Raw genomic sequence first — 56,104 nt, forward strand, 5'->3', positions numbered from 1 at the left:
AACTCGTCGCGCAGGTCGCCGACGACGGCCTCGACCACGTCCTCGATTGTCGCGATGCCTTCGAGCGACCCCCATTCGTCGATGACCGCGGCCATCTGCCGGCGGTCTTGCCGGAACTGCAACAGGAGGTCGTTGATAGCGGTCGTCTCCGGGACGACCGGTATCTCGTGAGCGATATCGCCGGCAGTCGTGTTTTCGTTGCCTTCCTCGCCGGCCCGTAGCACGTCCTTGACGTCGATAAATCCGACGATCTGGTCGCTGTCGTCGGCGTCGACCACCGGATAGCGAGTGTGTCCCTCGTCGAAAACGACTGGCCGGATATCCGACAGCGTGGCGTCGGCCGGCACGCTCACGACGTCGGGGCGCGGGACCATGACCTCTCGGACGACCGTATCATCGAGGTCGAACACGCTCTCTATCATGGCGACCTCCGCCGCGTCGATGTTCCCCTCTTCGCCGGACCGGGCCAGCACCCGGCGTATCTCACGCTCGCCGAGCGTCTCGTCCGTCTCCGAGGCCGGCGGGACACCAAGCAACTGCGTAAAGGCGTTCGCCGAGCCGTTGAACACGACGATACCGGGATAGAACACGTAGTAAAACAGCTTCATCGGCGGCGCGAGCAACAGTGAGAGCCGCTCGGTCTGTGCAATCGCGAACGTCTTCGGTGCGAGTTCGCCGAAGACGACGTGGAGGAAGGTGATGATGGTGAACCCGATCGCGAACGCCACGAGGTGGAGGAGGCTCTCCGGGAGGACCGGGGCCAGTACAGGTTCCAGCAGCGCCGCCACGGCGGGCTCACCGACCCACCCCAGCCCCAGCGAGGCGAGCGTAATCCCGAGCTGGGTCACCGCGAGGTAGTTGTCCAGGTCCGCCATCACTGCCTGAAGCGAGCCTGCGCCGGCCTTCCCCTCGTCGGCGAGCTGTTCGACAGAGGTGCCGCGAACGCGAACGAAGGCGAACTCCGCGGCGACGAAAAAGCCGTTCAGTCCCACGAGTACCAGCGCCAAGACAAGCTGTGCCGCCGAGAGCGCGAGGTTTACCATCGCAGCCTCCGGACGGCGAGCGGCGGTGTGTTCATACACACCCATCTCCGTCACCATACTAAAGTGCTGGAATGTCCGCGCCCGTACCGCCGTCGACTCCCTCAGCGGTACGCGGCGCGGACAGTGTCCGCGATGACACCGGGCTTCCGGTAGTGTTTGGTCACCGGGGGGACTTCCCGGTCGAGGTCGAGCATCTCGTAGACGGCGGTCATCGCCGACCGGACCGAGTACTCGACGGTGAACACCACGTCCCGCGGCTGTTCGGCGTACTGTCCGAGGAACGCCAGATTGTTCGACCCGTCCGGAACGACCTCGGGCCGGTCACCGGGTTCCCGGGGCTGGAAGTGCGCCGTGATGAACGGCATCATCGCCGGGATGCAGGTCACGTCGTCGAGTATCTCCGGGAGCCGTTCCTCGCACTGCAGGTGGTAACACAGCTCCTGGAGGATCTCCCGGCCGGTGCATTCGGACATCGGTTTCTCCACGTAGTTCCCTTCCCGGTCCGGGAACAGCGCGTAGCCCCAGAAGACCTTCACGTCGTCCGGCTGGTTCGCGAAGTGCGGCTGGCCGGCGACGACCGTCGACAACAGCCAGTTCGACCCGAGGTAAGTGACGAGCCCGTTGCCCGGTTCCTCGTTCGTGAAATCCACGATGTGGTCGAACAGCTCGGTGTTGTGCAGGGTGACGGTGAACGACTCCCACTTCGTCTCCGTGACGTTGTCCGCGAACACCGACGGATCGCCGAACTGTGGGTTGTCCTCAGCGATAGACTTCCACAGCTCCCATGACGCGCCGGTTTCGTTCAGGTCGGGTACCTCGTCCATCCCGCCGACTGACGAGCCGTCGGTCATCGACCCGTTCGTCACGAACACGAGGTCGGACGACTCGACCGGGACCGATTCCGTTCCGCTGTCGGTTTCACAGTAGAGCCGCTCGACAGTGCGTCCCGTCCGCGACGGGACGATGTCCATATCCGTCACTTCGTGTCCGTGCTCGAAGGTGACGCCCCTGTCTTCGAGCCAGCGCCGGAGCGGGAGAATCATCGAGTCGTACTGGTTGTACTTCGTCCGGTCGATACCCTCCATGGTGTGCAGGCGTGGGAACTCATGCAGGAACCGGTACATGTACCGCCGGACTTCGGCGACGCTGTGCCACGGCTGGAACGCGAAGATCGTCGCCCAGACGTACCAGAAGTTCGTCTCCAGGAACGACTCGTCGAACCACTCCTCGATGCGCGTGTCACCGAGTCGCGGTTCGGGCGTGAGGAGCAACCGAGCTATCGACTGCCGGTGCTGGCTCGTCAGTCCGTACTCGCCCGCGTCGATTCGCTCGCCCTCGTGCATCAGCCGCGTTTTCGCGTACGAGGGGTGCGCTTCGTTGAACTCGTCCATCACGTCTTTGACCGAACGCGAATCGTCTTCGAGCGACGGAATCGTCTCGAAGAGGTCCCACGTACATTCGTACGTCGGGTAGTTGAACATCCTGCCGCCCCGGATCAGGTAGCCCTCGTCCGGGTCGCCAGCGCCGTCCATCGCGCCACCGACGACGTCCAGCTTTTCGTAGACATGGATGTTTTCGCCGGGCATATTGCCGTCCCGGACGAGGAACGCCGCGCCAGCGAGAGAGGCAATACCGCCGCCGACGAAGTGTGCGTCGCGATCAGTGACGTGTGGGTGCTGGTGGATGGTCATATTGGGTCACCGTCATGTAGTGCTACGCAACCTCCAGCCCTAACCGTTGCCAACATATGTCCAGCAATTTATAAGAGGGGGCGTCTCGCCGGAACCGCTCCGCTCCGGCCGGCCTGCTGTCACTGCTCGGAGCTGGCGATCGTGTGGTCGATCAGCTGGTCCGTTCCACGTCGGAGGCGCTCCGAGATCGCGGACGTGGTCGCGTCGAGTTCCGCCGAGAGTTCCGTCAGGTCTGCCCCGCGAGGGACGGCGAAATAGCCCAGTCGATGGGCTGCCAGCAGCGCCTCTCGCTGCGGGGCGGTGAGTCCGTAGTCGTCGCCGCCGTGTTCCGTCTCGCAGAGCCGATGCGGGCGGAACGTGACACTGCTGGCCTGACAGGTGTCCCGGAACGCTTCGAGGTCTGCTCGGTCGGCGAACTGCGTGCTCACCTTCCACCCGTGTTCGGTCACGAGCGCACCCATCGGATACGTCTGCCGGTCGACGAGCTGGGTGTACATCTCGACGTAGTCCGTATCGAGGACGACCCGATAGCGGGACTCGACGATAGCCGAGTCCATGGCGACAAACTCCACGACGGACTCGTCGCCGAGCAACGCCGATTCGAGGGCATCCGGTTCGACGCCCGTCGCGGAGAACACGAGTGCCGGCTCCGCGGTCGTTCCCGAGACGACGGTGTCGACGATCAGCCGGGTGTCCAGTTCGGCAGCGACCGCACATAGCGGCATATCCGCGGACTGCAACTCGAACTCACAGATGACGCTCATATGTGTTGCTCGCCCGACCAAAATAAAGGCGTACTGGGGATTCCCACGCGCCGAAACCGACCGGCGAGGTCGGAGCCGCTCGACGACCATCCACAGGCGGAGCAGGCCGAGGCGGTTCACGCTGTCCCTGCAACGCGGATTGCGACTCCATCACTGCTCGTACTGGGACGCGTTGCGTGTTGTTGTGGATACACGCGGCGAAACGGTACAGGAAAACGCGTGTGCCGAACCGCTCCGAGCGTCAGTCTGTGTTCACGCTGTTGTCGATCAGCGGTGTCGGGATTGCTCGCTTTCGTCGGCAGCGACGTCAAACTCCGACAGGAGCGCCTTGAGTTGCTCGGCCTGCCCGCTCAGCGATTTGATGCTGTCGTTGATCTCCGACATCGAGGCCGCCTGCTCCTCTGCGGCGGCGGACACGCTCTGTACCTCATCGGCAGTGGATTCACTGAGGTCGGCGACTTCCTCGGTCATCGAGACCGCTTCTTCAGTACTGGCGGCCTGATCGTCAGTGGTGTCGCTGATCCCCTGGACGCCGGCGTCCGTTTTGTCGGCGTACTCCGACACTTCTGTGAACGCTTCCATGACCTCTTCGACCGCACTGATGCCTGCTTCCATCGACTCCTCAGCGACTCTGGCCTCGTCGACAGTCGTCTCCGTCTGGGACTGGACGTCGGTAATGAGTTGCTCTATTTCGGTCGCCGATGCCTGCGTTTCCCCGGCGAGTTCCTTGACTTCGTCGGCCACGACGGCGAACCCTTCGCCGTCTTTGTCGGCACGGGCAGCTTCGATGTTCGCGTTCAGCGCGAGCATATTCGTCTGCTCGGCGATGTCGGCGATCAGCTCGACGATGGTGCTGATTTCCGCCATCTGCTCGTCTAACTGTTCGACGTTCTCGACAGTCGTGTCGATTGCCTCCTGTACTCTGCGTGAACTTTCGAGCGCGTCTCTGGCCGTGTCCTCGCCCTTTCGGGCGACGTCAGCGGTCTGGTTCGAGTGCTCCGCAACCGAGTCAGCGGACGCAGCCACCTCTTCGATAGCTGCCGAAAGGTCAGTCATCTCTCCCGAGACCGTGTCCAGCATATCGCGTTGCTCGTCGGCGGCAGCCGCGATCTCCTGAACCGATTCGCTGACCTCGCCGCTCGCACGCTCGGCGTCAGTCGCTCCGACTTCGGCCTCCTCGCTGGCGGCTGTGACGGTCTCCGCGAACTCCTGAATGTCGACGATAGTGCGCTCCCACTGTGCGAGCATATCGTTGAACGACGACGCGATAGCCGCCATCGCCTCGTTGTCGGTCTCGCTTTCGGGGAGACGCCGGGTCAGGTCACCGTCCGCGCACGCTTCCATCACGTCGCTGTACACCTCCGCTTGCTGTTCGAGTTCCGCCGCGAGCGTCTCAGCCTCTTCCTTTGCCTGCTCGGCGCGGGCTCGCTCTTCTTCGGCCTCCTCCTGGGCGTCTGTTGCTTGCTCACGGGCAGCCTCGGCTTCGTCGATTTTCGAGACGAGTGCGTCGCGCATACTCCCGATAGACGTGAACAACTGACCGATTTCGTCCCGGCGAGAGCTCGAAACGTCGACATTGTACTCTCCCTGCTCGATGGCAGTAGCGGCCGCAGAGAGCTGTTGCACGGATGTCGCCGTGTTCCGTCCAATCGTTCCACCAACGACGACCACACCACCGAGCGCGAGCAGGATGAACGCCAGGATATCAGTCCGAATCTGCTCGCTCAGCGCGAACGCGTTCGCCGCAGGCGTGTGCTTGATAACGACCCAGTTTGTGCCGGGGATGGTCGCGTACGCGGCGACGTGGTCGGTGTCAAGCACTGTGTCCTTCGCTGGCGTGTCGGTAAAGGTTCCCTGTTCGGTAGCCGTGCTGATCTCCGGAATCTCGGACTGTGACTGGTTCGGGATGTACGGCTGTCCGACGGCATCGGTGCCGGCGTCGGAGAACAACACCTCAGTCGAACTCGATGTCGGGCGGACCACCTGTGTGAACGTCCCGTCGATACCAGTGCTGAACTGCTTGCTCAGGTCGCTGGCGTCGTACTCGACCACGAGTACGTGTGTGAAGTCGGCGGCGACACTCATCGAACTGACCACTCGCTTGCCGTTCGCGTTCGTGTACGGGTTCGATGAAACCACTGTGTCGCGGCCGATAGACCGAGTCCGGTCGACCCACGGATGTGCGTCCGATGTGACACGCGTTCCGCGGAGCGTTTCGTCAGTACTCGCCACGATCCTTGCCTCCCCCGCTGTGCCGACAGTGGGATCTGCGAGGTGGACGGCAGCGACGCGGTCGGACTGGAGCTCATCCGCGGCGAGTCGTTCCGTGTAGGCCTGCTGGTCTTCGCGCGTCGCGTTGAAACCGAGCAGCGGATTGTTTGACGCGACGAGCACCGGCCGTTCGTTGCGCTCAATCCACTCGTTCAACAGGCCGGACTCGGCGTTGACCTCCTGTACGAGCTGTTGTGCCGTGTCGTCTTCGAGCGTGGCAGTTGCGTTCCCCTGCACCCAGAACCCGCCGGCCGCGATGAGTACCACGATCACGAGCAACGCAACAGCGAACTTGACGAGGTACGACCGGACTGGCAGCAGCGCAACGGCTTTCGCTCGCTCCAGCGCTGTCGTGTCCGAGGCCGCTGGCTCTGTCGCGTCTGCTGATTCGTCGTCACCGTCACCTGCATGTGCTGTAGATTCTTCCATACTGAGTCAGATGAAGCCGTTGGCCGTGAGGTGGTCAACAACCGCCTGCTGGCTGCCGACCTCGGTTGCGTGACTGTTCAGCTCTTGCATCGTTTTCGCGTCCGGAATGGCGTCCGGCATCTTGTTCAGCGCCGACACCACGGCGTCCGTTGCGACGTCCTCGTGAACGACGCCGACCGGGTGGAAGAACGGCCAGAAGCTCCGGTCGTCATCGAGGTACACGATGTCTTCAACGGTTGTGAGCCACGCGCTGGTGCTGTACCCGAAGCTGAGATCGGCGTAGCCTTCGTCGACAGCCGTGCCAGCCGCCTGCGCCGACGCCGCCTCGATGAACTCCTGTTCTGCCTCCCAGCGCGCCACATGCTCGCCCTCAAACCCGTAGTATTCAAGCAAAGCATCGAAGCCGTCGCTACGAGTCCTGAATCCGTCGCCAAACGCCGGTCTGATGTCGTAGTTCCCGTCGTTGACGTAACCGGCGAGGTCACTGATTGTCTCGATACTGGTCCCTTCGATAGCGTCCTCGCGGATGAACACGGCCCATGTGTTCTGCCAGTCCGCGCGGTCGAGAATCCGAATCGGGTGTTCCGACTCCATCTCGGACTTCAACGCTTCGTACTGCTCGTCAGGTGTCGCGAAGTCGGCTTCGTCGTGCTTGGGCGGGTGCGCAGCCCACAGTGACCCCATGTAATCGTAGTACGCGTGGATGTCGCCGGCCTGATACGCTTCGGCGTGTGCAGCGTTCCCGCCGAAGCCGGTTTCGTCCACAAGACTCACACCCGTGTTGTTGGCGAGCAATTCGTAGGCGATGTACCCGAGGTTCAACTGCTCTGTGTAGCCTTTCGAACTGACGACGACTGACAGCGAGCCGTCGGTCGACCCGGCGGCTTCGCCCCCGCTTTCGGCTGTACTTGCTTCCGTCTCTCCGCCAGTCGAACAGCCAACCAGCGTCGCGGTTCCGCCAGTTGCGAGCATCCCGAGTAACCGTCGCCGGCTCCCGGTCCATGGCTCCCCTCTCTCATCTATCATTGCTCAACCTGTAGCTAATGATAGTCAAAAAACCGTTGCCGAGAATATCAACATTGATAGCAACACAATAAAACCGTGTACAATTTAGTCCCTAACTGTTGGGGATCTCCACAGAGGGGCTCTCTACAGGAGAGTCATCGCAGTCGCTGTCGTCCCAGATCCAGATCATGTCAGTTGCAACCGAACCGCAGAGATACCCGTGGCAAACGGTCGTCAGCTACAGCTACCAGTTGGGGTAAGAGCCTCGGCACTCATAGGGCTCGTCACCACCGGGGAGTCACCCCGGTTCGGCCCCGTGAGTCGTCGTCATCGGCCGGCAGATGCTACCGCCGCTGGCGACAAGACGGTTACTCATCGTGGCCACATAGTGGAACAAACGCTAAACCAACGCGGGCCAACCAGTCGTATATGAACAGACGACGCTTTCTAGCACTTTCCGGGGTGGGTGTCGTCGGCGCAGTCGCGGGGTGCAGTGGTGAGGCGGACAGCGCCGAATCCGTCGACAGCCACCCGGCGGCCGCCGACCTCGACGCCCAGCCCCGCCGCGGCGAACTGGGCGGCCACGTCATCCTGGCGTTCGAAGACCCTTCCTGCCCCACATGCCGCCGCTTCCACGAGGAAACACTGCCGGATATCCGAGAGAACATCGTGGACGCGGGCAAAGGCGCGTACGTCGTCCGGACCTACCCCGTGATCTATCCCTGGGGTGAGCCGGCGACGCAGGCGCTGGAGTCGACGTTCGCCCGCGACAGCGAGGCGTATTGGGCGCTGTTCGGTCACTACTTCGCCGAGCAGTCGTCGTTCGACCCTGACAACGTTCTGGCGCGGACGGCGACGTTTCTCACCGAGGAGACCGACATCGACGGCGAGGCGGTCGCAAGCGACGCGCGGGATCGGGCACACGATGACGCCGTTCAGGCCGATATTCAGGCGGCCGAGGACGCCGGATTGGGTGAGACGACGCCGATTATCCTGCTGTTCGAGGACGGCGAGTTCGTGACGAAGGTCAACGGGAGCGTCAGCTACGAACTCATCGCGGAGGCGCTGGGAGAGCACGACGGATGAGCACCGCAGAGGGGCTCCGCCTGCCGACGACGCGAGGGGACTGGCGGCTCATGGGCCGGACGGTCAGGCTCGTGCTCACGCTGCCAGTCTACGCGGCGGTCGCCGTGATCGCCGCAATCGTCTCGCTGACCCTGTTCGTCGTCTCGCTGAACGTCCCGCTGGTGCTTGACCTCGTAGTCGGTGGGTCGCTCCCGCTCGCCAGTCGGCTGCGCGTGCTCGGGGAGCTGTATCCCTTCATCGGCACGTCGTTCAACCCTGCACAGGGAATTCTGCTGGTCGTCGTCGCCGCCCTCACCGGCGTCGACGTCGGGCTGGTGACCTACCACTTCCGCGAACACGGCCTCGACCTCCAGCAGGGCGGCGCGGGCGTCGCGGGTGTCGTCCTCGGAACGCTCGGCGCGGGCTGTGCGGCCTGCGGGTCGGCGGTCCTGCTGGGCCTGCTGTCGCTGCTCGGCGTCTCGACCTCGCTGTTGTTTCTGCCGCTGGATGGGCTTGAGTTCGCACTGCTTGCGCTCGCGGTGTTGATCCTCTCTATCTACTGGCTCGCCGAGGGGATGCGCGGCGGCGAGGTCAACGGGTGTCCGGTGGATATCTGACTGTATCGTTGGCCGGTCCTCGTTTCGCCCCGGTCGCGGAGTCCAAACCGTTCCAGCGGGAGAAAACGTATAGTGTCGTCAGCCGAACACTCGTGTCGAGAAGGTATGCCCGAGACGGAGTCCCAGGTGACGGCTTCGACGGAGTCCCCCGCCGAGTACGAGCACCTCCAGAAAAAGCGGAAAGAGACGGCCGGAACGGTCGAACTGGCCGAAATCGTCGACGTGTGGGTCGGCGAGAGCGAACTCGTCTGTCGGTTCCAGTTCGACTGGGCGACCGACCCGATACAGCGGCGTTACGACCTTGACAGCGACCGCGACATCGCCAAGGTCGAGCGGCTCTGTGAAGCGAACGGCCTGCAGTTCGAGCAGGCCAGTCATTTAGAGGGGTCGCTGGTCGAACTCGAATACACCGGCTCACGGTGGCTGCCGCGGCCGGAAGCCGCCTACACCGACGGCGAGGGGTCGGCCGTCGAGACGTTCCGCGCGGAGTGGCGGTTACTGGTGGCTGAACTCGCCCAGTCGCCCGCGTTCCTCCGGCGGGGCATCGAGCGCGTCCGGGGGCTGTCGACGACGCAACTGATTATCGGCATCATCCTCGTGAAGAAAGTCGCCATCATCGTGTTGCTGGCGCACCTCCTGCTGTAGCCCGGCTGTCGCTGGGACGAAATCAGTGTCGACAGAGCGTCCGATAGCGACCCGCTCAGTTCGTTGTCGTAATTTCGACCACGTCGCGGTGGTCGAGTTCGGTGTCAGCACCGATCTGTCGTTCGGTACGCACGTCGTGCGCGTGGAGGAATCCTTCACCGATGTCGGTGTGCAGGAAGTACGCGAAGTCCTCGGCGGTCGACCCGTCGGGGAGGACGAAACAGTCCTGCAGGAAGGTGCCGTCCTCCTGGGGCTTGCGAGCGCCGGGGAACACCGCGATTGCGCCCAGTTCCTCGAACAATGCGGTTTCCAGCGCCTGCTGGACGCCCGTGCCACCGAACTCCGTAACGAAGTCCCGGATCTGTTCCAGCCCTGCGGCCTTCTCCTCGGGCAGGTCCGCCGTCACGGTGAACTCCTCGTCGCCCGGTCGGTAGTCGAGTACGCCCTGCTCGTTGCCGTTTTTCAGTGCCTTCTCCGCGTGGGCCGAGACGGGGACGAACGTGAGGTGCTTGTACTCCGGGTCCTCGGTGATTGGCTCCCAGTTTTCCTGGGCCTCCGGAGTATCCATCTTGTTCGCCGCGATGAGCATCGGCTTGGTCCGGATGCGGATCTCCCGAGCGAGTGCCTCTCTGTCCTCGTCGTCCCAGGTGTCGGGGTCGAGTTCCAGGTCCAGTGCGAGTACGACCTGTTTAATCTCGTCGGCGTTGATCTTGAACGCCGACATCTGCTCGGCGAGGTCGTCTTCGATGGCCTTGTCCTCGCCGTGGTAGCCCGAGCGGTAGCGCTCGATGCCTTTCTCCAGAATGTCGAGATACCACATATCCAGTTCGTCTTCGAGGAAGTCGATGTCCTCGCGCGGGTCGTGGTTCTCGGTGGGTTCTCCTTCCAGGTCCGTTTCGCCGGTGAAGTCGACGACGTGGACGAGCACGTCGGCCTCGTTGAGGTCCGTGAGGAACTGGTTCCCCAGCCCCTTCCCCTCGTGTGCACCGGGGACGAGGCCGGCCACGTCGACGAGTTTCGTCGGGACGAACCGGACACCCTCCGTGCAGTAGCCGTGGTTGGGCGTGCAGGTGTGGTCGAACTCCGGGGCGGCACAGTCGACGCGGACGTACGCCTCGCCCATCGAAGGGTCGATTGTCGTGAACGGGTACGCGCCCTCGGGCACGTCGTTCATCGTCGCCGCATTGAAAAACGTGGACTTGCCGACAGAGGGCTTGCCGACGAGTCCGATCTTGTAGCTCATTGCACCGATGAAGCGGTTTCAGCGGCTTAAACGCTGTTACACGAGCTACGAGAGCGTGTGAGTCACACACGTACTGCGGGCTGCGAATGCGAGCCGGCGTTCACAACCGCCGCTCGTACACGTTGACTGGGTGTTCCTGTCCGCCGACCTCGGTCGTCCGCTCGCCGACCTTCTCGAAGTGGCTCCGGTAGAACGCGTTCCCGACCTCGTTCTCGGCCAGCACCTCGTCGCGGATTTTCCGCACGGAAAGCTCGTGCAAGTGCTGTTCGCCGCGATGCAGCAGCTCCGTCCCGATACCTTCCCCCCAGTAGTCCGGGTGGACGTACAGGTCGAGGTCGCCGAAGCCGGTCGCGTCCGTCATCCCACAGCTCATGTACGCCACCACGTCGTCGTCGGCCGTCGAGACGAACAGGCCGACCTCTTCGAGTTCGATCATCTGCTCCAGTAGCGGCGGTGCATACCCCTCTTTGAGGTGCTCTTCCACTGTCTCTGCTCCGAGGATGTCGTCGTACACGGTATGCCATGTGGTTCTGGCGACCCGGCGGATATCCGCGATGTCCATTGGTTCGGCCGGCCGGATGGATGTCTGGAACGACATGTGTAAACATTTAACGTGTAGGTGTATAGAACTGTGGCTTGTTTGACAACGCGAGGAACTATCCCGTTCTGCGTCCCCTGAGATAATAGGGCAACTCTTATGTACACTTCTGTACGTTAGTGTTCAGTAATGGACGACAGTGAGGAGATAGCACCAGCGGTCCAGTCGATTCTCGACGCGGCGCGGGAGCGCGGTGGCGGCGGAGACCGGGTATCGGTGACACCCCGGTCGCTGGCCGATGCCTTCGAAGCGGCCGAAAACGACGGGCGAACGCCGGTCATCGCCGAAATCAAGCCCACCAGCCCGACCGCCGAGGGCGAGCGCACTGACGACCCGGTCGACCTCGCACAACAGATGGTCGCGGGCGGCGCGACGGCGCTGTCTGTGCTGACGGAGCCGGAGCATTTCGGCGGGTCGGCGGCGACGCTCGAACGGGTCCGCGACGCCGTCGACGTGCCCGTCCTGCGGAAAGACTTCGTCCTCTACGAGAGCCAGCTGGACGTCGTGGAAGCCGACGTTGTCCTGCTCATCGTCCGCTTTCTCGAAGCGGACGGGACCGACGACCTCGCGGACCTCCTCACGGCCGCGCGCGAGCGCGGTTTCCAGGTCCTCGTGGAGACCCACACGGCGGCAGAGGTCGAGAAAGCACTCGACGCCGGCGCGGACATCATCGGCGTCAATAACCGCGACCTCGGCGAGCTAGCGGTCGACCTCGGAACGTTCGAAGCCGTCGCGCCCGACGTGCCAGAGGGCGTCACACTCATTGCTGAAAGTGGCATACAGACAGCAGACGACGTCTTGCGGATGCGCGACGCCGGTGCGGACGCGCTGCTGATCGGCTCGGCGATCATGGACCACGGCGAGACGACGGACGTGGAAGCGAACACGCGGCGACTAACAGATGCGGACACTGACGCGATTGAGACGACTACAGACACATGAGTACTGACGACGCACACGACCCCAAGTTCGGCGAGTACGGTGGACAGTACGTGCCCGAGGCACTGATGCCAGCTATCGAGGAGCTGACCGACGCCTACCAGCGGTACGTGCTCGAAAACGAGGACGGCTTCATGGACGAGTTTCGGGAGCGGCTGGCCGACTTCGGCGGCCGACCGACGCCACTGCAGTACGCGGACCAGCTCTCGGCCCGATACGACACGGACGTGTACCTCAAGCGCGAGGACTTGCTGCATGGCGGCGCGCACAAACTCAACAACGCGCTTGGCCAGGTTCTGCTGGCGAAGTACATGGGCAAGGAGCGCATCATCGCCGAGACCGGGGCCGGCCAGCACGGCACGGCGACGGCGATGGCGGCGGCCCACCTCGACATGCCCTGTGAGATCTACATGGGCGAGACCGACATCGCGCGCCAGCGCCCCAACGTGTTCCGGATGCGCATCAACGGGTCCGAGGTCAATCCCGTCACAGTCGGCCGCGGGACGCTGAAGGAAGCCATCTCCGAGACGATGCGGGACTGGGCGACCACCGTCGAGAACACCCACTACGTCATCGGGAGTATCGTCGGCCCGCACCCGTTCCCGAAGATGGTGCGTGACTTTCAGGCGGTCATTTCCGAGGAGGCCCGTGAGCAGGCCATCGAGAAAACCGGTGGGCTACCAGATTCAGTCCTCGCGTGTGCCGGCGGTGGCTCGAACACTATGGGCACCTTCGCGCACTTCGTCGACGATACCGACGTCGACCTCTACGCCGTCGAGGCCGGCGGCTCTTCGCTGCAGGTCGACGAGGAAGAGGGCGTCGCGCCCAACTCCGCCACGCTCTCGACCGGCGACGAGGGCGTGCTTCACGGCGCGCGAACGAAGCTCCTGCAGGACTCGGACGGCCAGATCATGGAATCGCACTCCGTGTCCGCGGGGCTTGACTACGCCGGCGTCGGTCCGGAACTCGCCCACCTCGTCGACGAGGACCGCGTCATCCCGGTCAACGTCGACGATGACATCGCGCTGGAAGCGTTCCACCGACTCTCCCAGGACGAGGGTATCATCCCGGCTCTAGAGACGGCCCACGCCTTCGGGTATCTGGAAGAACACCACGACGAGGTCGGCGACACCGTCGTCGTCAACGTCTCCGGCCGCGGCGACAAGGACCTCGAAACGGTCATCGAGGAGACCAGCAAGCGCGACCTCGATATCGCGCCTGATATGTCTATCTTTGAGCGGGTCGGTGGAGGTGGCCTCTGATGGGGCTCGAACGCGCCTTCGCCGACGAGCCCGCCTTCGTCCCCTACCTCGCGGCCGGCGACCCGAACTACGAGGCGTCCCTTGAGTACGTCGAGGCGCTGGCCCGCGGCGGCGCCGACGTCATCGAACTCGGCCTGCCGTTTTCCGAGCCCATCGCGGAGGGCAAGACCATCCAGAACGCCATCGTCCGCTCGCTGGAAGCCGGGATGACGCCCGACCGCTTCTTCGAGTTCGTCGAGGACCTCGACGTGGACGTGCCGCTGGTGTGTATGACCTACTACAACCTGATTTACCAGTACGGCACAGGCGAAGGCCCGCGACCGTTCGTCGAGAAGGCCGCCGCGGTCGGCATCGAGGGCCTCGTCGTCCCCGACCTGCCCGCCGAGGAGGCCGGGCCGCTCCGGACGGCCTGTGACGAGTTCGGCCTCGACCTGGTGTTCATCGTCGCGCCGACGACGAAAGGCGACCGTCTGGAGCGGATGCTCGAACAGGTGTCGGGCTACGTCTACGTCCAGGCGCGCCTGGGCGTCACCGGCGCGCGCGAGGACGTGGACGACGCGACCGAGGAATCGCTGGCCCGGCTCTCAGACTGGGACGTACCCAAGGCCGTCGGGTTCGGCATCAAGACGGGCGACCACGCCGAGCGCATCGTCGCTGCGGGAGCTGACGGTATCATCGTCGGCTCCGCACTGGTCGATATCGTGGCCGAGGGCCACGAGAACGGCGATCCCGTCGACGAGGTAGCCGACCGACTCGAAGCGAAGGCTCGTGAACTCAAAGACGGTGCGCTCCGGGGCGCGGCAGAACGACCGCAACCGGAACGCACATAATCGTACTTGCCACACTGTCTCATAACATGACTGCAGGAAAACGCGCACGACTCGAACGCATCGGGACAGACGACACATACGTCATCGTCCCGATGGACCACGGCATCACAATGGGGGCCGTAAAGGGCCTCAAAGACATCGAATCGACTATCGACGCGGTCACCAGCGGCGGCGCGGACGCCGTCCTCACCCAGCGGGGCATCGCCGGGCGCGTCCATCCGAACAAGAACGACGCGGGCTATATCACGCATCTCAACGGCTCTACTACCATCGGTCCTGACGAGCAGGACAAGCGGGTGACCGGCACGGTCGAAGACGCCATCCGCGCCGGGGCCGACGCCGTCTCGTTCCACATCAACGTCGGCAGCCAGTACGAACCCGAACAGATCGAGGAGCTCTCCGAGCTGACGACCGAGGCCAGCCAGTACGGCCTGCCGGTGCTGGCGATGGCCTACGCCCGCGGCCCCGACATCGACTCCGAGAACGAGGACTACAACCAGTCCGTCGGCCACGCTGTCCGGCTAGCCGAGGAACTGGGTGCGGATATCGTCAAGACCGGCTACACCGGCTCCGCCGAGACCTTCCAGCACGTCGTCGAGTCCACGTCGCTACCGGTGGTCATCGCCGGCGGCTCGAAGGGCACTGACGAAGACACCGTTCGCATGGTCCGGGGAACGATGGACGCCGGGGCGTCCGGCGTTTCGATGGGCCGCTCTATTTTCCAGCACGACGAACCGGAGAAGATTGCCCGTGCCGTCTCCGCCGTCGTCCACGACGACGCCACCACCGAGGAAGCGCTTCGCGAGTCCGGACTGGCCGTCGAGGCCTAGCGGCCAAATCAGGACAAGTGGACACAGATACGGACCAATAACCGTATTACGCAGTCTCGAACCACAGAACAGAATGGGTCTCTCCCTCACCGGAGCCAGACCACGTTTCTCCCTTGCTTGTCTGGCATCCGACAGACCGACCCGGGTTCCGCCACGTTCAAGCCCCGCCGTTGCGGACGTGGGCGTATGACTCGAAGCGTCTGGCTCAAAGCCGACAGCGAGGTCGGCGATTGGGAGACACGGAAACGCCGGATAACCGCCGGTATCGAGGCCGGCGTCGACTGGGTACTGGTCGACGAGGAAGACGTCGACCGCGTCTCGGAACTCGGAGAAATAAACATCGCCGCGTTCACCAACGGCGACGTCCACGTCATGGAGGCCGAGGCGGAGGACTCAGAGGCTGATGCGACCATCGTCGGCAAAGACGGTGAGGGCGACGGCACGGTCGACCTCCCGTCCGATTTCTCCGGCTCCGCGGACCTCTCGACGCTCCGGCAGAACGGGGCCGCCCCCGACGGCGGCTACGTCCGTATCTTCGACGAGGACTACGAGGCGTTCGCCGAAGCGGTCGCCGCCGAAGCCGACTTCACCATCGTCATCGGCGAGAACTGGCAGATCATTCCGCTCGAAAACCTCATCGCCCGCGTCGGCGAGGAGACGGACCTCATCGCCGGTGTCCGGACCGCTGAGGACGCACGAACGGCCTACGAGACGCTGGAAATCGGCGCTGACGGCGTCCTGCTGGACACCGACGACCTCGACGAAATCCGCAAGACGGTCGAGGTCCGCGACGAGATGGGGCGGGAATCGCTCGACCTGGAGTACGCCGAGGTCACCGCCATCGAGCAGACCGGCTCGGCCGACCGCGTCTGCATCGACATGGGCAGCCTGATGGAACACGACGAGGGGATGCTCGTCGGCTCGATGGCTCGCGGCCTCTTTTTCGTCCACGCCGAGACGGCTGAATCCCCCTACGTCGCCAGCAGGCCGTTCCGGGTCAACGCCGGCGCGGTCCACGCCTACGTCCGGACCCCCGACGGCGGCACGAAGTACCTCTCGGAACTCCAGTCCGGCGACGAGGTCCAGATCGTCGACGCAGACGGGCACACTCGTGAGGCCATCGTCGGCCGCGCGAAGATCGAGAAGCGTCCGATGTTCCGCGTGCAGGCCGAAACCGAGGACGGCGACCGCATCGAGACGCTGCTCCAGAACGCCGAGACCATCAAAGTCCACACTCGGGACGGGCGAACCGCCGTCACGAACCTCGAACCCGGTGACGAAATCCTCATCTACCACGAGGACACGGCGACGCACTTCGGCGAGCGGATCGAAGAAAGTATCATCGAGAAGTAAGCCGGCTTCGGCCCGGAACTGACCGCAAGTCGGAGGTTACTGCTGGTCCGCCTCGACCGGTTCCAGTTGCGTCGTACACCAGTGACAGAAGTCGATGTCCTCGTCGAGTTCCTTGCCGCAGTTCGGACACGTCATACCGGCTTCGACCTCCTGTGTCTGGTTCTCGTTGACCGCGACCCAGTAGGCGTCGACGACGTTGAGCGTCGTGATCACGACCGAACCGATTGTCACCTCGGTGGGTCTGGACTGATACGACGACGAGATAGCCTCCAGGCTCAGCTGGGTGACGGGGTCGATAGCGCCAGTCACGACAAACACTACCGACAGCATGAACAATCCCCCGAGCCACAGCAATCCCCGTCCCCACTTGCGGAGGTAGAAGTGTCCCAACCCAGGGAAGATGAACGCAAGCACCACGGCCAGTAACGGCCGCTTGCGTCCTGTGTCAGTCATACTCCGCGAATCCGTCTCGCATACCCCTATATCTTCCGAAGGATCACCGTCCGGAGGAAAACCCCGTGACCGGCGGCCACCGGTTCAGGCGTCGCTCTGTAGCTGTCCGACCAGCGTCCGGAGCGTCGCGAGGTCGTACTGCCCCGGCGCGGTCGCGTCAGCGGGGTCGACCGGTGCGTAGCCGATGCGGGAGCCGTACAGCGGGGCGACGGCTCTGGAGTGGCGACCGGCCCTACCCATGCACATCGTGGCGACTTGCTCGCCTCCGGCGGCCATCTCGCGGGTCGCCCCGAGCATCGACAGTACGTCGTCCGGCGACTGGGCCGTACTCGCCATCTTCCCCACGTCACCGCGAGCACAGGCTCGTTCGAGTCGACTCACGATGGCGTCGCGGTCGGGCGTCGACTCGAAGTTGTGCGTCGAGACGACCACGGACGCGCCGCGGTCGCGGGCCACGTCGGCGACCCGGCCGGCGTCGTGGTCGCCGGCCCCCTCAAGCGCCGCGAGTTCGAGGTCGACGGCCGTCACGGCGTCGTGTTCGAGCGCGGTTTCGAGCGCGTCGAGGCGGCCCGCGGTATCGGCTGCCTCGCCGCCCTCCCACGTCGCCCGGTTGGTGACGAGTATCGGCAGGTCGCCGTCGTAGGCGTCCAATTGTGCCAGCGGCTCGTCGGCGAAGTCCATCCGCAGTTCCAGCCCGTCGGCATCGGCGCGGGCGGCCGGCTCCACCCCGAGGTCGTCGGTGGCGGCGAGTAGGGTGAACGACTCGAAGTCCATACGTCGGCTTCGTCGGAGCCGCACAAAAACCCGCGCTTACTCGACCGGCTCGTGGACGGCCCGGAAGCCGTCATCGGTCGCCGTGACGGAGTCGACCGCGTAGAACTGAATCCGTTGCTCCTGTTTCGTGTTGACGGCGAAGTCGTACTGTTCGGCCTCGTAGCCCGGCTCTTTCCCGTCGGCACGCCGTTGTTCCACCCACGAGCGGTGGCCGGCGAGGCGCTCCTGAGCGATGGTCCGAGAGCGTTCCGGGGCGGCCGCGACTCGGTCTTCGAGCGCCGACAGCAGGTCCGGGTCGCGGTCCACTCCGACCGAGTTCCGGCCGGCGACCATCGCCGCCAGCGTCGTCGTCCCGGTTCCAAGAAACGGGTCGAGTACGGTGTCGCCGTACACCGAGAACATCGAGATGAGCCGATAGGGCACCGTCAGCGGGAAGGCACCCGAACGGTCCCGGAGCCCGTCGTCGATGCCCTGTGTCTCGCCGGGGAGTTCCCAGAGGTCGGAGAACCACTCGTTGCGCTCCTCCCAGAAGTAGGCGCTCTCGTAGCGACGGTCCGCGCCCGGTTCGAGGCGGCGGCGCTCCCCGTTGCGGAACACGAGGATGTGCTCGTGTTCCAGGGTCGGATAGGCGTTCGGCGGCACCATCCCCGAACCCATGAACTTCGCGCCGCTGTTGGTCGGTTTGCGCCACAGGATATCGGGCAGCGCGCGCAGGCCGTGGTCCGTCAGCCGGTCGGTTATTTCGGCGTGGTTGGGGTAGGAGCGGAAGCCGTCTTCCAGGGACCGCGTCGCGTCCCCGACGTTGATGCAGGCGATGCCGCCGGGAACCAGCACGCGTTTCAGCTCTGCCCAGACCGCATCGAGCACGTCGTGCATCAGTGTGAACGCTCGGTCACCGTCGCCGCGGTCCAGCGCCGCCCCGATGTCGGGGTCCAGGTCCGCGAAGATGTCGTCCCACATCTCGATCATCGGGTACGGCGGCGACGTGACCACCAGTTCGACGCTGTCGTCGGGACAGTCGAGCGTTCGGGCGTCACCGGTTCGAACCCGGTGTGTCGTCTCCATACCGGTCCCAGCAGATGAGACGACTCTAGTCTTGCGGTTATCGGTCGGGTGATTCGTTTTTGTGTGTCGCTCTGTGGCTGTCGTGTCTCGTCCCGCAGTGACAACTGTAGAGAACCAGAAAGCCCCGGCTGGCTGAACTCGGGGGCCTCGCTGCGCCCTTCACTCACTGCGTTCGTTCCAGTGCTTGCTTCGTCCACCGTCGTTCAGCCAGCCACCGGGAGACCGAAGGTCTCCCGAGCAGTCGGCGCACAGCGCCGACGACGCCCCTTTCAGTCCTACCCGTAGCCGGTTGGTCAATCTGGGTTGGGTGGGGCTTTCTGGTTGTTCGGACTTCGTTAGATGGCAATACACTCTCTCTGTACGACCACTGACAACAGAAGAACCGTTCCTCACAGCAACGCAGCGCGCGCCCAAACGTTACGCAACAGGCAGGTCCTGCTCGGCTTCCAGCAGTTCGTGGTAGCGGTTGCGGATGGTGACCTCGGAGATATCGGCGACCTCAGACACGGCGGCCTGGGTGGTCTTCTCGTTGGTGAGCAGCGCGGCGGCGTACACCGCGGCGGCGGCGAGGCCGACCGGCGACTTGCCGGAGTGGACGCCCTGTTCCTTGGCGTTCTGGAGGAGCTGGCGGGCGCGGTGTTCGGCCTCGTCAGACAGTTCCAGCGAGGAGGCAAACCGCGGGACGTAGCTTTCGGGGTCTGCGGGGCGAACCTCAAGCGAGAGTTCGCGGACGACATAGCGGTAGGTTCGGGCGATTTCGCTCTTTTCGACGCGGGAGACTTCCGTAATCTCGTCGAGCGAGCGCGGGACGCCGGCCTGGCGCGCGGCGGCGTAGACGGAGGCCGTCGAGACGCCCTCGATGGAACGGCCGGGCAGGAGGTCCTCGTCCAGCGCGCGGCGGTAGATGACGCTGGCCGTCTCGCGGACGTTTTCTGGCAGTCCGAGCGCGGAGGCCATACGGTCGATTTCACCGAGGGCCTGCTTGAGGTTGCGTTCCTTGGAGTCGCGGGTCCGGAACCGCTCGTTCCACTTGCGCAGGCGCTGCATCTTCTGGCGCTGTTTGCCAGAGAGGGAGTTGCCGTAGGCGTCCTTGTCGCGCCAGTCGATGTTCGTCGAGAGGCCCTTGTCGTGCATCATGTTCGTCGTCGGCGCGCCGACGCGGGACTTCTCGTCTTTCTCGCTGGAGTCGAATGCGCGCCACTCGGGGCCGCGGTCGATTTCGTCGGACTCGACGACGAGGCCACAGTCCTCACAGACCGTTTCGCCGTGTTCGTCGTCGATGACGAGCGAGCCACTGCACTCCGGGCACGCAGTGCTCTCCGATTCCGTCGACTCAGTCGTCTGTTCCTCGTGCTGCTGTCGCGTCCGTGTGTGTTCACTCATTGGTTGCGAAGGCGGGTGCTCACCGGGTGGGAGACATCACAGAACCCGGAGGCAGTCGGTAACACTGTATTCGAACGAAAGTCATTAAAACATTCCGGTATTGTCATGGAGACCACCGATACACGTCACGAAACCCACGTTTGTGCATCAGTCGCATGACCATTCATATAATCGCTGCCGGGTATTTTTGACTGATTTCCCACAACCCGGTTATAATCGTATACAATCGGTAGAGTCGCCCCCTCGCTGTCACTGCCTACTGAAACGTCTCGACGACGCCGGGCATACACCCTTCACCAGGCTCGTAGTATGAATTGTGGTCCGCAACGGTTTCTGTTACATCGTGCTAGGTGTAGTTCTCGGGGGCGTCATCGGGACTCTGCACACCCGTTTCACCGACCGCTTCCGCCCACTCGGCAGCACTGAATGCAGTCCCCAGCACCGCGTCGTCGTCCTTGTGGAAGTTGTCGAAGGACGTGGTGGCGTACTCGATGGACTCGCCGTATGCCTCGTCGACCTCAACGACGGATTCACCGATAGCGCCACCCAGTAACGTCACCGACTCGACTGCGTCTTCGTGTCCACGCTCGTGAAGCGACGCTACCGTTTCCACAGCCACCTTTGCGCCGAGCGAATGTCCGATTACCCGGACTGGAAGCCCACCGCTGTCGTTGTGGTCGGCAACCCACTGTGCGAGCTTCGGACCGTTCTGTTTGGCGATGGCGACACCCTCGTTCCAGCCGATGCCGTCGCCCTTATCGGCATCCCAGGTGAACCCCACGGTGAACTGGTCGTACTCGTTCTCTTCAAGCCCGATCTGACAGGTGTAGGCGGCGTTTCTGGCATCCGTCTCTCCGAGACTCCAGCCGTGGACGAAGATGACGAGTTCCGCATCGTCGCTGGCCCGGGTCGACTCCCAATCCCCCACTGTTTCGTACTCTGTCTCTGTATACTCGGACTTCAGTTCAGCGTCGTCAGTGAACTGATCACGCGTCGAAACGAGTGGGAACTCCGCTGGAGCTGTGTACTCTCCGTCATCACCGCCGAACTTGCCGCCCCGTACTGCGCCACTCGTACCGAGTGCTGCTACCGATGCCACAGCACCGGTCGAGGCCTTGAGGAAACTGCGTCGCGTTTGCCTGCCCAGTTCGCTCGATTGTATGCTACGTTGAAACATAGCAGAACTGCGTAGTTTTCCGTATTATATAATATTAACTATTATAATTAACATTGTTAGTAAAAAGGCCCTTATTTATAATATTAGTAAACAAATACGCCGCTCTGGAGACTGGTAGCTATAGTAGCCATTGAAAATCAATGTACACCTGATCGAACGACGGCAGTGCGATCAGTGTGGAAATCGTTTCAATTGGTACTCTAGAAGCGCAGTCTCAGTAGAGTGCTGTTGTACTGTCCCGAGTATTACCAGCGCAATCCCAGTAGCGACGGAGTGCTATTGCGGGGCGCGTCAGAACTGCGCTCAGTCGTTCGTTTCCGGTTCGATAGCGTCCGTCGACTGGGACTCCTCGACGGCCGTCGTCAGTGAGACGTTGAGCCAGGCCATCGACGCGACGCCGCCGATGATGGTGACGACGTTCTTGACCGCGTGGTCGACGATAGCGACGCCGATAGCCGCGGCGACGCCGACCGGCGTCAGGGACGCGACGATGACGGTGAACGCACCCTCGTAGAGGCCGACGCCGCCGGGCGTCAGCGGCAGGACCTTTGCGAGGTTCCCGACGCTGACCGCGAAGAAGCCAACGGCCACCAGCGACGGCGTCAGGCTGTAGCCGAAGGCCGCGAAGACGATCAGGGCCGTTATCACGTCGAACGTCCAAATGAGGAGGCTTCCTATGCCGACACGGGTGAAGGCCGACCCGTCGGCGGCCACCGTCTGTACGTCGCCGACGAACCCTTCGATGACGCCGGCGACGTAGTCGGCGTAGGAGTCGCTGCTCAGCCGCCCGATGACCGCCCGGACGAAGTTCCGGTCGCTCCGCGCACTGGCGACGATAGCCACCACCGCTCCGATCGCCGCGAGGCCGACGCCGCTGGCCACGGCCACGGCAGTTCGCCCGCTGCTGGCCGCGTCGCCGCCGACGGTATCACCAGTCAGCGCGGTCAGCAACTGCTCGGCCGACCCGGTCACGGCTAACCCCATCATGACGACGCCGGCAAGCAGCGTGATCGTCAGCAGGTCGAACACGCGCTCGACGGCCAGCGACGCGAACCCGGAGGGGTACGGAATCGAACGCCGGGCCTTGATGACGTACGCCCGAACCGCATCACCGGCCCGCGCCGGAAACACGAGGTTCCCGGTCTGGCTGATGAATACCGCGCCCGTCAAAAAGCCCCACCGCTCCCGGTACCCCATCGAGACGAGGATGTCCCGATAGCGGATACCGCGAAGCGGCCACGAGACGGCGTAGACGACGGCACTCAGCGCGACGACTTCCGGCGCTGCGCCCGCCATCTCTGCGAGCACGCGGTCGGGATCGAGATACTGCGTCATCAACAGAAGTGCGACGACGACCAGCATCGTCCCCGCGCCGAGCGATACCTCGCGGGTAATCCGGGGACTAACCGACAGCTCCCAGAAGGTCCGGAGTATCTGGCTGCCCATCCCGAACACGTCCCGGACGATATCGACCTTCGAATCGCCCTTGGGTGTCCAGTCGACGGGGAACTCCTTCACTCGATAGCCGTTGCGCTGGGCCTTCACGAGCAGTTCCGTGTCCCAGAACCAGTGCTCGTCTTGGACAAGGGGCAACAGCGTCTCCAGTGCCTGCCGGTCGAAAGCCTTGAACCCGCACTGGTGGTCCTTGAGGTCCGAGCGGAGGACCGTCCGAACGAGCGTGTTGTAGCCGAAGCTCGGAATCCCGCGCTTCGCGGGCCGGTCGGCTCGGTTTTCGGGCATCCAACGTGACCCCGTCGCCACGTCGTAGCCGTCGACGCGGACGGCGTTGACGAGCTCTTCGAGATGTGACATATCCGTCGCCAGGTCCGTATCGAAATACACCATCGTCTCGCCGTCGGCCCGCTCAAAGGCGTACGCTAACGCGCCGCCGCGGCCCAGACGTTCGTCGCTGTGGACGTGTCGGACCCGGCTGTCCTCGTTCGCGAGTCGCGTCGCGATTTCGGGCGTGCGGTCCGAGCAGCCGTCCTCCGCGACGATGACTTCGTACGCGTCTTCGGGGAGAAACGAGGCGAGCGTCTCGAGCGTTATCGATACCGTCTGCTCGATGGTGTCCGCCTCGTTGTAGGCAGGGAGAACGACGCTCACCTCGACCGCAGTCATACGCTCTTGGTCATCTCCGGAGTGAAAAGTACTTTCCGCTCGATAGGCTGACGGAACCGAACCGGCCGTTAGTCAGCGCCTTCCTGCGACTTGGTGGTCGCGAACCGCTCGATGGACGCAACGTCGATGTCGCCGACCGACTCGTAGGGTCTGTTTACCACCACGTCGCCGGCGGTGCTCCGGCCGATACCGGGAATCGCGGTGAGTTCGTTCATCGACGCGCTGTTGAGGTCCAGCGGATACGGGACGCCAGTGACCGACCGATAGCCGTGGTCGGTGACTGCGATGTCGACGACGCTGCCGAGTTCGCGCTCGCCGGGGATGCCCACGAGGAGCGGATAGGTCCCCAGCTGGCGGCCGAAGGTCTTGCCGTCCTGATGGTACTCCAGATGCACGTCGGGCAGTATCGTCCCCGGCGGCGCGACCCGTTGGAGCATCGGGTTGTCGATGGTCTCGCGGACCTCCTGTTTGTACTGTTTGAACAGTTGCTTGTGGTCCTTGGCGATCTCCGCACCGGTGTCGGCCATGTCGGTCCCCTCGAAGGCCATCACCTGCCGGATGTTTACTCGCCGGAGCATCAGCCCTTCGTCGTACACCCGCTGGAGGAACCGCTTGTTGTGCTCGAAAGTCTCTCGCGTCTCGCCTTTCAGCCCATGAACGAGATTGATACCGGGCAGTAGCTTGGGAAGCCGACGGGCGGCGTCGTCGCCGAAGTTGGGAGCAGTGTCCCGCGCTCGCGGCGATGCCGCTCGCGTATCCGACCCGCTGCGCGGGTCGCCGTCTCCCCCAGGCCGCCAGCCAGCGACTTCGTTGACGATTTTGACCGCCTCGAAACACTGGTCGGCAGTGACGTTGAGGTTGTTGTCGCTCATCACGTTCGGGTCGGCCGATTCGAGGCCGAACGCGGCGGTGTCGCCGGGCGTGTTGTGCTCGGCGATGATGCGAATCCCCTCGCGGGCCTTCTCGGGCCACTTCACGACCGTGATGGGGTTCATGTTGTCGAGATGCAGCGTCTCCAGGTCCGGGGCGACCTCACGGATACCGCCGTAGAGCCGCTGCAGGGCATCCGGATTGGGTGCTTCGCCGTCGCCGCCGTAGGCCAGGATGTCGGCCTGCCGGCCCAGCCGGAAGTGCTTCACGCCGCGGTCCGAGAGGGCGTCGACCTCGTCGACGACACTCTCTGGTGGCCGGAAGTCAGGGTTGCCGTACATCGGTTCCGTGCAGAAGGAACACCGGTACGGACAGCCCCGGGAGGTCTCCATCTCGCAGATGAGGTAGTCGGGATGGTTCGGGTGCTGTTCGACGACGAACGCGCCGGCGCGGGCCCACCGCGTCTCCTCCTCGATGTCCCGGTAGCGGTCGTTGAACCCCTCCAGGCCGGACTCGACGAGGTCGAACACCGCGGCCTCGACGTCCGCCATCGCCAGGAAGTCGAAATCGAGGTCGTCGCGGGCCGTCTCGCTCGCGCCCTCGTTGGCCTCGCCGACGCCGAAGCGGACCGGGCCGCCCATGATGGACGTCCCGTCGGCCGTCCAGGCGAGTTCCCGCACCTCGTCGGGTTCTGCCGGCGTCCCGCCGACGTACTTGCCGGGGACAGTCATGCCACCGACGTACACCATGAGGTCGGCGGCCTCGATGTCACGCCAGACGGCGTTGTCCTCCCGGAGTTCGTCGATGGTGTGATACGTTATCTGCTCGCGGGGGACGCCGGCGTCGACGAGCGCGCCGGCGGCGTACCGCGGATACGTCGAGATGTACGGCGGCACCCCGAAGTGTGCGGGCTCGTCGACGTAGCCGTCGACGATGGTGACGTCGAGCGTCTCGGGGTCAGTCATACCCGTCGCTTGACGTTCGATACCTAAAACCGTGTCTGGTCCGGCTTGTCTTACGTTCCGGTGAGCGATTATGTGAACGTCAGAACGCTCCGGACAGCCTTGGTTTCCTCTTAGTGTCCACCGACAGCCGGGTGGACTGCTCAAGCTGGATGGCGGTTTCTGCCTCTCTCCAGTTTCCGGACGAACAGGAACCATAGAACAGCACGCACACGTTCGCTGTAGCTCTTCGTAGCGGTGTCAATACTACAGTTCGAAGAGGTAGGCGGGACTCGGCCCATCAAAGGCGGGAGAGCCAACGAGCGCGGTCGTGCCATGGAGCGCGACTGCAAAGCCGAACTCGGCGTCCTGTTTGGGGTTTTTCGGGACCAGCCGTCGCGTCTCGGTCCAGTCGTCGGCCGCCCTGAACACGTAGGCGTGGCCGGACGCACCTGCCTTGGGTGCCCCGAGGACCGCCACCCCGCCAGTGTACGCCACCGACCAACCGACGTCGTCTCCCGAACCGGCATCCGTGGCGGTGAGCCGGGCGCGGCGCGTCCACTCGGTTTCGGTTTGCTCGAACACGTACGCACTGCCGCCCCCGTCGCCAGGAGCGCCGACAACTGCCGTACCGCCGTCGAGCGCGACCGACTGTCCGAACAGGCTATCAGCCACCGAGTCGTCGGGTGTGAGCAGCGTCTGTTGTGTCCACTCACCGTCCGCCCGCTCGTAGACGAACACCGCGCCTGTCTCCTGGCCGTCCTGCTCGGCGTAGGGCGCACCGACCAGCACAGTGTCGCCAGCAACCGTGACGGCGGTCCCGAAGAGGTTCTCGGCGTCGCTTCCGAGCGCGGCCTCCTGTGTCCAGTCCGTTCCGTCGCGCCCGAACACGTACGCGCTGCCGCTCCACGACCGCATCGTCGTCGGATCGTTGTTGTCGCCGACGACAACCCGTTCGCCGTCGAACGCGACTGACCGGCCGAACTCATCTCTGTCTTCGTTAGGGACAAACTGATGCCGCTGTCGCCACTGGCCGTCGTCCCGCGCAAAGAGGTAGACTGCGCCCCCTTCGGAGCCGGCTTCGGGGCCACCGAGAATCGCTTCCTCACCGACCATCGCGGCCGAGATGTTGTAGCCGCCGAAGTGCTCCTCCTCGACAGGAGTCAATACAGTCGTCGGGCGCCAGCCGCCGTCGGCCTCGAACACGTAGGCCCCGTCGCTTTCGGCGAGAACGACTGCGGCGTCCGCCGACAGTGCCACGGCCCGGCCGAACTCGTCGACGGTCCCGTTCGGAGTGGGGGTGAACACAGGCGTTCCAGCCTCCTCCGCCACCGCTGGTGAGGCTGTCTCAGTGGGAGTCGAAACGGCTGGTGTGGTCTCCGTGCGCGTCTCAGAGGGTGTGGACGTCGCCGGCTCACTATCCGTCGACGGGGACAACGTCGCCGTGGGTGTTGCCGTCCGTGTCGGGGTGGCTGCCTCATCAGCGCCGCTGTCGGTGAGTACATTACAACCGGCCAGTCCAGCGGGGAGTGAGACGCCAACCGCTCGAAGGAGGGTACGTCTGGAGACCATTTCGTAGGGCGTCAAAACCTACGTATAAACGTTTTATGGGGTCCCAGAGCCGGTATCAGGTCCGAATCCACGACGCCGTTGCGTCTCACTCCGAAACCGCGGCGGCGACCAGTTCGGCGTTCTTGACGTTGGTCTTCCAGTAGGCGTCGAAGAGGTCACCGACGACGGGGACGCTTCCGAACAGCATCTCCACCGCGATGTTTGCGAGCAGTCGGAGCAGCGTCCGTTTCGGGACGCCGAGTCGAATCGCCTCTGCGACGATGTACAGCGAGCACACCGCAGTGGCGACGTCGCCCGCGACCGGGAGCAGGCCGATTATCGGGTCGAGACCGACACGGAGCGTTGTGCCGGGTACGCGGACGCTCTCGTCAAGGATGTGAGCGACGGTTCGAATACGGCCCAGTGCTGCCGGCTCCGTGTCCATATCTGACACATGAGTGGGTGCCTAATGGGCGTGATGCCTGAGCGACAAGTCGGCACCGGTCCACACACTCAGTCGTCGGCGACAGCAGACGACGGAGCCGAATCAGCTTGTTGGGACCCGTCATACCGTCCGCCGAACAGCGTTGTCGCAAACAGGATCAGCGGCGAGAGGAACGCGAAGAAGTAGTACGGGGCGTAGGCAAGCGTTCCGACCCCAAAGACCGCAGACATATAGACGGCACCGGCGTGCCACGGGAAGAGCGCGCCGGTCGGGGTTCCGGCGGATTCGATAGCCTGTGAGAGGTCGTCGCTGGCCAGACCGTACTCGTCGTAGAGATTCCGGAGCGTGAGCCCGGGGACGACGATGCTCATGTACTGCTGGGCCGAAAAGGCGTTGACGAAGATGGCCGAAACGCCGGTCCCGACGACAAGGCTGCGCGGGCCGCGGACAGCGGTCGCAAGGTGGTGTGCGAGCACGGCGAGGACGCCGGTCCGTTCGAGGAGTCCACCGAGACTAAGGGCCGCAACGACGACAGCAATCGTCCAGGCCGACCCCGAGATACCACCGCTTGCCAGCAGGTCGTTCACGAGGTCCATCCCTGTTTCAGGGGCCGTCCCGTCGAGAAAGGCGGTCCAGGCGGCAGTGAACGACCGACCCTGAACGAAGATGGTCGTGAAGGTTCCGGCGAAGACACCGGCGACTAGCGTCGGGAGCGCTGGGATTCCGTACAGCGCCAGTCCGAAGGTGACAACGAGCGGGATAAGTACCAGCACCGAGAGGTCGTAGCTGCCAGCGAGTGCGCCCTGTATCTCGGCGACGCGCCCGGTCGGGATTTCACCGACGGTACGCAGTCCCAGCGCAGCGTAGAGCAGGACCGAGAGACCAAACGCCAGCACGGTCCCGTTGCGCATCGCTTGGATGTGGTCGTAGAGGTCAGTGTTCGTCACTGCGGCCGCGAGGTTCGTCGTGTCCGAGAGGGGAGACTGCTTGTCGCCCGCGTAGGCACCCGAAAGGATGGCACCAGCGGTCATCGGCGTGGGAACGCCGAGGCTGGAGCCGATGCCGATGAAGGCCACGCCGAGGGTGCCGGCTGTCGTCCATGACGACCCGATGGAGAAGGCGACGACCATCGCGAGCAGCGCTGTCACCGGCAGGAACACGTCCGGTGTCAGTATCGAGAGCCCGTAGTACATCAGCCCGGGAATGGTGCCCGCGCTAACCCACGTCGCGATGAGCCCGTAGATAACGAACAGAATGAGAATGGCCTGCAGCCCCATCAGCAGACTGTCCGCGACCCCCTCGTAGAGGTCGTCCCACGAGTAGCCGAGCCAGTATTTCCCGACTGCGCCAGTCAGCACGATACTCCAGAGCAGCGGCCCGTGTGGGGCCAGCTTCAGATACCCGGACCCGATGCCGAGGAACAGGACGACACCGAGTACGGGGACCAACGCCTGAAGGACCCCCGGACGGCGCTCTGACGGGATGTCCTCGTACGTCAGCGGTTCGAGAGTGAGTGATGTCACGCTTACACCGACCTAATAACTCATATGTATTAAAAAGAGCGATAATATCTCTGCAGCGCATATGGCAAAGTATCTCTTTCAGGGGTATTGTTGTCAAGCACCAATGGCACAGACGCAAAGCGGGACTAATGTGCACTTAGTATGCGTCCCTCCAGCGGGTCCCGCTGGTTGGTGTGGACCGGGCTGAACGGGCTACTCAACGGGATCTCGACGGTACTAGGTCATCTCGACGCTGCTGACCCAGTACCGGCGGCGGTCGGACAGACGCAGTCTCAGTCGTCGGCGCTGACCGTTCGGTCGTCGGCCTGGGCGTGCCAGAGATCGGCGTAATCGCCGTCGGCCGCGAGCAGGTCATTGTGAGTACCCCGTTCGACGATTTCCCCGTCGTCCATCACGACGATGCGGTCCGCGTCCTGAATCGTTGAGAGGCGGTGGGCGATGACGAAGGCGGTGCGGTCCGCGACCAGTTGCTCGATGCTTTCCTGAATCCGGTCTTCCGTCTCCGTGTCCACGTCGCTGGTCGCCTCGTCGAAGATGATGATTTCGGGGTCGTTCAGCAGAGCGCGGGCGATGGCGACCCGCTGGCGCTGGCCGCCCGAGAGTTTGATGCCCCGCTCGCCGATCTGCGTGTCGTACCCATCCGGCAAGTCTTGAATGAATTCGTGGGCCTGTGCGGCCTTCGCCGCGTCGCGGACGCGGTCGCGTGCGGTCTCCCAGCCGACCCCTTCGGTCTCCTCGTCCGACTGTTCGGCGTCGAGTACCTCGCGGTCGCCGTAGGCGATGTTCTCGGCGACCGTCCCCGAGAACAGGTACGGCTGTTGTTCGACGATGGCGATTTCGCCCCTGAGGCTCTGGAGGCCGTACTCGCGTACGTCGACGCCGTCGACGCTCACCGCGCCAGCATCCACGTCGTGGAACCGCGGCACTAATTTCAGCAGCGTGGATTTGCCGGCGCCGGTCGCACCGGCCAGCCCGATGGTCGCGCCGTCGGGCACGTCCAGCGACACGTCGCGGACGACCGGCGGTTCGTCGCCGTAGCCGAAGGTCACGTCGTCGAACGCGACCGACCCGTCGATGCTGTCGGGTTCGTACGGGTCCGCAGGATCGGTGACTTCGGGGTCCTGACCCAGCAGCCCGAACACGCGCTCGGCGCTGGACTTGGCGAGCTGGTACTTGTTCGCTGACCGCCCGATTCGGCGCATCGGCGAGTACAGCCGGCGGATATACAGGAAGAACAGGGCAAACGCCCCGGTCGACAGCGCCGCTTCGCTCTCGGGAGCCGTGATGAAGTCCATCCCGGCGACGTACAGAATCAGGACGAACGCGATACCAGTAAGCAGTCGCAGGCCGGCGAAAAAGGCCCGGCGGATGCGCAGGGCGGCCACCTTCTGGTCGTGATACTCCTGGCTCTGGTCGGTCACCCGCTTGCGCTCGAAGTCGTAGCGGTCGAACGCCTTGATGACTGGCGCGCCGCTGAGGTTGTTCTCTAACCGGGTGTTGAGCCGGGACACTGTCTGGCGGATGGAGCGGTATTTCGGCTCGATCCAGGTGAGGAAGAAGCCGCTGGCGATGCCGATGAGTGGCACCGGGCCGAGCGCGATGAGCGCCAGTTTCGGAGAGTACCGGTAGAGGATGACCGCGATACCACCGACGGTGGCCACCACCCGAATCATCTGGCGGAACTCCGTGTTGAGAAACGACTCCAGCCGGTTGATGTCGCTGTTGAGTATCGACATCATCCCGCCGGTCTGGTGGTTCGCAAAGAAGGACAGCGAGAGGTGTTGCAGGTGGTCGTAGGTGTCGTTCCGGAGGTCCCGCTGTATCTTCTGGGCGCTCGACTGGAGGAGATATCTGGAGGCGAATCGGGTTGCCGACCGAAGGAGATAGGCGATAGCCGCGATGGCGACCAGCCGCTGGAGGAACGCGATACGGGCGGCTTCGCCCGTGATTTGGCCGGGCGGCAACAGGCCGGCATCCGTCAGCAGCCCCGGTTCGCCGCTGCTGAGGACGACGCGGTCGATGGCCGCGGCGACGATTATCGGCGGCACGAGGCGGGCGAACCGGGTACAGAACGCCGCCAGAATGCCGACAAGCAGACGGAGCCAGTAGGGCGTAGCGTAGCCGACGAGATTGACCATCGGGTGGCCGTCGACGTTCTCGCGGACGCCCTCGAAGCCGCCCTGGTCGTCAGGCATAGACGCTAGTTGGTCCGGAAACTGATATATGCCGGGCTTCGACCCGGAGACGGTGACTTCACTGCGTCGTCAGACGAAGATACAGCCTTCACTTTCGGGACCCGAGGCGGGCGGTCTGGCACCGTCGGCCAGCCGGCCCGCCGAAACCACGGCGGCCAACGAGTCCAGCGCGTCGTGGTTCCCGAGGTAGGTGTCGCGATGTTCGCCGACAGTGACGCTACAGGCTTCGACCGCCGCGACGTTTGCCTCTCGACGCTGTCGTGGGTTGTCGACGTTCTTGTACCCCTCGCGGTAGCAGCCCAGCCAGCCGAACGTCGCGGCGGGGTACACCTCCGCGACCAGCGTGTCGGCGTCCCAGCCCTGCATCGGCACGACGGCTGTCGCGTCGTCGTCTCGCAGTTTACCGAGCACGTCCCGGACCCCGTAGAAGGTCATGCTTCGGGTCCGATTCGTGTAGGGACACAGTGCGCCGCGGCGGAAATCCGTCTCCCGGCGCAGGTCCCGGTTGCCGGTCGCCATCTCCCCGGTGTGCCGGCACGCCTCTGAGAGCGACCCCGGGTCGGTCGGCCCGCTGCCGCTTGCGAGCCAGTCGACGAAGCCCGACCAGGTCCCGCCACACTGCGCGTCAAGGAGCGCCTGGGGCAGGCTGAACGGGAAATCTAGCCCAACAGTGCCCACATCTTCGTCGGTGATGCGGTCGACGAGGCCAGCGTGGGCCGTCTCACGGTCCCGACCCCACTCGTCTGTCCCGCGGTAGCACCGCTGAATCTGCAGTCCGTCTCCCGTCGGTATCGCCTCGGTGACCCAGAGCGCGTCGCCAGCGGTCGCTGCGCCGCTGAAATCCGCCCCGAGGACGCGTTCACTCATACACCCGAGTACGCCGGTGACGGTATCAATGTTGGGACTGGCACGAACGGGGTGGCCCCTTCCCCGTCCGTAAGCGGTTTGTCCCCGACGGACCAACGGAATAGTATGCCAGCCACTATGGAGGTCGTCTGCACGGACGACAGCTGCGAACTCGACATGTTCGAGATGCACTACACGTACGATATGCCGGACGATGTCGAACTCGCGGCGTTCTCCTGTCCGTACTGTGGCGGGACGGACTGCCTCGACGAAGTGGAACTATGATGCGGGACATCGGCTCCTCGATCAGCGACGCAATCTTCGAGAACATCGGTCGAGCCGCCGGCCGGGTCCAGGAGAACAAGCCGCTGGCCTCGGACCTGCTGGAGTCGGACGACGCCTACCTCGTCGTCTTCGACGCGCCCGGCACGACGGCGTCGGACATCCAGGTCCGGTACGTCGACGACCGCGTGGAGGTCCGCATCGACCGCTTCCGTGACTTCTACGAGGGCTTCGAGATGCGCTACCCCGGCCGCGGGCTCGCGCTCGACGGGAGCGTCACTCTTCCGAGCGACGCCGCTGTCGACCCGGAGACGGCGCAGGCGACGCTCAAGAGCAACGGCACGCTCCACGTTCGCGTCCCGAAGGCCGAGACCGACCACGACGAGGACGAGGCAACGGATGTCGGCGTCGAAAGCGACGACAGCGAGACGGCCGAGGACAACGAAGCGGATGCAGACGGCGAACCAGCCGACGGTCAAGACGTGACCGAAGCAGCCGACGAGGGCGAAGACGACGACGCCTGATCGGAGCGTATACACTTTTTCACAGCGCATTCACTCGTCCCAGTCACGCGTCGGGTCGTCCAGCGCGGCGAACTCTTCGGAGCCGTCGAAACGCGTCGGGTCGACCCGCTTGGGCAGGTGTTCCGAGAGGGGATTCGGGCGATTGAGAACGTCTGCGGCGAGATAGTCGCCCATCGCCGGCGCGCGCATGAGCCCGTGGCCCTGCCAGCCGGTCGCCACCCAGAGCCCGTCGACGACCCGCCCGGCAAGCGGCGCGCCGTCCGGCGTCGCCGTACACAGGCCGGCCCAGGCCCGGTCGCACGTCGGATTGAGCGCCGCCGCCTGCTCGACGCGGTCGAGGCTCCGGCTGACGAACTCGGCGTCAGCCTCCGGGTCCCAGTCCGTCGGGTCGACCTCGTGTGCGCCGTCGCCGACCAGCAGCGCGTCGGCTTTCGGCCGCCAGTAGAACTCCCGCGTCGCGTCGTAGAACGACGGCAGGGCGGCGTCGACCGGCTCGGTTACGAGCGCCTGTGCCCGGTAGGCCTTCAACGCGAGCGAGACGCCGACAGCAGCGACGAGTGGCTTCGTCTGCGGGCCGGCCGCAACGATCACTGCGTCGAACGTCCGCGTCTCGTCCGGCGTTTCGACGGCTGTCGGCGACGCGAGTGAGACTGGGGTTCCCGTCTCGATATTTGCCCCGTCCGCCCGGGCCTGCTCCGCGAGCGTCGCCACCACCGCGTCCGGGTCGAGTACGCCAGCATCTCGGGCGAGGCCGGCCACTTCGATACCACTGATGTCCAGCGCGGGGTAGCGGTCGCCGAGTTCCGCTGGCGTGAGCGCCTCGACTGCCACACCGTTTCGCCGCATCCCCGCGATCTGCTCGCGGACGGCCGTGGCGTCGCTCTCGTCGCGCGCGACCCAGACGTAGGGCTGTGGCTCGAACAGGTTCATGTCGCGGTAGCGAGCGAGCGCGTCCGCGGCGACGGCCGCGTCCACGTCGTCTGCGAACGCGTCGTAGCAGAGGCCGGCCGCGCGGCCGCTTGCACCGCTTCCCAATCCGTCGCGTTCGAACACCGTCACTGACGCGCCGTGGCGAACCAGTGCCGCTGCGGTCGACAGGCCGACGGCCCCGCCGCCGACGACGGCGACGTTCATTTACGAGAGGAAGGGGTCGAGTCCACGCGCCGGATAGCCGACAATCGTGTCGACACCGATGTCGTGGAGTCGCTCGGTTCGCTCGGCGACTGTCTCGACGGAGCCGACGAGCGCGTAGTCGCGGATGGCCTGTTTGAGTACGTCTCTGGCCCGCCCCGTCGCTCGGCTGTCCGTCGGTGCGCCATCGGGCAGTGCGTTCCGAACCGGGCCGCGCCGGGCCGCGTAGTCGCCGACGGCGTCCAGCATCGCGTCCTCGCTGTTCGAGAGCACGAGCGGGGCGTAGACGGCAATCGATCCCTCGAAGCCGGCCGTCCGGAGCGTCCGCACGTCGCGGGCCGTCGTCCGGGAGAGGAGTTCGTACTGCGTGCCCCCGACCGCCAGCGCGAGACGTTCGATGCCCTCGGTGCCGACCCAGGGGTCGCTGGCGTCGTCGACGGCCGCCCGCAACCGTGGTGCGACGGCCCGTTCGGCCTCGTCCTCCGAGAGATATGCGCTGTGGCCGGCGACCAGTACGTGTCCCGCACCTGCCGGCAGCGCGTCGAACCCGCTGTCGTCGCCCAGCGGATCGAAGCCGTCGGCCCGGACTGGCGCGGTGACGCGTACGTCGGCGGTCGACGCCAGTCGTTCGATAGTGTCCGTCTCCGGGACGTGAGCCGCCCCCTCGTAATCGATTGCGAGCGTCTCGATGTCGAGGCCCGTCGCTCGGGACACGTCCACTTCTGTCGGCTTGAGCGCCACCGCGTCGATGCCGGCGACCGCCAGTGTCGCACCGGTAAGCGTGGTCATCCAGTACGCGATCAACGTCTCGGGGTCGCAAAATCCTGTCGCTCTCGGCCCTACCACAACCCACTCTGTGTCACTCTGCTTCGTCGCGCACGCTCGGCGGGAGGTCGTCGTCCGGCTCCATGTAGCGGTCCGGCTCGGGCGGCATCCGCCAGTCGGTTGCGAGTTCGAGCAACTGGACGAGCATCCGCGCCGTCGCGCCCCAGACGGTGTAGCCGTCGACGTAGAAGAAGTGGAGCCGTATCTCGCCGTAGTGAGGGTGGTCGCGGTGCTCTGACTCGTAGTTGTCTAAGTCGGTCAGCTCCGATACCGGCAGGGTGACGATCTCCGCGACTTCCTCGTCCGAGGGCAGATAGTCGCGGTCCGGGATCCGGCCGACGAACGGGCGCACGGAGTAGCGCGTGATGGTCCTGATGTCGTCCAGCCGGCCGACGACGTTGACCGCCAGCGGGTCGAGGCCGATCTCCTCGTTGGCCTCCCGGAGCGCGGTCCGCAGCAGGTCCTCGTCTTCGGGTTCGCGGCCGCCGCCGGGGAACGACATCTGTCCGGGGTGGTCAGACAGGTGGTCAGCGCGTTTCGTGAACAGTATCGCCTCGCCCTCGGGTCGCGTGACGACCGGGGCGATGACGGCGGCCTCCTGTGGCTCGTCGTCCACGACGACTGGCTCGTGGGCCGCGACCCGGTCGAACTGCATAGCATACCGTAGGTGACCGAGCGTCTTAATTCGGGTGGCTCACTCCTGCGAACTAACCGATTTAATCGTGCAGAATACGGGTACCGAAATCACACGTCGTCCAGACGGTCGCGGAGGCCGTCCATCTCCACGCTCTCCCAGGCTTCGATATCGTAGCTCACGTCGAGCAGTGTCTCGACGCGGTCCTCGTCGCTGTTCTTGACGGCCATCACCGCGTCCTCTCGAAAGCGGGCCTTGACGGCCTCGACGACGGCGTCGCGTGCGGGATCGCGGGCCGGCACATCCATGATGTGTGGGAGATCGGCAGCGCCGTCGGGCAGCGCCGGGAACGCGACGGGGCCGACCACAAGCAGCGTCTCGTCGGTGTCGGCGGCGTGGTCGTCGACGGCGACGAGGTGATACGAGTCGATAGCGCCGTCGATGGCCGCCGCGACCGCGTCCGGGTCGGCGTCGACGCCCTGCTTGAAGGCGAGTTCGCCGCAGGCGTCGACGAGTTCCGCTCTGGTGAGCGAGCCGAAGAGGTCGACGACGCCAGCCAGCTCGTCCGGTGGCAGGTCCATACAGGTGACGCGGCACCGAGCGGCTTCAGCCTTTAGGCTCGGGCCGCGCTCGGCAGCCGACCGTCGAGGTGCAGCGACACCATCGCAACGAGGACGACGAGCAACGCGACTCCCATGCCGCGAAGCAGCGTCGGAAACGTGACGCCGGCGTCCAGCAGTCGGCCGACGAGCGCGCTCCCGGGGGCCTGCATCACCATCATTCCCGCGCCGTAGGTGGCGTAGGCGCTCGCGCGGTGGCGGTCCGGGAGCGAGCCGAGCAGGTACGCGTCCACCGCCGGGAAGATGCTGTGGATGACGTAGCCGACGACGACGCTGAACGCGGCCAGCGACCAGAATCCGGTCAGTGACGGGAGCACCAGCACACAGCCGGTAAAGGCGGCCAGAATCGTCAGAAGGTACGGAATCGACGGGAGGCGGTCGGCTAAGCGACCACTGACGTAGAAGGCCGGCACGCCGGCGCCGAACGCGAGCAACAGCAGCGTCCGGCCCGAGCCCGCGGACAGCCCGACGCTCGTGGCGTAGGTGACGTAGAAGTTGAACAGCCCGTTCCAGACCATCCCCGCGACGCCGATGGTGGCGACGCTGGTGACGATGATATGCCACTGGGCACGCGCCGCGCCGAGGAGGTCGCGGTCTTCGCTCCCAGCGTCGGGGAGTTGCGAGCGTCTCGCGATGAGCGTGAACGCGATGGTCACCAGTCCCGCGGCGACCGCTATCCCCTGCAACGCGGTTCGCCACGTCCCGACGATGAGCACGAACGAGATCAGCGCCGGCGCGCCGACGGCGGCGAGTTGGGAAGCGACGCCGTGTTGTCCGAGCGCGCGGCCGGGCCGCTCCGGGTACAGCTCGCTGACCAGCGTGTTCGCCGCGGTCAGATAGACGCCACTGGCAAGCCCCATGGTGAACGCGCCGACGAGCAACAGCGTCGGGTCGAACGCGAGCGCGGTGAACGTCGTCCCGAGCGTCAACACGACACCGGAGCCGAAGATGACCTTCGCCCGCGATATCCGGGTCAGCAGAACGCCGGTGGGCAGCCGAGGGAGGGCGCTCCCGGCCCAGGCCATCGTTGCGAGCAGTCCGAGCGTCGCGTCGGACGCCCCCGTCGTCGCCCGAATCGGCTCGATAAGTGGTGCAAAGACGACTCTGGCGAGGTTGATGCAGAACACCATCCCCAACAGCGAGCCGAAGACGCGGCGACGAGACACGACCGGTTATAGATCGGAAGCCATGAACAACGTTCCGGAACGCCGCCACGGGGTTTTTACACGCGGGTAGCACACTGGCAGGTATGGACTCAGTGAGGAAGGCCCTCCGGGCCGGCGACGTCGAGAAGGACAACTACGGACGGCTCTCGTGTACCAGTTGTGACGAGCCGCTCGCGACGGAGAACGACCCGGACGAGGTCGGGAAAGTGCGCGTCTGCCCCGAGTGCGACGGCAAGTGGAAGGAACTCAGCTAGCTACTCGAAGACGGCGTCGAACGCGTCCGCACCGAGCGGTTCGTACCGACCGGCATCGACGTTCTCTTCGGCGTGCTCGACCGAGCCCGTGCCGACCAGCGAGCAGGTCACGCCCGGCGCGCTGCGTGCGAAGTTGATGGCGCGCTGTGCGCTCGTCTCGCCAGAGAGCTTCGCCGCTACCTCGTCCGGGACCGCTGTGGCTAGCTGTCCCTGCATGATTGATGCGCTGGTGAACACGTCCAGCCCGGCCTCGTGAGCGAACCACAGCGCCGACTGCGGCCCCTCCGCGCCGTCGTGGGATTCGACGGTGAACGCGTCGGCCATCGCGACGTTGAACGGCAGTTGAATCGCACGGAGATGCGTCGCCGCGTTGCCGACCGTCTCGGCCGCGGCGCGTGCGCGCTCGACGATCTCGGGCAGCGAGAGGTAGCTGTCGTGGTCGGCGGCCACGCGGAACGCCTCCCACGTCGCGACACCGTAGTGCTCGATGTCGCCGGCTGCAGCGCGCTCCTCCAGTTGCTCGAAGGTCGCCTCTAGCTGGTCGTACACCGCTTCACGGGACTTGGACTTCAGTTGCGTCTCCGGATTGTGGACGTAGTAGAGGTCGATGGTGTCCAGCCCCAGATTCGTGAGCGAGCGGTCGACCTGGTCGTCGATGTAGTCCGGCGCGATGCAGTGCTGGCCGGCAACGAGGTCGTCGCGGTCGACGATGCCGGTGTCGAGGTACTCCGACTGGACGAACGCGCCGGGGTCCGCCGGGCGCTCTCCGTCGAACGGGACGAACCCTCCTTTCGTCGCAACGGCAATCGCATCGCGGTCCACCTCGGCGTCCGCGACGGCGTCGCCGACGACCCGCTCGGAACGCTGGTGACGGTAGTTTATCGCCGTGTCGACGACGTTGATGCCGGATTCGAGCGCCGTCACGATGGCGTCGTGGTAACTCGCGTCCCGCTCGTCGGTCGGGTCGCCGAGGTACGTTCCGATACCGATGCTGGAGACGACGCCGTCGCCGAACCGCCGGTAGAACGTGCGCGCGAACTCGTCGTGGTCGTCCCGGTACGCCCAGGTCGCCTCCCGTGTGGCCATACCGGGTGTTGGTCGGGCAGTGACAAAAGGACAGAGATTCACTGGAGTCGGCGACAGCGCAGGAGTCGCCTGTTACAGTTCGCCGCTCATGGCATCGAACACCCGTTCGCGGAAGTCTTCCCGGGAGACGCCGTCGCTCGGGCCGAGGCCGGCCATGTGCTCGACCGGGACCTTGCCGCCGCCCATCCGAGCGTGGCCGCCGCCCTCGGCCATCGGGATATCGTCGACGACGGCCTCTATCGCCCGGCCGATGTGGACGCGGTCGTCCCGCGAGCGCCCGGCGATGCGCATGGTCCCCTCCTTCTCGCCGACGACGACGACCGCCGAGACGCCCTCTAACGTCTCCAGTTCGTCCGCCGCCTGCGGAATCGCGTCCGTGTTCGATACCTCGCCCACATCGCTGAACGCGTAGGGCGCTCGCACCTCTCGTTTCCCGATAGCCCGGGATTTCACGTCGAGCACTTCCGCGTCGACCTGGGGGTTCGCGATGCGGTTGAGCAGGTCGCTGTCCATCCCATCGTAGAGGTACGCGGCAGCCGCGAAGTCCTCGGACTTACACCCGTTGGTCAGCGACCGGGTGTCCGACTGGATACCGTACATCAGCCCCGTTGCCAGCGCACAGGGGACAGTTTCTGCCGGTGCCGCGTCGATATCGATACCCCCGTTCCCCTGTGTGTCGCTGAACTCGAACTCCAACTGATTGAAGTAGCTCGCGAAGATGGTCGCACAGGCCCCGTAATCGGACCGGATGTCCGTGAACTCGTCCCCGCTGCCGTTTCCGGGATGGTGGTCGATGACGGCGACCGGTTCTATCTCTTCGGCACCGGGGAAGCCGCGTGCCGTGTTGTGGTCGACGAGGACGACCGCCTCGCCGTCGATGTCGTCGGCAGTCTCGATGTGGTCGAAATCCAGATCCAGCACCGTCTGGAAGGCCCGGTTCTCCGGGCGGCGTATCTCCCCGGGGTACAGCAACGACGCTGACGTATCAGTGCCGGCGACGAGCTGGTTGACGGCCAGGGCAGAGGCCATCGCGTCCGGGTCCGGGTTCGGGTGCATCAACACCGCGATCCGGTCGTAGCCGGTCAGCGTCCGACGCAGTCGCTCGCCGGGCGTTCGGCTGAGATACCGACGCAACCAGATGCCGGCACCGAGGAGGGCGAGAAGGACCACAGCGACACCAGCGACCAGCAGGGGATTCTCGCTAGCGAACGCCGCGGCGGCGTCGATCTGGAGTCCGCCGGCGGCAACGCGTGTCATACCACGCTGTTCGCCAGCCTATCAGTAATAAAGTTCGCCCCCGATACCGTCAATTTTGCCGGTAGTTTCGGACGGCGTCGCGGTACCCTTCCCGGAACGTCGGGTACTCGAATTCGTAGCCCAGTTCCCGGAGACGGTCGTTCGAACACCGCTTGCTCGTCTGGATGCGGCGCTTCGCCGTCTCTGAGAGGCTGTCGTCGGCCAGCCGTTCCGCTGTCGTCTGTTTCGGCGGGAACGGGACGTCGCACTGTTCGGCCAGCCAGTCGGCGAACGCCCACTTCTCGACGGGTTCGTCGTCGACGACCAGGACGACCTCCTCACGGTGGTCTTCCGTCAGCAGGTGGCGCACGGCCCCGGTCGCGTCGGCCCGGTGGACCATATTCAGGTAGCCGGCCGTCACCGGTCCCTCCAGGTACCGCTCCAGTCGGTAGCGCTCCGGGCCGTACAGGCCAGCGAAGCGAGCGACTGCGCCGTGGCCGCCGTGTTCCACGGGGCGCTCGCGCGCCACGCGCTCTGCGTCGGCCAGTACCTCGGTCTTCTCGGTCTGTGGGTCCAGTGCCGTCTCCTCGTCGACCCACGCGCCGTCGTGGTCGCCGTAGACGCCTGTGCTTGAGGTGTACACCAGCCGCTCGGGCGGGTCGGCCCGAGACCAGAAGTGGTCGATAGCCGTCCGGAGTCCTTCGACGTACACCTCGCGGGCGGCCTCGGCTCCGCGGCCGCCGGAACTCGCGGCGAAGACGAGCCAGTCGGCGTCCGGCACCGCGGCCAGCGACTCGGGGTCGGTCACGTCGGCCCGGACGGCCTCGAAACCGGCGTCCTCGATAGCTTCGATACCGCCGGCGGACCGGCGAACGCCGACGACTTCATGATCGTCCTGTAACTGCCGTCCGAGTTCGAGGCCGACGTAGCCACAGCCCAGAATGGCGACGCGCTCCGTCACCGCTTCTCCCCCTCGATGTGGCTGTGCAGGAGGGCGTACTCGGCCAGTGTTATCGGGTAGCGACCCTCGATTTTCTGCTGGATCTCTTTCGGCTCCAGTTCGTCGTCGATGCCGGAGGCCAGCGATTCGACGTCCATTACAGCCGTCGTCATCCCCATCAGAAGGATGTCCTGGGCTTCGGCCTGTAGCGCGTCGGCGTCCGGCCGGTTCGGTCCGGTCGCCAGCACAGCGACCGCCTCATCGAGCGTTCGGTCGCCGATATCGCCGTCCGCAAACGCTGTCACCGTCGTCCGGTCGAGACCGGTCTCGGCGGCGATTTCCTCGACGCCGACTGTCTCGACTGTCTCGGCCAGCACGGTGCCGTAGGCCGCCAGTAACTCATCGGGTGACTGCTCGCCCGCATCAGGAAACTCGCCTCGGAGCATGGCCGTCGGTATGGCCCCGGGGTATTTCACTTCGGTTATGCGGCCCGGGGTCAGGCACCTGCGTCCGGCCACCCGCTCGATTTCTCCACGGCGGTCCCGCCCTTGTCACCGACCCCGCGCGGCTTGGGCGGCACCACGACGACGACGCCCGTCTCGGCTCTGAACGAGACGCGGTCGGCGGTACCCAGTCGCTCGACCGCTCCATCGCCGTCCACGTCGAGCGTGACGTTGTGCCCGTCACGCGCATAGGTGGTCCGTGCGCCTGGCTCGCTCGGCGGGCCGTGACTCGCAGAGACGGCGAGCCTGGCGTACTCGCCCTCGACGGTCACCCACCAGATGTTCGCCGTCGCGTACCAGGGGGTGACTGGCGGGGCCAGCGGGAGGCCAGCCGGCAGTTTGTCCGTCCCGAGCCGCTTCGTCGCGATTTGTTGAGCCTTCTTTTTGCCGGCATCAGCCAGCGCTCTGCGCAGTTCGTCTTTCGCAACGGACCGCACCGCCGAGGCCGTCCCGTTCGTCGACCCCAGCGTCGGTCTGGTCGCTGGCGTGTCGACCGAGAGCAGCGTCAGGCGAAGGCGGTCGCGTTCGACCCGCGTGAGGTTCAGCCGGGCACCGGCGACGTGGGCGACCCGTTCCTGCGCGGAGCCGTTGGTCAGCGCCAGCGCTCGGGCCGCCGATGTGTCCCATGGCGACAGCGCTTCAGTGACAATGGCCTTGCTCTCGTCCTGTTCAGCTTCGGTGTGCTGGGAGACTGCCAGCCAGAGCGTCGTCGTCATCTCCTCGTTGGCCGCTTCCACCTCCCGCTGGAGCGCATCACGTTCCGAAGCGAGCGTGGCGCTCGACTCGTCTTCGAGGGTTTCGTTCGCGGCTGCGAGTGCGTTCGCTGCCGTTGCGAGGCGTACCCTATCGCCACCCTCGAACGCACCGCCAACGACGGCGTCGGCGGCGTCGCCGTAGGGCACTGTGAACACGTTCGCGTTCCGCGCCACCAGCGGATGCTCGCTCCCGTTCAGCGCACGATACCGACTCTCGTTTAGCTCGGCCAGCGTCAGATACGGCGTCTGCGTATCGACCCGTGTCCTGACGGGGCCGGCCGGACCGACCGGGGCCGGGCGTGACCGTGGAATGCGCGTTTCACGGGCGGTTAGTCCTTTTCGGAGGGCACGCAGCGACCCCTCGGTGCGTTCCGTTAGCTGTGCGTCGACTCGCTTCCGGTTACTGTCCCGAACCGAGGCCTGCCTATCTAGCTCCGCCAACACTGCATTCAGATAGGTCAGCCGGGCCGCGACGCGGGCCTTCTGGGCCGTACTGTCGTAGGAGTCCGGCACGGCCGCGAGGCGGGCGCGGCGTTGCGCGACCCGCTCCCGAAGTTCCCGCGGGGGATTCGTCTCGAAGGTCCCCACACGTCCGCGCTCGACGGTGACGGTCGTGTTGCGGACTGAGTCCCGTCGGTCCATCAGGTCCCGATACACCCACTCGTGCAGTTCCGGTGGTCGGTCGGCCGTCACCGTCGCCTCCGTCCGGCCCAGGCTGTCGTCGACGACTCGCTCGGCAGTTTCGTCTCGACCCCCGGCGTGGCCGACGAGCGTGTCCATCGCCTTCGGCTCCACGTCGGCGAGGTTCGACCCGTTCAACGGGCTTGCGCTGGCGTCGTGTGCGGTCCGAATCGAGCGGTTCGGTGCCACTGAACGGCCGTGATGGCGGCCGACGACGGCGACGGTCACGCGATAGCGTGCGGTGCTCGACGCAGTCGTGCGCCGACGTACTGATCCGTTCTGCCAGACGGCGGTCCGCGTGTACTGTCGCTCGACGGTCCGGCTGAACGTCTCCAATCTGTGCCAGCCGTCCGGCGTCGCAACACCCCCGCTGGCGTTCCCGACTGCCTCTGTAGCGGTAGTCGTCCGGTCGGCGACTAGTGTCCACTCGCTGCCCGGCGAGGCCGGCTTCCCCGGCGGCCCCCCGCCCAGTCGGTGCTCGTCGACTTCCAGCGCTACCTCGACGGTGTACGCGTCTTCGAGCGTTTCGTTGAGCGCCGACGGCTCGGTGACGGACCGGAACGCGGTGTCGGCCGTCTCGTTGACGCCGATGGTCATCGAATCCTCCGGGCTCGGACTGGCCGTGGATTTCGGGCGCGGCGGCGTCTCGCTGACTGGTTTGTACTCGGTCTGGTCGAGTACGTCGCTGGAGACAGCGGTTCCCTTGCTTCCCCGAATTATATCTTCGAGTCCCGTCATCGCTGTCGCCTCCGTCAAGGCACGACGACCGGCGGGGTCGCTCCGGCCGAAGGTCGACCGCTGGACGCCGAGCAGTGCGCCGTTCGTCGCCAGCGAGACGTGCCGGTTCGCGACGACGTTCTCGATGCCTGCGCCGCCGTACTGGGCGTAGCCTCTCGCCCACGCCATCGGGTACAGACGCGCTGTCATCCGCTGGCTCAGGCCCGGCTTGTCCAGACCGTTGTTCAGCCGCGTCTGGTAGGTCGATACCTGCTCATGGAGCATGAGCGCCTGGTTCGGGACGACGACGGTCGGCGAAACCCGCCGCGTCGAGACCACCGCGCCGTTGCGCCGAACCGTCAGGACGACATTCTCGACCGTCGCCCGCATCGCGGTCTCGTTTGGCCCGGCGCGTTCGACCGAGACGCGACGTTTCACAGCCCGGAGGTCGCTGGCGTTAGAAACCGTCGGCAAACTGGCGGTCACGGTCACGTCACCGCTTCGGCCGGTGACGCGCTCCAGTCGGTCCGCAACCCGGAGATAGGCGCGTATTCTGAGCGAGTCCCGGAACGCCATCGAGTCGTTCAGCACCCGGCCAGTGGGCGTATCGGCCGGCGTGACGACCGGGTTCGCGGCCGCCTGCCGGCCAGCCGTCGAGACGCCGTCCCGCACGGCGACCTGCGTCTCCGCTGTGGCCTGATTCAGCGCCCGCTCGACGGCTGTTTCGCTCGGGGCCGGCTCGGTGACGAACGTCGGGGCCAGCGTGAGGCTGCTCACCAGGAGGAGGACGCCGAGCAACGCGAACGGGATCCGGCCGCGGGTGTCGTCTCTCACGGGGACCACGTCCTGACAGTTACGCGGACACGGCTCACTCGAACGGCGCGGGCGGCGTCCGCTGGCGCGTCGTACCGCGACCGCATATCGATCCGAAGCCGGGCGGCGAGCGCCGCGGTCAGGTCGCGGTTCATTTCTGTCGTCGATTGCTTCTCAACGGCAACGCTCGCCCCCGTCAGGTCGGCCATACGCTCGTACCGCGCGGCCAGCAGCACGTCCGAGGGGTAGTCGCCACGGAGAGCATACCGCGACTGTGTCGGCGGGAACAGCCCGTCGACGACGCTCCGAGCCACGACCGTCGCCACGCCATCGTAGCCGTTTGTCTTCGCCGCTTCGCGGGCCGGCTCCGAGACGTTCTCCATCCCGCTCGGGACTGTTACCGTCGCCGCTCGAACGTCCACGCTGTCAGGGGGCCGGTCGCCGACGCGGTACTCGCCGCTGACTGGCGCACTGGGATACGGTGCCCAGGTGACGCGGACGGACGTTCGATGCTCACGGCTGTGGAGTCTGTCACGCGTCGCCACAGCGACTCGGGACTCGAAGTCCGCGCCGGCGCTCGATACCCGCTCGCCGTCCACGGTGACACCGCTCATCGCCGCCTCACCGAGCAGTTCCGCGACGGTCCCGTGACTCGTCCGCTCCCGCCGCGTAGCGTTGTCGGGTGGCGTACGACGATCTGACGGAGGGACGACCAGATCATACTCGACGCTCGCGGTGCTCGTCGCCAGTGTCGACGCTTGCTCGGCCGCGGGGTTCGTGGTCGCCGCCGGCTTCTCGACTCCCACGCCGCTCACGAGAGTCCCCGCGGCCGCACCGACGAGCAGGAGAAACACCGTCACGTCGGCGACGGCGCTCATGGCTCGGGTCATCGCCACACCCGAACGGTGAGCGTTCCCCGGCGGACTGCCCCCGGCCCGACCCGCACGCTCACCGTTCTGGTTTCGGTGTCAGCGTTGCTCGGTGACTTCCGGCCACTGCTCCATCGCTCGCCGGTCGTCGCCGTGATGGTCGCGTTCCCGTGGTAGTTCGCCGGAACCGTATCGAGCGCGCTGTTGAGTCTTCCGGGCCGGACGACGCCGGCCGACGAGAGCCGCTGTTCCACAGCATCGGCGGTCGGGGTGGCGATATTGCGGTCGTCGTCGAGCGTTCCGAACGCTTCGTCTACCACGCCAGCGTACAGCGCCACGCCGAGCGTGACGGCGAAGACAGCGACGAGCGCGGCCAGCGGCTCCGTCGTCGCTCTATCCGACGATGGCGACATCGGTCCCTCCCCAGGCGACGTGCCTGACCGTCAGTCGCTCGGGGGCCGGTCGCCACGTCGTGTCCGTGTTCCGCGCCTTGCGGACCTCCTGACTGAACGCTTCTGGTGAATCGTACACCGCCTTCGGCCGCTCCCCGTTCACCACTGCCTGTAGCCGGTCGGTCCGCGCCGGGACAGCCGCTCGGATCAGTCGTGCCGTGGCTGTCCCGCCGTCGTTGCGGAGGTTGATTTCGCGACCGTCGAACGCCCACTCTGCAGCGGCGAGGCGTCGATGTGCGACGGATCCGGGCGGACTTGTTGTGACCTCATCGATAGTCGCAGCCGTCGCCGTCGCGTCCGGCGGTGCGGTCGTCGGGAGACCGACAACAACTCCGAGGACGGCCACGCTCACCGTCCCCAGGCCGACCCAGAGGTACAGCGTATCGACGTGCGTCTCGAACATGGAACGGCCTGGCCGCGTTCTCCGATTTAAAACCTCAGACCAGCAGCCCGGTGGCAACGACGGCAACGAAGAAGGTGGCCGTGGCCGACAGGAGCGCCAGGCCGGTTCGGTAGCCGACGAGCGCGCGGTCGAGTCCGCGGTGCAGGCCCGTCGACAGCGCCGTCAACAGGACAGCCAGAACGAGGACGTACCAGCCGACGACCGGCCCCAGCACCACGCTCGAAACAGTGCTGAACTGCTCACCGCCGCCCATCGACCCAGCCAGCGCGACGGTCGCACCGCCGATCAGCGGCCCGAACAGCCCGGCGGTGTTCGACAGCGTTTCGGTTATCTGCGAGAGGTCGCGACGCGTCTCGCGCTCGATGGCCCGGAGCGCGTCCAGATGTTCTCCCATCGTCGTCACGGACTCCCCCGCCGGTGGCCCGATTGTTGCGGCCGTATCCAGCAGGGTCGCCACTCGACGAGCCCGACGGCTCGGAACGTCAGCGAGTGCACTGCCAGGGCCGAGAAATGCCTCCTCGACGCTGGTTCCGAGGTGCTCCTGTCGGGCGGCGGCGGCTTCGATGACGCCGCTGGTGGGTTCGGGAGCCTCGTCGACAGCCTCGACGAGCGCGGCTTCGACTGACTGGCCGCGGTCCAGCCGTCGACCGACGGCAGACAGCGCGTCGGGGAGGCCCGCTTCGATGTCGGTGACGCGGTCGCGGACCTCAGCGATGGGTCGGTAGTAGCTGACGAGCGCGCTCCCGGCACCGGTCCCGAGCGCCCCGATAGGCGACGCCCACGCAGCGACGAGCGCGCCGGCAAGGTGCCACCCCCCGATTCCGGCGACGATGCCGCACGCGACCGATGGAAGTGCCGACGCCGGCACGTCCGGGTGGCTTCGCGGGATTGTCGCTGGCGGGAACGCGACCGGTCGCCGGCCCAGGAGCCAGCAACAGGCGACCAACAGTGCGCCGGGAAAGACCACGCCGTAGGTCCCGACCAGCACAGGGGCGGTCACTGGCACACCCGCGGCAGCGGCGGCGGGCAGCAAGGACGCCATCGCCAGCGGCAGGAGGACACCGAACGCGTACAGACCGGTCGCCGGACCTCGGAGTGAGGCCGCGAAGGCCGCCATTTCGTCGCGCGTCCCGTCGAGGATGCATTGCCGTGCGCGTTCGAGGACCTCGGGGCGCTCCTCGGTCGGGGCCAGCGTCGCGTTCTCGACCAGCCCGACAGCGCGTTCGAGCGCTGGGAACCGGCTACCCCATGACGCCGCGAACGTTCCCAGACCGCTCCGTGGCGTGCCCGCGGCTCGCTGTCGATGGTGTTGCAGCCGTGTGGCGAGCAGGCCGTTTCCGGCCCGTCCGGCGAACGCCGCCGCCCGCTCGGCGCTGGGCCACAGCGTCGCGCCGAGCACCAGTGTCGTTACGAGCGACGGCGCGGTCCCCAGCGCTCGAATCCGCTTTGCTTCGGCGGCGAACGGCACGCCGTACCGTCCCAGCGCCGCGACGCTCAGGGACAGGGCGAGGAGTCCGAGGCTGACAGTCGTCGCCAGCAGTCCGGTCACCGTCACAGCGGCGACCAGTGCGAGCAGGGAGCCACACACCGCAACGGCGTAGCTCGCCGTCAGTAGTGCCTCAGGCGGGGCCGAAACCGAGAGCAGCCGACACGCTCGCCGGTAGTCGTCTGGTACCTCGATAGTGCCAGGAGAGGCCGCACCGACTGCGGTTGTGGGCGGTGCGGCTGGTGCTGTGCTCGCGTTGTCGTTGTCGCCGTCTGAACCGCTGGCGTGGCTCACGGCTGGACCTCGTCTGTGGGTGGCTCGTTCCCGCGTGTCTCGACAGCCACTGACTCCTCGAATCGTTCGGTTCGCGCCTCGACAGCGTCGAGTACCTCGGCGTAGGACTCGCCGGGTGCGGCGAGTGACTCCACCAGACGGCTGCTGCCCCGCTCTAAGCGACCGGTGGCTGTCGCCGTCGCTCCGTCGCGCTCGTAGAGCATCTCGAAAGAAACGTCGTCGTCGTGGGAGACGATCTCCGCGACAGATGCGATACCGCGGCCGTGTTCCGACGCGGGCGGAGCCAGCGTCACCACGAGGTCCGTCGCAGCGAACGACTGCACCGGGACGCCGAGGTCCGACACCAGCCGTTCCCGAACCGCTTCGGGGCCGTTGCCGTGAATCGTCCCGAGGACGGCCCCGTCGCCGCCACCGACACGCATCGCCTCGTAGAGAACGCTGGCCTCCTCGCCGCGGACCTCCCCAACGGCGAGCGCGCCCTCGCCGAGCCGGAGCGCGGTCCGCAGGGCCTCCGAGGCGTCGACCGACGGCCCCTCTCCGCGGGCGGTCCGAAGCGCCTGCACGTCCCGCCCGTCGGACTGCAGGGACGACGCCGGAAGTTCGGGCGTGTCCTCGATAAGGATAGTCCGGACCTCGTAGGGGAGTTCCCAGAGCAACGCCCCGAGCGTCGTCGTCTTGCCCGCGCCGCGGGGGCCGGCGACGAGACAGGCCCCGCCGCGCTCCGCGGCGACGGAGAGCAGCCCGGCGACGGCTGTCGGCATCGTCCCGTTGTCGACGAAGTCGGCCAGCCGCCACACGTCGCTGTCATGGGCGCGAAAGGCGAAGGCGAGGCCGTCACTGACCGGTTCGCTCACACCGGCGACGCGAATCTGTCGGTCAGCCACCGTCGCCGTCGCATCGAGCGTCGGGCTCGCTCGTGAGAACGCCCGGCCGCTCGACCGTCTGAACGTCGACGCCAGCGTGTTCGCGCCCGCCGGCGTCAGGCGGACATTCGTCCGCATCGTCTCGCTGTCACAACGCACTCGGAGCCGGGTGTCACTCACTGGGGCTGTCGCGAACACGTCGGACACCCGCTGATCGGCGAAGATATCTTCCAGAATCCCGAGCCCGCCCGTGTGTTTCTCCAGCACGGCACCGACAGCGGTTGCCGTCGTACTGTCGCCGGCCACCGCGGTAGCTGCGTCGTACGGGTGACAGTCGCCGTCGGCGGCAGCGGTGGCGACTCGCTCGTACGCTTCGACGAGCGTCTCCATCGTATCCACGTCGAACCGCTGTTCGCGGGGCTCGATATGATACATCGGCAGGTGGTCGCTGCGCGTGTCGTATCGCCGAACGACGGCCTCTGTCGGGAGCGTTTGCTGGTCCCGGAGAGCCGCAGCCGACGGCGGCGCTGCCCCGACACGGGCGTCGCTAATCGTTGGCCCAGTGTATGCAGTGAGTGCCTGCTCGCTGGTATCGAAGCCTTCTGTGGCGACCGCCAACCCGGTCTCCGCCGCCAGGTCAGCGACCGGCCCCGCTCGGCCGACTGCCTCCGCGGCGGCAGCGACGGGGTCCCGGCGAGCGCGGTCTGCGAGGCGGTCGTCCAGCGAGGCGACTCTGGTCGCGAACCGGCCAGCCGCGGTGAGTACCGCCGCCGCCCGGTCGACGTACACTCGCTCCTGTCCTGCTTGCTCCGTGACGACGGTATCGATACCGGTCGACGAGAGCGAATCGACGACCGTCGCCCGGCAGTCAACCGACGCGGCGAGGTCGCCACTGCCCGGACACTGGTCCGCCGTCACTACCAGCCGCTCACCCTCGATTGCCGTTTCACAGCGGCAGTCCGACGCCGATGACCCGAAGAGCCACTCACGCATGGCCGTTCCTCGCCGCGGCTTCGGACTTAAACCGATGGACCCTCAGCACCCGCTGGCCGTCCGACCGCGTCAAGACGAACACGAGTTGATGTGTACCGGGTTCGTCGAGCCGGTCGGTCGACGCCGTCGTTCGGATCGGGATACCGACCAGCCGCTCGGTCCGCTTCCGGGACTCGACTGTCCAGGTCGCGACGCCAACACCGGCCCGCTCCGCGAACTGCAGGTGACTGACGCCGGCGTTCGTGTAGCTCCGCGGGGGGAGTCGTATCTCCACTGCACGACGCGCGTCGCCGTTCGCCGTCGCGTCGTCAGTCTCGACTAAAGTGGTCAATTCGGCCCCCAGTTCGTCCAGTTGACGCTCCATGGCACCACTGGCTGCGTCTGCTCGGGCCGTCGATAGCGCTGGCGCTGTTGCACCGACAAGTGCGGTCATGACCGCGACGGCGAGAACCAGCCGGTATATCACAGCAGCGCACGGATACGTCCGATAACGCCCGCGTCAGTGGTCTCGTCGTCGGGATCACCGCCGTCGGTGATGGCGGAGAAATCGGTCGGTTCCTCGGTCGTGGCGTTCGTTTCTCTGTGCTCGCCGCTATCCGACAAGCCTGGATGGCCTTGTACTGTCTCCGCCCGTAACTGGTCGGTCCCCGCCGCTGATGGGTCAGATGCCGACGACGACAGTGCTTCGTCGAGTCGGACTTCCAGTCGGTCGGTCGCCGCCAGCGCCGCGTCGGCGCGTTGCTCGACATCTTCGTTGACCGCGCGGATGTTCCCCACGTAGCCGCGGAGGGCCTGCGTGGCGGCTTCGAGCTCCGCCGTCCGCTCGTCGATGTCGTCGATACGCTGCTCGATGGTGTCCACGCGGCTCTCCAACTCAGCGAGTTCCGTCACCTCCGGGAACTCCGTCGTTCCGTCCGTGACCGCGCGTTCGACCGTGCGGAGCCGTTCGGCCAGCGTCTCGATATCTGTCATGCCCGGCCCTGGTCGCGTGTTGGTATTTGAACGCTCGGACGGGGAGCTGCGGGAAGCGTACCGGCTGCTGCCAGCAAGTGCTCGTCCCGCCTCACCCGCCGAGGATGAACAGCGCGAGGACGACGGAGATGAGCAGGGTTGCCAGAATCAGTAGCGCGACGATTGTGACCGAGGAGAGCGCGTTGTCGTCGGATCGGAGTACGCGTAGAGACATTGTGGAGGCCATCCGACAGTGGGTTTTCGTCCTGTAACACCGGGACTGGGCTGTTAGTTCTATCGAACCGGTTACGTCACCAAACTGTACGCTTTTTCAATCGGTTCGAGTTGAACGGGTGTCTCGAACGAGCCATCAACTGACCCGGAGCCAGCAAACGTTTATTTCGGATGCCGTGGCCACGCCGTTCTATGGCCGATAGCGACCAGGTGAAAGCGGCACTCGCGGCACTCGCTGACGGGGAGGGCGACAACAGCGACAACGGAGGCGGAGCGTTGCGAGTAGCCGACGGAGAGGACGGCTGTAGCGCAGGCCGGATTGGCACCCGCGATACAGGCGGCGACGCCGACTACCGGACAGTCATCGAGCGAGCGACCGAGGCGACCGACGACTTAGACGAAGCGGTCGCCTTCGTCGAGACGTTCGGCGTCGGGCGACTCGAAGCGGCCGTCGCACAGGCCGAACACGAAGTGAGCGGGCTGGCCGACGAGGGTCGGGCGGCTCTGCGAGCGTTCCGGCGGTACCGCGACGCCGCGGCGGGGCCCGGCGATGGGTCGTAGCGACCGGGCCGACCACAGTACCGTCGACCACTTTCGCTCCGCTCACGATACCCCTTTAGGTGGCGCTGGCTTACAGGTGGGCAAATGACACGGGTGATACACACCGGCGATACCCACGTCGGGTATCAGCAGTACAACGTCCCCGACCGGCGGGACGACTTCCTCGATGCGTTCCGGCAGGTGGTCCGAGACGCCATCGCGGACGACGCGGACGCCGTCGTCCACGCCGGTGACCTGTTCCACGACCGCCGCCCGGCGCTGGCTGATATCATGGGCACGCTGACCGTTCTCGAAGAACTCTCCGAAGCCGGTATTCCGTTTCTTGCCGTTGTGGGTAACCACGAGGCAAAACGCGACGCCCAGTGGCTCGACCTGTACGAGTCACTCGGTCTGGCGACGCGGCTCGACGACGAGCCGACCGTCATCGGCGACACCGCCTTCTACGGGCTCGATTTCGTGCCCCGGTCACAGCGCGAGGACCTCGACTACGACTTCGCCTCCCACGACGCCGACAGCGCCGCACTGGTCACTCACGGCCTGTTCCAGCCCTTCGACTACGGCGACTGGGACGCCGAACAAATTCTGACCGAGTCGTCGGTGACCTTCGACGCGATGTTGCTCGGCGACAACCACGACCCCGGTAAACAGCAAATCGAGGACACCTGGGTCACATACTGTGGATCGACCGAGCGCGCGAGCGCGAGCGAGCGAGAGGACCGCGGCTACAACATCGTCACCTTCGACGACGAGGTCCGTATCACCCGCCGCGGCCTCGACACCCGCGAGTTCGTCTTCGTCGACGTGGACCTCGGGCCCGAGGAGGGCGTCGAACGGGTTCGGAGTCGCGTCGGCCAGCACGACCTGGAGGACGCCGTCGTCATCGTCTCGATCAGTGGCGACGGCGACCCAGTGACCCCAGCCAGCGTCGAATCGTTCGCACTTGACCGAGGGGCACTCGTGGCTCGCGTCACCGACCACCGGGAAATCACGGCCGAGGACCACGAAACGGATATCAGCTTCGCCGACCCCGACGACGCCGTCACAGAGCGCGTCCGCGACCTCGGCCTGAGCGAGGCCGCCTACGACATCGACGAGACGATTCGCGCCTCGAAGGTCGCCGATGCGAACGTCAAAGACGAGGTCGAACGACACGTTCGTGAACTGCTCTCCGAGGGTTCGGACGCCCTCGCAGCCGATACGGGGGCGGCCACGAGCGACGGAGCGCCCGAAACGGAAGCCAACGCAGGCACGGACGAGGACGACACTGACGACGGAGCGGCGGTGAACGAAGCCGACGGCACGGACACCGAGAGTCAGGCGAGCGTCGAGGAGTTCCTGTAATGGAGGGTCGACAATGAAATTCCAACGCGTCAAGCTATCTAATTTCAAGTGCTACGACGATGCAGACCTGCGACTGGACAGCGGCGTGACCGTCATCCACGGACTCAATGGGAGCGGAAAGTCCTCCCTGCTTGAGGCCTGTTTCTTCGCGCTGTACGGCTCGAAGGCGCTGGACGAGAATCTCGGTGATGTGGTCACTATCGGGGCCGATGACTGTACCGTCGAACTGTGGTTCTCCCACGCCGGTGGCGACTACCACCTCACTCGCCGGGTGCGTGCGACCGGGGCACAACCGACAACGGCCAAATGCGTGCTTGAGACGCCCGAAGGCAACTACGAAGGGGCGCGTGACGTGCGCCGACGCATTACGGAACTCCTTCGGATGGACAGCGAGGCGTTCGTCAACTGCGCCTACGTCCGCCAGGGCGAGGTGAACAAGCTCATCAACGCCTCGCCGGGCGACCGGCAGGACATGCTCGATGACCTCCTGCAACTGGGGAAACTGGAGGAGTACCGGGAGCGGGCCAGCGACGCCCGTGTCGGCGTCGGCCGCGTGCGCGATGACAAACAGGGGGCACTCTCACAACTCGACGAGCAGATTCAAGAGAAAGAGGAGAAAGAGCTCCACGAGCGCCTGAACAGTTTGGAAACGAAGGAGTCCAATCTACAGGTCGAAATCGAACACATCGAGGACCAGAAGGTCACCGCCGAGGAGACGCTCACGCAGGCCGAGTCCGTACTGGAAGAGTACGAGGAGAAACGCGAGGAGCTGTCGACCCTCGAAGCCGACATCGAGGAGTTAGAGACGACCATCACCGAGACGGAGACGGAACGTACCGAGCTCAAAGAGCAGATCAGCGACCTGCAGGACCGCCGGGAGTCGCTGCGGGAGGACCTCTCGGAAACGGTGGCCGAAATCGACCTCGACAGCGCAGAGCCGGACCCGGACACCGTCGACGCACGGCTCGACGAACTGCAGTCCCGCGACGACGACCTGCAGAGCCGGATCGAGGATCAGCGCGTCGACGCGAAAGAACACAGCAGCACGGCCGACGCGCTGGCCGAGAGCGCCGCGGACCTCGAATCCCGGGCCGAGGACAAACGCGAGGAAGCCGACGAACTCGAAGCCGATCTCGAAGCGGCGCGGGAGACCATCGCCGAGCGCCGCGAACAGATCAGCGACATCGACGACCAGATCGCCGACCTCGAAGCCAGATTCGAGGACGCGCCGACCGACCGCGACGGAGCGGACGCGCACAAGGAATCCGTCGCCAGCGACCTTGAGGACGCCCGTCAGCGAGTGACCGAGCTGGAGACGAAGCTAAAGAACGAGCGGGAGTCACTCGCAGAAGCCGAGGCGCTGCTGGAGGCCGGCAAGTGCCCCGAGTGCGGGCAGGACGTGGCCGAGTCGCCACACGTCGCCTCCATCGAGGACGACCGCGAGCGGATATCGGAGCTGGAGGCGACGCTTTCGGACGCCCGCGAGACGGTCGCGGAACTGGAATCGGAACACGAGACGGCGAGAGAGCTGGTCGAGACCGCAGACGAACTGGCGACGCTTGCGAACAACCGCTCGAACATCGTCCAACTAGTCGAGGAGAAGGAGAACGGGCTGGACGCGGATCAGGAGCGCATCGAGACGCTCCGCAAGGAAGCAGCGGACCACGAGTCCGAGGCCGAGACGAAACGCGAGAAAGCCGCCGAAGCCCGCGAGCAGGCGGAAGACTGCCGCTCGGTCGTCGCCGAGTGCAATCAGGAGCGCCAGCAGGTCAAGCAGTCAATCGAGCATCTGGAGCGGGTCGAAGACCTCCTTGGGAACATCGACGACTGCGACGACGACATCGAGCGCCTGCGCGAGAAGCGCAGTCAGCAAGCCGAACTGAACGACCAGCGCCGCGAACAGCTCGCGGAGAAGCGCGAGCGCAAGCAGGACCTCGCGGAGTCGTTCGACGAGGAGCGTATCGAAGAGGCTCGAAGCGAGAAGCAGCGCGCGAAAAAGTACATCGAACAGGCCGAGGAGACGCTGGCGGAGAAACGCGAGCAGCGCGACGAACTGCAAAACGCCATCGGTGGTGTCACGAACGAAATCGAGGAGCTGGAGTCGCTACGGGAGCGTCGTGAAGACCTCGAAGCGACCCTCGAAAAACTGGACACGCTGTACGAGGAGACAGAGGAGCTTCAGGAGATGTACGGGGCGCTCCGGGCGGAACTGCGCCAGCGCAACGTCGAGACGCTCGAACGGATGCTCAATCAGACGTTCGACCTGGTGTACCAGAACGATTCGTACTCCCACATCGAACTCGACGGGCAGTACCAGCTCACGGTGTACCAGAAGGACGGCGAGCCCCTGGAGCCCGAACAGCTCTCCGGCGGCGAGCGGGCGCTGTTCAATCTCAGCCTCCGGTGTGCTATCTACCGCCTGCTCGCGGAGGGCATCGACGGGGCCGCGCCGATGCCGCCGCTCATCCTCGACGAGCCGACGGTGTTCCTGGATTCTGGCCACGTCACGCAACTGCTCGACCTCGTGGAGTACATGCGCGACGAGGTCGGCGTCGAGCAGATTCTCGTGGTTAGCCACGACGAAGAACTGGTCGGCGCGGCCGACGACCTCGTTCGCGTCGAGAAGGACGCCACGACCAACCGCTCGCGGGTCGAACAGGTCGAGGCGACGGTCGCAGAGCTGGCCTGAGCCTGGTGCGGTGTGGCGTGCCCTCAGTCCCGAAGCTGAGCGAGCCCGTCGCTGGCAGTCTCAGTTGTGTCGTAGCCTCGATGCCCGTGGACTTCCGCTTCGGTAAGCAGGCCGGCGGCGCGGAACTCGGCCAGCAGGCCGTGGAGGTCGCTCTCACAGAGGTCGTAGGCCGAGAGCAGTTCCGCCACGGAGAGCGGCCCGCGCTCGTCGAGTTCGGCGAGCAGGCCCAGGGCACGCTCGTCGTGGGCCGCTGTAATGACTTGGCGGGTTGCGCCGGGAACGGCCTCGGCGGCCGTTGCTAAGGGCGATTCACCATCGACGGGTTCGAGATCGGCGTTCGGGACGTGGCGCTGCTCGCCGGTTTCGGGGTCCCGGACCAGACTCGACTCGGTAGATTCCTTTAGCAATAAGTACCGCGTGCCGTCGTCGTCCCGCACAGTACGCATATGGCCGTTCGTAGCCGACCGGGCCGGTTAGCCGTTGTGGTCGCCTGACTCCGCGCTGTCAGGCTGGGTATCCGTTGTCTCGGCTGTTTCGCCCTCTTCGTCGTCCGATTTGCGCTCGCGCTCGAACTTCACGTACCGGAACGTCCCGTAGCTGAAAGCGATGACGCCCACGAGGAAGATACGAATCCCGAGGTCGACCTGCCCCTCGAAGTAGGCCAGCATCGGTCCGAGCGAGAGGGCCAGCAGCGCGACGTTGAACACGATGACGAGCCTGACGAACAGCCCCGTGGCCTCGCCGTTGTAATCGCTGTCTGACGGCGAGGGTACGTCCGGGCCAAGGCTCTCCGGGTCGAACTCCGCGGGCTCGTGCTCGCTTTTCTCGGAGAGGACCCCCGGGCTCTGGTTGTGCTCGTCATCGCCGGGGAT

General features: G+C 65.5%; 53 protein-coding genes (2 of these 53 only partly in view). 14 read left to right on the forward strand and 39 right to left on the reverse strand.

The window, feature by feature from the left end; translation table 11 throughout:
* From VI234_RS01130 to VI234_RS01150, 5 genes are all read right to left on the reverse strand, one after another.
* Nucleotides 1-1,088, reverse strand: partial view of a hemolysin family protein gene (locus tag VI234_RS01130; RefSeq protein ID WP_336329293.1) — the 5' portion only. The gene continues 289 nt to the left of window position 1, outside the view; 1,088 of the gene's 1,377 nt are visible here — the first part of the coding sequence; its start codon is at nt 1,086-1,088; the stop codon falls past the left edge of the window.
* A gap of 56 nt (nt 1,089-1,144) precedes the next feature.
* Nucleotides 1,145-2,734 (reverse strand): oleate hydratase, encoded by a 1,590-nt coding sequence (locus VI234_RS01135; protein ID WP_008312341.1) that lies wholly within the window; start codon nt 2,732-2,734, stop codon nt 1,145-1,147.
* A gap of 119 nt (nt 2,735-2,853) precedes the next feature.
* A complete protein-coding gene (locus tag VI234_RS01140) occupies nt 2,854-3,498 on the reverse strand; it encodes a helix-turn-helix domain-containing protein (protein ID WP_008312344.1) in 645 nt (214 codons plus the stop codon).
* Nucleotides 3,499-3,765: 267 nt separating this feature from the next.
* Entirely contained in the window at nt 3,766-6,198 is a 2,433-nt protein-coding gene (locus VI234_RS01145; RefSeq protein ID WP_336329022.1) for a methyl-accepting chemotaxis protein, read from the reverse strand.
* A 6-nt stretch (nt 6,199-6,204) separates the two neighbouring features.
* Nucleotides 6,205-7,224 (reverse strand): glycine betaine ABC transporter substrate-binding protein, encoded by a 1,020-nt coding sequence (locus tag VI234_RS01150; protein WP_336329023.1) that lies wholly within the window; start codon nt 7,222-7,224, stop codon nt 6,205-6,207.
* Between the two features lie 408 nt (nt 7,225-7,632).
* Between VI234_RS01150 and VI234_RS01155 the strand changes: the two genes are divergently transcribed.
* From VI234_RS01155 to VI234_RS01165, 3 genes are all read left to right on the forward strand, one after another.
* The gene (locus VI234_RS01155; RefSeq protein WP_049943061.1) at nt 7,633-8,289 is read left to right on the forward strand and encodes a DsbA family protein; all 657 of its coding nucleotides are present in this window, start codon (nt 7,633-7,635) and stop codon (nt 8,287-8,289) included.
* On the forward strand, nt 8,286-8,885 hold the full coding sequence (locus VI234_RS01160; protein WP_008312352.1) for a hypothetical protein: 600 nt from the start codon (nt 8,286-8,288) through the stop codon (nt 8,883-8,885). The genes VI234_RS01155 and VI234_RS01160 overlap by 4 nt, the downstream gene beginning before the upstream one ends.
* A 105-nt stretch (nt 8,886-8,990) precedes the next feature.
* Nucleotides 8,991-9,530, forward strand: a complete 540-nt coding sequence (locus VI234_RS01165) for a hypothetical protein (RefSeq protein ID WP_008312354.1) — start codon at nt 8,991-8,993, stop codon at nt 9,528-9,530.
* Between the two features lie 55 nt (nt 9,531-9,585).
* On the opposite strand, the gene VI234_RS01170 is transcribed toward VI234_RS01165, so the two are convergent.
* Both VI234_RS01170 and VI234_RS01175 read right to left on the reverse strand, forming a co-directional pair.
* Nucleotides 9,586-10,773 (reverse strand): redox-regulated ATPase YchF, encoded by a 1,188-nt coding sequence (locus tag VI234_RS01170; RefSeq protein WP_008312356.1) that lies wholly within the window; start codon nt 10,771-10,773, stop codon nt 9,586-9,588.
* 100 nt (nt 10,774-10,873) lie between these two features.
* Nucleotides 10,874-11,371 (reverse strand): GNAT family N-acetyltransferase, encoded by a 498-nt coding sequence (locus VI234_RS01175; RefSeq protein ID WP_008312358.1) that lies wholly within the window; start codon nt 11,369-11,371, stop codon nt 10,874-10,876.
* Between the two features lie 129 nt (nt 11,372-11,500).
* Here VI234_RS01175 and trpC point away from each other — a divergent pair, with 129 nt between their 5' ends.
* The 5 genes from trpC (at nt 11,501) to VI234_RS01200 (ending at nt 16,585) form a co-directional block, all read left to right on the forward strand.
* A complete protein-coding gene (gene trpC / locus VI234_RS01180; RefSeq protein ID WP_336329024.1) occupies nt 11,501-12,313 on the forward strand; it encodes an indole-3-glycerol phosphate synthase in 813 nt (270 codons plus the stop codon).
* The gene (gene trpB / locus VI234_RS01185; protein ID WP_336329025.1) at nt 12,310-13,572 is read left to right on the forward strand and encodes a tryptophan synthase subunit beta; all 1,263 of its coding nucleotides are present in this window, start codon (nt 12,310-12,312) and stop codon (nt 13,570-13,572) included. Before trpC ends, trpB begins: the two co-directional genes overlap by 4 nt.
* Nucleotides 13,572-14,402, forward strand: coding sequence for a tryptophan synthase subunit alpha (trpA, locus tag VI234_RS01190; RefSeq protein WP_336329026.1), 831 nt, complete (start codon nt 13,572-13,574; stop codon nt 14,400-14,402). Before trpB ends, trpA begins: the two co-directional genes overlap by 1 nt.
* 26 nt (nt 14,403-14,428) lie before the next feature.
* Nucleotides 14,429-15,232: a 2-amino-3,7-dideoxy-D-threo-hept-6-ulosonate synthase gene (locus VI234_RS01195; protein ID WP_336329027.1), complete on the forward strand. Its 804-nt coding sequence runs from the start codon at nt 14,429-14,431 to the stop codon at nt 15,230-15,232.
* A gap of 186 nt (nt 15,233-15,418) precedes the next feature.
* Complete coding sequence (locus VI234_RS01200) at nt 15,419-16,585, forward strand: 3-dehydroquinate synthase II (RefSeq protein ID WP_336329028.1); 1,167 nt, start codon at nt 15,419-15,421, stop codon at nt 16,583-16,585.
* A 36-nt stretch (nt 16,586-16,621) separates the two neighbouring features.
* On the opposite strand, the gene VI234_RS01205 is transcribed toward VI234_RS01200, so the two are convergent.
* From VI234_RS01205 to VI234_RS01260, 12 genes are all read right to left on the reverse strand, one after another.
* Nucleotides 16,622-17,038 (reverse strand): zinc ribbon domain-containing protein, encoded by a 417-nt coding sequence (locus tag VI234_RS01205; protein WP_049943062.1) that lies wholly within the window; start codon nt 17,036-17,038, stop codon nt 16,622-16,624.
* A gap of 84 nt (nt 17,039-17,122) precedes the next feature.
* Nucleotides 17,123-17,812 carry a type I 3-dehydroquinate dehydratase gene (locus tag VI234_RS01210; RefSeq protein WP_008312373.1) on the reverse strand — a complete coding sequence of 230 codons (690 nt, stop codon included), beginning with the start codon at nt 17,810-17,812 and terminating at the stop codon, nt 17,123-17,125.
* A 36-nt stretch (nt 17,813-17,848) separates the two neighbouring features.
* On the reverse strand, nt 17,849-18,877 hold the full coding sequence (locus VI234_RS01215) for a DNA-methyltransferase (protein ID WP_336329029.1): 1,029 nt from the start codon (nt 18,875-18,877) through the stop codon (nt 17,849-17,851).
* 417 nt (nt 18,878-19,294) lie between these two features.
* Nucleotides 19,295-20,260 (reverse strand): transcription initiation factor IIB, encoded by a 966-nt coding sequence (locus VI234_RS01220; protein ID WP_004517203.1) that lies wholly within the window; start codon nt 20,258-20,260, stop codon nt 19,295-19,297.
* 346 nt (nt 20,261-20,606) lie between these two features.
* On the reverse strand, nt 20,607-21,359 hold the full coding sequence (locus tag VI234_RS01225; protein ID WP_336329030.1) for a DUF726 domain-containing protein: 753 nt from the start codon (nt 21,357-21,359) through the stop codon (nt 20,607-20,609).
* Between the two features lie 381 nt (nt 21,360-21,740).
* Nucleotides 21,741-23,558, reverse strand: a complete 1,818-nt coding sequence (locus VI234_RS01230; RefSeq protein ID WP_336329031.1) for a flippase-like domain-containing protein — start codon at nt 23,556-23,558, stop codon at nt 21,741-21,743.
* 68 nt (nt 23,559-23,626) lie between these two features.
* Entirely contained in the window at nt 23,627-25,393 is a 1,767-nt protein-coding gene (locus VI234_RS01235) for a radical SAM protein (RefSeq protein WP_336329032.1), read from the reverse strand.
* Between the two features lie 243 nt (nt 25,394-25,636).
* On the reverse strand, nt 25,637-26,941 hold the full coding sequence (locus VI234_RS01240) for a hypothetical protein (protein WP_336329033.1): 1,305 nt from the start codon (nt 26,939-26,941) through the stop codon (nt 25,637-25,639).
* An 85-nt stretch (nt 26,942-27,026) separates the two neighbouring features.
* On the reverse strand, nt 27,027-27,365 hold the full coding sequence (locus tag VI234_RS01245; RefSeq protein WP_008312385.1) for a DUF4112 domain-containing protein: 339 nt from the start codon (nt 27,363-27,365) through the stop codon (nt 27,027-27,029).
* Nucleotides 27,366-27,433: 68 nt separating this feature from the next.
* On the reverse strand, nt 27,434-28,888 hold the full coding sequence (arcD, locus tag VI234_RS01250; RefSeq protein WP_336329034.1) for an arginine/ornithine antiporter ArcD: 1,455 nt from the start codon (nt 28,886-28,888) through the stop codon (nt 27,434-27,436).
* Nucleotides 28,889-29,160: 272 nt separating this feature from the next.
* Nucleotides 29,161-31,083 carry an ABC transporter ATP-binding protein gene (locus tag VI234_RS01255; protein ID WP_008312387.1) on the reverse strand — a complete coding sequence of 641 codons (1,923 nt, stop codon included), beginning with the start codon at nt 31,081-31,083 and terminating at the stop codon, nt 29,161-29,163.
* 69 nt (nt 31,084-31,152) lie between these two features.
* Complete coding sequence (locus tag VI234_RS01260) at nt 31,153-31,950, reverse strand: DUF429 domain-containing protein (protein WP_008312388.1); 798 nt, start codon at nt 31,948-31,950, stop codon at nt 31,153-31,155.
* 105 nt (nt 31,951-32,055) lie between these two features.
* On the opposite strand from VI234_RS01260, the gene VI234_RS01265 reads away from it, so the two are divergent.
* Nucleotides 32,056-32,214 carry a DUF7559 family protein gene (locus VI234_RS01265; protein WP_004517194.1) on the forward strand — a complete coding sequence of 53 codons (159 nt, stop codon included), beginning with the start codon at nt 32,056-32,058 and terminating at the stop codon, nt 32,212-32,214.
* Nucleotides 32,211-32,735, forward strand: coding sequence for an Hsp20/alpha crystallin family protein (locus tag VI234_RS01270; protein ID WP_008312389.1), 525 nt, complete (start codon nt 32,211-32,213; stop codon nt 32,733-32,735). The genes VI234_RS01265 and VI234_RS01270 overlap by 4 nt, the downstream gene beginning before the upstream one ends.
* A 30-nt stretch (nt 32,736-32,765) precedes the next feature.
* Here the strand turns inward: VI234_RS01270 and VI234_RS01275 are convergent, their stop codons facing one another.
* The 5 genes from VI234_RS01275 to VI234_RS01295 all read right to left on the reverse strand — a co-directional run bounded on the left by VI234_RS01275 (nt 32,766) and on the right by VI234_RS01295 (nt 37,075).
* Nucleotides 32,766-33,869 carry an NAD(P)/FAD-dependent oxidoreductase gene (locus VI234_RS01275; protein ID WP_336329035.1) on the reverse strand — a complete coding sequence of 368 codons (1,104 nt, stop codon included), beginning with the start codon at nt 33,867-33,869 and terminating at the stop codon, nt 32,766-32,768.
* Nucleotides 33,870-34,655, reverse strand: a complete 786-nt coding sequence (locus VI234_RS01280; protein ID WP_049943065.1) for a DUF7388 family protein — start codon at nt 34,653-34,655, stop codon at nt 33,870-33,872.
* Between the two features lie 70 nt (nt 34,656-34,725).
* Nucleotides 34,726-35,346, reverse strand: coding sequence for an NUDIX hydrolase (locus VI234_RS01285; RefSeq protein ID WP_008312395.1), 621 nt, complete (start codon nt 35,344-35,346; stop codon nt 34,726-34,728).
* Nucleotides 35,347-35,435: 89 nt separating this feature from the next.
* Nucleotides 35,436-35,906 carry a DUF7109 family protein gene (locus tag VI234_RS01290; protein ID WP_336329036.1) on the reverse strand — a complete coding sequence of 157 codons (471 nt, stop codon included), beginning with the start codon at nt 35,904-35,906 and terminating at the stop codon, nt 35,436-35,438.
* 32 nt (nt 35,907-35,938) lie between these two features.
* Nucleotides 35,939-37,075 carry an MFS transporter gene (locus VI234_RS01295; protein WP_336329294.1) on the reverse strand — a complete coding sequence of 379 codons (1,137 nt, stop codon included), beginning with the start codon at nt 37,073-37,075 and terminating at the stop codon, nt 35,939-35,941.
* A 119-nt stretch (nt 37,076-37,194) separates the two neighbouring features.
* Here VI234_RS01295 and VI234_RS01300 point away from each other — a divergent pair, with 119 nt between their 5' ends.
* Complete coding sequence (locus VI234_RS01300; protein ID WP_004517187.1) at nt 37,195-37,365, forward strand: HVO_0758 family zinc finger protein; 171 nt, start codon at nt 37,195-37,197, stop codon at nt 37,363-37,365.
* On the opposite strand, the gene VI234_RS01305 is transcribed toward VI234_RS01300, so the two are convergent.
* The 13 genes from VI234_RS01305 to VI234_RS01365 form a co-directional block, all read right to left on the reverse strand.
* Nucleotides 37,366-38,451, reverse strand: a complete 1,086-nt coding sequence (locus VI234_RS01305) for an aldo/keto reductase (protein WP_336329037.1) — start codon at nt 38,449-38,451, stop codon at nt 37,366-37,368. It lies immediately after the preceding gene.
* Nucleotides 38,452-38,523: 72 nt separating this feature from the next.
* A complete protein-coding gene (locus tag VI234_RS01310; RefSeq protein ID WP_008312405.1) occupies nt 38,524-39,708 on the reverse strand; it encodes a DHH family phosphoesterase in 1,185 nt (394 codons plus the stop codon).
* Nucleotides 39,709-39,757: 49 nt separating this feature from the next.
* On the reverse strand, nt 39,758-40,648 hold the full coding sequence (locus VI234_RS01315; RefSeq protein ID WP_336329038.1) for an SDR family oxidoreductase: 891 nt from the start codon (nt 40,646-40,648) through the stop codon (nt 39,758-39,760).
* On the reverse strand, nt 40,645-41,073 hold the full coding sequence (locus tag VI234_RS01320; RefSeq protein WP_008312409.1) for a DUF5791 family protein: 429 nt from the start codon (nt 41,071-41,073) through the stop codon (nt 40,645-40,647). The genes VI234_RS01315 and VI234_RS01320 overlap by 4 nt, the downstream gene beginning before the upstream one ends.
* A gap of 50 nt (nt 41,074-41,123) precedes the next feature.
* Nucleotides 41,124-44,126, reverse strand: coding sequence for a DUF7286 family protein (locus VI234_RS01325; RefSeq protein ID WP_336329039.1), 3,003 nt, complete (start codon nt 44,124-44,126; stop codon nt 41,124-41,126).
* On the reverse strand, nt 44,114-44,986 hold the full coding sequence (locus tag VI234_RS01330; RefSeq protein WP_336329040.1) for a DUF7284 family protein: 873 nt from the start codon (nt 44,984-44,986) through the stop codon (nt 44,114-44,116). The genes VI234_RS01325 and VI234_RS01330 overlap by 13 nt, the downstream gene beginning before the upstream one ends.
* Nucleotides 44,983-45,378, reverse strand: coding sequence for a DUF7285 family protein (locus VI234_RS01335; RefSeq protein ID WP_008312415.1), 396 nt, complete (start codon nt 45,376-45,378; stop codon nt 44,983-44,985). Before VI234_RS01335 ends, VI234_RS01330 begins: the two co-directional genes overlap by 4 nt.
* The gene (locus VI234_RS01340; protein WP_008312417.1) at nt 45,359-45,820 is read right to left on the reverse strand and encodes a DUF7283 family protein; all 462 of its coding nucleotides are present in this window, start codon (nt 45,818-45,820) and stop codon (nt 45,359-45,361) included. Before VI234_RS01340 ends, VI234_RS01335 begins: the two co-directional genes overlap by 20 nt.
* A gap of 34 nt (nt 45,821-45,854) precedes the next feature.
* Nucleotides 45,855-47,600 (reverse strand): type II secretion system F family protein, encoded by a 1,746-nt coding sequence (locus tag VI234_RS01345; RefSeq protein ID WP_336329041.1) that lies wholly within the window; start codon nt 47,598-47,600, stop codon nt 45,855-45,857.
* Nucleotides 47,597-49,456: an ATPase, T2SS/T4P/T4SS family gene (locus tag VI234_RS01350; RefSeq protein ID WP_336329042.1), complete on the reverse strand. Its 1,860-nt coding sequence runs from the start codon at nt 49,454-49,456 to the stop codon at nt 47,597-47,599. The genes VI234_RS01345 and VI234_RS01350 overlap by 4 nt, the downstream gene beginning before the upstream one ends.
* Entirely contained in the window at nt 49,449-49,922 is a 474-nt protein-coding gene (locus tag VI234_RS01355) for a DUF7311 family protein (RefSeq protein WP_336329043.1), read from the reverse strand. Before VI234_RS01355 ends, VI234_RS01350 begins: the two co-directional genes overlap by 8 nt.
* On the reverse strand, nt 49,919-50,428 hold the full coding sequence (locus VI234_RS01360; protein WP_336329044.1) for a DUF7310 family coiled-coil domain-containing protein: 510 nt from the start codon (nt 50,426-50,428) through the stop codon (nt 49,919-49,921). The genes VI234_RS01355 and VI234_RS01360 overlap by 4 nt, the downstream gene beginning before the upstream one ends.
* A gap of 91 nt (nt 50,429-50,519) precedes the next feature.
* Nucleotides 50,520-50,642 carry a hypothetical protein gene (locus VI234_RS01365; protein ID WP_336329045.1) on the reverse strand — a complete coding sequence of 41 codons (123 nt, stop codon included), beginning with the start codon at nt 50,640-50,642 and terminating at the stop codon, nt 50,520-50,522.
* A gap of 191 nt (nt 50,643-50,833) precedes the next feature.
* On the opposite strand from VI234_RS01365, the gene VI234_RS01370 reads away from it, so the two are divergent.
* The 3 genes from VI234_RS01370 to rad50 all read left to right on the forward strand — a co-directional run bounded on the left by VI234_RS01370 (nt 50,834) and on the right by rad50 (nt 55,232).
* Nucleotides 50,834-51,202 (forward strand): hypothetical protein, encoded by a 369-nt coding sequence (locus VI234_RS01370; protein ID WP_336329046.1) that lies wholly within the window; start codon nt 50,834-50,836, stop codon nt 51,200-51,202.
* A gap of 84 nt (nt 51,203-51,286) precedes the next feature.
* Nucleotides 51,287-52,543, forward strand: a complete 1,257-nt coding sequence (gene mre11 / locus VI234_RS01375) for a DNA double-strand break repair protein Mre11 (protein ID WP_008312432.1) — start codon at nt 51,287-51,289, stop codon at nt 52,541-52,543.
* Nucleotides 52,544-52,556: 13 nt separating this feature from the next.
* The gene (rad50, locus tag VI234_RS01380) at nt 52,557-55,232 is read left to right on the forward strand and encodes a DNA double-strand break repair ATPase Rad50 (RefSeq protein ID WP_336329047.1); all 2,676 of its coding nucleotides are present in this window, start codon (nt 52,557-52,559) and stop codon (nt 55,230-55,232) included.
* A gap of 23 nt (nt 55,233-55,255) precedes the next feature.
* On the opposite strand, the gene VI234_RS01385 is transcribed toward rad50, so the two are convergent.
* Together VI234_RS01385 and VI234_RS01390 are read right to left on the reverse strand one after the other, a co-directional pair.
* Nucleotides 55,256-55,678: a DUF7346 family protein gene (locus tag VI234_RS01385; protein WP_336329048.1), complete on the reverse strand. Its 423-nt coding sequence runs from the start codon at nt 55,676-55,678 to the stop codon at nt 55,256-55,258.
* Nucleotides 55,679-55,705: 27 nt separating this feature from the next.
* On the reverse strand, nt 55,706-56,104 hold the 3' portion of the coding sequence (locus VI234_RS01390; RefSeq protein ID WP_336329049.1) for a DUF7322 domain-containing protein. Its footprint extends 6 nt past the window's final position; the window shows 399 of its 405 coding nt (coding positions 7-405); its start codon lies off the right edge, out of view; the stop codon is at nt 55,706-55,708.

Origin of the sequence: Haloarcula sp. CGMCC 1.2071, from assembly GCF_037078445.1 — an archaeon.
In the GTDB taxonomy this organism is placed as follows: domain Archaea; phylum Halobacteriota; class Halobacteria; order Halobacteriales; family Haloarculaceae; genus Haloarcula; species Haloarcula amylolytica.

Excerpts from the sequence above, each read along its gene's own strand:
- VI234_RS01135 (WP_008312341.1), bottom strand. The coding sequence starts at position 2,734 with ATGACCATCCACCAGCACCCACACGTCACTGATCGCGACGCACACTTC.
- VI234_RS01140 (WP_008312344.1), bottom strand. The coding sequence starts at position 3,498 with ATGAGCGTCATCTGTGAGTTCGAGTTGCAGTCCGCGGATATGCCGCTA.
- VI234_RS01145 (WP_336329022.1), bottom strand. The coding sequence starts at position 6,198 with ATGGAAGAATCTACAGCACATGCAGGTGACGGTGACGACGAATCAGCA.
- VI234_RS01150 (WP_336329023.1), bottom strand. The coding sequence starts at position 7,224 with ATGATAGATGAGAGAGGGGAGCCATGGACCGGGAGCCGGCGACGGTTA.
- VI234_RS01155 (WP_049943061.1), top strand. The coding sequence starts at position 7,633 with ATGAACAGACGACGCTTTCTAGCACTTTCCGGGGTGGGTGTCGTCGGC.
- VI234_RS01160 (WP_008312352.1), top strand. The coding sequence starts at position 8,286 with ATGAGCACCGCAGAGGGGCTCCGCCTGCCGACGACGCGAGGGGACTGG.
- VI234_RS01165 (WP_008312354.1), top strand. The coding sequence starts at position 8,991 with ATGCCCGAGACGGAGTCCCAGGTGACGGCTTCGACGGAGTCCCCCGCC.
- VI234_RS01170 (WP_008312356.1), bottom strand. The coding sequence starts at position 10,773 with ATGAGCTACAAGATCGGACTCGTCGGCAAGCCCTCTGTCGGCAAGTCC.
- VI234_RS01175 (WP_008312358.1), bottom strand. The coding sequence starts at position 11,371 with ATGTCGTTCCAGACATCCATCCGGCCGGCCGAACCAATGGACATCGCG.
- trpC (WP_336329024.1), top strand. The coding sequence starts at position 11,501 with ATGGACGACAGTGAGGAGATAGCACCAGCGGTCCAGTCGATTCTCGAC.
- trpB (WP_336329025.1), top strand. The coding sequence starts at position 12,310 with ATGAGTACTGACGACGCACACGACCCCAAGTTCGGCGAGTACGGTGGA.
- trpA (WP_336329026.1), top strand. The coding sequence starts at position 13,572 with ATGGGGCTCGAACGCGCCTTCGCCGACGAGCCCGCCTTCGTCCCCTAC.
- VI234_RS01195 (WP_336329027.1), top strand. The coding sequence starts at position 14,429 with ATGACTGCAGGAAAACGCGCACGACTCGAACGCATCGGGACAGACGAC.
- VI234_RS01200 (WP_336329028.1), top strand. The coding sequence starts at position 15,419 with ATGACTCGAAGCGTCTGGCTCAAAGCCGACAGCGAGGTCGGCGATTGG.
- VI234_RS01205 (WP_049943062.1), bottom strand. The coding sequence starts at position 17,038 with ATGACTGACACAGGACGCAAGCGGCCGTTACTGGCCGTGGTGCTTGCG.
- VI234_RS01210 (WP_008312373.1), bottom strand. The coding sequence starts at position 17,812 with ATGGACTTCGAGTCGTTCACCCTACTCGCCGCCACCGACGACCTCGGG.
- VI234_RS01215 (WP_336329029.1), bottom strand. The coding sequence starts at position 18,877 with ATGGAGACGACACACCGGGTTCGAACCGGTGACGCCCGAACGCTCGAC.
- VI234_RS01220 (WP_004517203.1), bottom strand. The coding sequence starts at position 20,260 with ATGAGTGAACACACACGGACGCGACAGCAGCACGAGGAACAGACGACT.
- VI234_RS01230 (WP_336329031.1), bottom strand. The coding sequence starts at position 23,558 with ATGACTGCGGTCGAGGTGAGCGTCGTTCTCCCTGCCTACAACGAGGCG.
- VI234_RS01235 (WP_336329032.1), bottom strand. The coding sequence starts at position 25,393 with ATGACTGACCCCGAGACGCTCGACGTCACCATCGTCGACGGCTACGTC.
- VI234_RS01240 (WP_336329033.1), bottom strand. The coding sequence starts at position 26,941 with ATGGTCTCCAGACGTACCCTCCTTCGAGCGGTTGGCGTCTCACTCCCC.
- VI234_RS01245 (WP_008312385.1), bottom strand. The coding sequence starts at position 27,365 with ATGGACACGGAGCCGGCAGCACTGGGCCGTATTCGAACCGTCGCTCAC.
- VI234_RS01255 (WP_008312387.1), bottom strand. The coding sequence starts at position 31,083 with ATGCCTGACGACCAGGGCGGCTTCGAGGGCGTCCGCGAGAACGTCGAC.
- VI234_RS01260 (WP_008312388.1), bottom strand. The coding sequence starts at position 31,950 with ATGAGTGAACGCGTCCTCGGGGCGGATTTCAGCGGCGCAGCGACCGCT.
- VI234_RS01265 (WP_004517194.1), top strand. The coding sequence starts at position 32,056 with ATGCCAGCCACTATGGAGGTCGTCTGCACGGACGACAGCTGCGAACTC.
- VI234_RS01270 (WP_008312389.1), top strand. The coding sequence starts at position 32,211 with ATGATGCGGGACATCGGCTCCTCGATCAGCGACGCAATCTTCGAGAAC.
- VI234_RS01275 (WP_336329035.1), bottom strand. The coding sequence starts at position 33,869 with ATGAACGTCGCCGTCGTCGGCGGCGGGGCCGTCGGCCTGTCGACCGCA.
- VI234_RS01280 (WP_049943065.1), bottom strand. The coding sequence starts at position 34,655 with ATGACCACGCTTACCGGTGCGACACTGGCGGTCGCCGGCATCGACGCG.
- VI234_RS01285 (WP_008312395.1), bottom strand. The coding sequence starts at position 35,346 with ATGCAGTTCGACCGGGTCGCGGCCCACGAGCCAGTCGTCGTGGACGAC.
- VI234_RS01290 (WP_336329036.1), bottom strand. The coding sequence starts at position 35,906 with ATGGACCTGCCACCGGACGAGCTGGCTGGCGTCGTCGACCTCTTCGGC.
- VI234_RS01295 (WP_336329294.1), bottom strand. The coding sequence starts at position 37,075 with ATGGTGTTCTGCATCAACCTCGCCAGAGTCGTCTTTGCACCACTTATC.
- VI234_RS01300 (WP_004517187.1), top strand. The coding sequence starts at position 37,195 with ATGGACTCAGTGAGGAAGGCCCTCCGGGCCGGCGACGTCGAGAAGGAC.
- VI234_RS01305 (WP_336329037.1), bottom strand. The coding sequence starts at position 38,451 with ATGGCCACACGGGAGGCGACCTGGGCGTACCGGGACGACCACGACGAG.
- VI234_RS01310 (WP_008312405.1), bottom strand. The coding sequence starts at position 39,708 with ATGACACGCGTTGCCGCCGGCGGACTCCAGATCGACGCCGCCGCGGCG.
- VI234_RS01320 (WP_008312409.1), bottom strand. The coding sequence starts at position 41,073 with ATGCTCCGAGGCGAGTTTCCTGATGCGGGCGAGCAGTCACCCGATGAG.
- VI234_RS01330 (WP_336329040.1), bottom strand. The coding sequence starts at position 44,986 with ATGACCCGAGCCATGAGCGCCGTCGCCGACGTGACGGTGTTTCTCCTG.
- VI234_RS01335 (WP_008312415.1), bottom strand. The coding sequence starts at position 45,378 with ATGTCGCCATCGTCGGATAGAGCGACGACGGAGCCGCTGGCCGCGCTC.
- VI234_RS01340 (WP_008312417.1), bottom strand. The coding sequence starts at position 45,820 with ATGTTCGAGACGCACGTCGATACGCTGTACCTCTGGGTCGGCCTGGGG.
- VI234_RS01350 (WP_336329042.1), bottom strand. The coding sequence starts at position 49,456 with ATGCGTGAGTGGCTCTTCGGGTCATCGGCGTCGGACTGCCGCTGTGAA.
- VI234_RS01360 (WP_336329044.1), bottom strand. The coding sequence starts at position 50,428 with ATGACAGATATCGAGACGCTGGCCGAACGGCTCCGCACGGTCGAACGC.
- VI234_RS01365 (WP_336329045.1), bottom strand. The coding sequence starts at position 50,642 with ATGTCTCTACGCGTACTCCGATCCGACGACAACGCGCTCTCCTCGGTC.
- VI234_RS01370 (WP_336329046.1), top strand. The coding sequence starts at position 50,834 with ATGGCCGATAGCGACCAGGTGAAAGCGGCACTCGCGGCACTCGCTGAC.
- mre11 (WP_008312432.1), top strand. The coding sequence starts at position 51,287 with ATGACACGGGTGATACACACCGGCGATACCCACGTCGGGTATCAGCAG.
- rad50 (WP_336329047.1), top strand. The coding sequence starts at position 52,557 with ATGAAATTCCAACGCGTCAAGCTATCTAATTTCAAGTGCTACGACGAT.
- VI234_RS01385 (WP_336329048.1), bottom strand. The coding sequence starts at position 55,678 with ATGCGTACTGTGCGGGACGACGACGGCACGCGGTACTTATTGCTAAAG.